At 71.1% G+C, this 56,931-nt stretch carries 46 protein-coding genes, 3 tRNA genes and 1 pseudogene (2 of these 50 only partly in view); 24 read left to right on the top strand and 26 right to left on the bottom strand.

Annotation, left to right across the window (positions count from 1 at the left end; all coding sequences use genetic code 11):
* Positions 1 to 135 carry the 3' portion of a hypothetical protein gene (locus HBB12_RS08040; RefSeq protein WP_236988866.1) on the top strand. 99 nt of this gene lie to the left of the window's left edge, so 135 of the gene's 234 nt are visible here — the last part of the coding sequence; its start codon lies off the left edge, out of view; its stop codon occupies positions 133 to 135.
* On the opposite strand, the gene HBB12_RS08045 is transcribed toward HBB12_RS08040, so the two are convergent.
* From HBB12_RS08045 to HBB12_RS08060, 4 genes are all read right to left on the bottom strand, one after another.
* Entirely contained in the window at positions 132 to 1,121 is a 990-nt protein-coding gene (locus HBB12_RS08045; protein WP_236988867.1) for an alpha/beta fold hydrolase, read from the bottom strand. The two genes, HBB12_RS08040 and HBB12_RS08045, sit on opposite strands and share 4 nt — an antisense overlap.
* Positions 1,122 to 1,162: 41 nt before the next feature.
* The gene (locus HBB12_RS08050) at positions 1,163 to 1,768 is read right to left on the bottom strand and encodes a tetratricopeptide repeat protein (RefSeq protein WP_236988868.1); all 606 of its coding nucleotides are present in this window, start codon (positions 1,766 to 1,768) and stop codon (positions 1,163 to 1,165) included.
* Positions 1,769 to 1,847: 79 nt separating this feature from the next.
* On the bottom strand, positions 1,848 to 1,973 hold the full coding sequence (gene ykgO, locus HBB12_RS08055; protein ID WP_012334921.1) for a type B 50S ribosomal protein L36: 126 nt from the start codon (positions 1,971 to 1,973) through the stop codon (positions 1,848 to 1,850).
* Positions 1,974 to 2,158: 185 nt separating this feature from the next.
* Positions 2,159 to 2,464, bottom strand: coding sequence for a hypothetical protein (locus HBB12_RS08060; protein ID WP_236988869.1), 306 nt, complete (start codon positions 2,462 to 2,464; stop codon positions 2,159 to 2,161).
* A gap of 199 nt (positions 2,465 to 2,663) precedes the next feature.
* On the opposite strand from HBB12_RS08060, the gene HBB12_RS08065 reads away from it, so the two are divergent.
* The 5 genes from HBB12_RS08065 (at position 2,664) to HBB12_RS08085 (ending at position 8,418) form a co-directional block, all read left to right on the top strand.
* Positions 2,664 to 4,196, top strand: coding sequence for a phytoene desaturase family protein (locus HBB12_RS08065; protein WP_442919239.1), 1,533 nt, complete (start codon positions 2,664 to 2,666; stop codon positions 4,194 to 4,196).
* 62 nt (positions 4,197 to 4,258) lie between these two features.
* Positions 4,259 to 5,005: a lysophospholipid acyltransferase family protein gene (locus tag HBB12_RS08070; protein WP_236992696.1), complete on the top strand. Its 747-nt coding sequence runs from the start codon at positions 4,259 to 4,261 to the stop codon at positions 5,003 to 5,005.
* A 44-nt stretch (positions 5,006 to 5,049) separates the two neighbouring features.
* Positions 5,050 to 6,141 carry a glycosyltransferase family 2 protein gene (locus tag HBB12_RS08075; RefSeq protein ID WP_236992697.1) on the top strand — a complete coding sequence of 364 codons (1,092 nt, stop codon included), beginning with the start codon at positions 5,050 to 5,052 and terminating at the stop codon, positions 6,139 to 6,141.
* An 18-nt stretch (positions 6,142 to 6,159) separates the two neighbouring features.
* Positions 6,160 to 7,575 (top strand): amidase, encoded by a 1,416-nt coding sequence (locus tag HBB12_RS08080; RefSeq protein WP_236988871.1) that lies wholly within the window; start codon positions 6,160 to 6,162, stop codon positions 7,573 to 7,575.
* A 327-nt stretch (positions 7,576 to 7,902) separates the two neighbouring features.
* Complete coding sequence (locus HBB12_RS08085; protein ID WP_236988872.1) at positions 7,903 to 8,418, top strand: hypothetical protein; 516 nt, start codon at positions 7,903 to 7,905, stop codon at positions 8,416 to 8,418.
* Positions 8,419 to 8,547: 129 nt separating this feature from the next.
* On the opposite strand, the gene HBB12_RS08090 is transcribed toward HBB12_RS08085, so the two are convergent.
* From HBB12_RS08090 to HBB12_RS08105, 4 genes are read right to left on the bottom strand one after another with little or no spacing between them, the layout of a single operon-like run.
* The gene (locus HBB12_RS08090) at positions 8,548 to 8,775 is read right to left on the bottom strand and encodes a hypothetical protein (RefSeq protein WP_236988873.1); all 228 of its coding nucleotides are present in this window, start codon (positions 8,773 to 8,775) and stop codon (positions 8,548 to 8,550) included.
* A 36-nt stretch (positions 8,776 to 8,811) separates the two neighbouring features.
* The gene (locus HBB12_RS08095; protein ID WP_236988874.1) at positions 8,812 to 9,282 is read right to left on the bottom strand and encodes a lysozyme inhibitor LprI family protein; all 471 of its coding nucleotides are present in this window, start codon (positions 9,280 to 9,282) and stop codon (positions 8,812 to 8,814) included.
* A complete protein-coding gene (locus HBB12_RS08100) occupies positions 9,270 to 9,416 on the bottom strand; it encodes a hypothetical protein (RefSeq protein ID WP_236988875.1) in 147 nt (48 codons plus the stop codon). Before HBB12_RS08100 ends, HBB12_RS08095 begins: the two co-directional genes overlap by 13 nt.
* Before the next feature lies 1 nt (position 9,417).
* Positions 9,418 to 9,936, bottom strand: a complete 519-nt coding sequence (locus HBB12_RS08105) for a Ros/MucR family transcriptional regulator (RefSeq protein ID WP_236988876.1) — start codon at positions 9,934 to 9,936, stop codon at positions 9,418 to 9,420.
* Between the two features lie 476 nt (positions 9,937 to 10,412).
* Between HBB12_RS08105 and HBB12_RS08110 the strand changes: the two genes are divergently transcribed.
* Positions 10,413 to 10,486 (top strand) — tRNA-Gln (locus HBB12_RS08110).
* 558 nt (positions 10,487 to 11,044) lie between these two features.
* Here HBB12_RS08110 and HBB12_RS08115 read toward each other — a convergent pair.
* From HBB12_RS08115 to HBB12_RS08125, 3 genes are all read right to left on the bottom strand, one after another.
* Positions 11,045 to 11,251, bottom strand: coding sequence for a hypothetical protein (locus HBB12_RS08115; protein ID WP_236988877.1), 207 nt, complete (start codon positions 11,249 to 11,251; stop codon positions 11,045 to 11,047).
* 38 nt (positions 11,252 to 11,289) lie between these two features.
* Positions 11,290 to 11,364 (bottom strand) — tRNA-Val (locus tag HBB12_RS08120).
* A gap of 151 nt (positions 11,365 to 11,515) precedes the next feature.
* Positions 11,516 to 11,590 (bottom strand) — tRNA-Val (locus HBB12_RS08125).
* Positions 11,591 to 11,732: 142 nt separating this feature from the next.
* Here HBB12_RS08125 and HBB12_RS34460 point away from each other — a divergent pair.
* A pseudogene (locus tag HBB12_RS34460) lies at positions 11,733 to 11,858 on the top strand (hypothetical protein); the annotation flags it as partial.
* Positions 11,859 to 12,567: 709 nt separating this feature from the next.
* Positions 12,568 to 13,203: a hypothetical protein gene (locus HBB12_RS34465; RefSeq protein WP_442919348.1), complete on the top strand. Its 636-nt coding sequence runs from the start codon at positions 12,568 to 12,570 to the stop codon at positions 13,201 to 13,203.
* A 65-nt stretch (positions 13,204 to 13,268) separates the two neighbouring features.
* On the opposite strand, the gene HBB12_RS08140 is transcribed toward HBB12_RS34465, so the two are convergent.
* A complete protein-coding gene (locus HBB12_RS08140) occupies positions 13,269 to 14,432 on the bottom strand; it encodes a WcbI family polysaccharide biosynthesis putative acetyltransferase (RefSeq protein WP_236988880.1) in 1,164 nt (387 codons plus the stop codon).
* Positions 14,433 to 14,613: 181 nt separating this feature from the next.
* Between HBB12_RS08140 and HBB12_RS08145 the strand changes: the two genes are divergently transcribed.
* The 5 genes from HBB12_RS08145 to HBB12_RS08165 all read left to right on the top strand — a co-directional run bounded on the left by HBB12_RS08145 (position 14,614) and on the right by HBB12_RS08165 (position 27,786).
* Positions 14,614 to 16,761, top strand: coding sequence for a glycosyltransferase family 2 protein (locus HBB12_RS08145; RefSeq protein ID WP_236992698.1), 2,148 nt, complete (start codon positions 14,614 to 14,616; stop codon positions 16,759 to 16,761).
* Positions 16,762 to 16,846: 85 nt separating this feature from the next.
* Complete coding sequence (locus HBB12_RS08150; RefSeq protein WP_236988881.1) at positions 16,847 to 18,151, top strand: UDP-glucose dehydrogenase family protein; 1,305 nt, start codon at positions 16,847 to 16,849, stop codon at positions 18,149 to 18,151.
* 113 nt (positions 18,152 to 18,264) lie between these two features.
* Positions 18,265 to 18,501 (top strand): Lrp/AsnC ligand binding domain-containing protein, encoded by a 237-nt coding sequence (locus HBB12_RS08155; protein WP_048426071.1) that lies wholly within the window; start codon positions 18,265 to 18,267, stop codon positions 18,499 to 18,501.
* 472 nt (positions 18,502 to 18,973) lie between these two features.
* Positions 18,974 to 26,419 carry a type I polyketide synthase gene (locus tag HBB12_RS08160; protein ID WP_236988882.1) on the top strand — a complete coding sequence of 2,482 codons (7,446 nt, stop codon included), beginning with the start codon at positions 18,974 to 18,976 and terminating at the stop codon, positions 26,417 to 26,419.
* On the top strand, positions 26,416 to 27,786 hold the full coding sequence (locus HBB12_RS08165; RefSeq protein ID WP_236988883.1) for an aminotransferase class I/II-fold pyridoxal phosphate-dependent enzyme: 1,371 nt from the start codon (positions 26,416 to 26,418) through the stop codon (positions 27,784 to 27,786). The genes HBB12_RS08160 and HBB12_RS08165 overlap by 4 nt, the downstream gene beginning before the upstream one ends.
* Positions 27,787 to 27,912: 126 nt before the next feature.
* Here the strand turns inward: HBB12_RS08165 and HBB12_RS08170 are convergent, their stop codons facing one another.
* Both HBB12_RS08170 and HBB12_RS08175 read right to left on the bottom strand, forming a co-directional pair.
* Positions 27,913 to 28,761, bottom strand: coding sequence for a formyltransferase family protein (locus HBB12_RS08170; protein WP_236988884.1), 849 nt, complete (start codon positions 28,759 to 28,761; stop codon positions 27,913 to 27,915).
* 29 nt (positions 28,762 to 28,790) lie between these two features.
* Complete coding sequence (locus HBB12_RS08175) at positions 28,791 to 29,564, bottom strand: SDR family NAD(P)-dependent oxidoreductase (RefSeq protein ID WP_236988885.1); 774 nt, start codon at positions 29,562 to 29,564, stop codon at positions 28,791 to 28,793.
* Positions 29,565 to 29,846: 282 nt separating this feature from the next.
* Between HBB12_RS08175 and HBB12_RS08180 the strand changes: the two genes are divergently transcribed.
* Positions 29,847 to 31,814, top strand: a complete 1,968-nt coding sequence (locus tag HBB12_RS08180) for a capsule polysaccharide biogenesis protein (protein ID WP_236988886.1) — start codon at positions 29,847 to 29,849, stop codon at positions 31,812 to 31,814.
* 125 nt (positions 31,815 to 31,939) lie between these two features.
* Here the strand turns inward: HBB12_RS08180 and HBB12_RS08185 are convergent, their stop codons facing one another.
* On the bottom strand, positions 31,940 to 33,328 hold the full coding sequence (locus HBB12_RS08185) for a capsule polysaccharide biogenesis protein (protein WP_236988887.1): 1,389 nt from the start codon (positions 33,326 to 33,328) through the stop codon (positions 31,940 to 31,942).
* A gap of 654 nt (positions 33,329 to 33,982) precedes the next feature.
* Between HBB12_RS08185 and HBB12_RS08190 the strand changes: the two genes are divergently transcribed.
* Positions 33,983 to 35,212 carry a polysaccharide biosynthesis/export family protein gene (locus HBB12_RS08190; protein WP_236988888.1) on the top strand — a complete coding sequence of 410 codons (1,230 nt, stop codon included), beginning with the start codon at positions 33,983 to 33,985 and terminating at the stop codon, positions 35,210 to 35,212.
* A gap of 110 nt (positions 35,213 to 35,322) precedes the next feature.
* Here the strand turns inward: HBB12_RS08190 and ettA are convergent, their stop codons facing one another.
* From ettA to HBB12_RS08210, 4 genes are all read right to left on the bottom strand, one after another.
* The gene (gene ettA, locus HBB12_RS08195; RefSeq protein WP_236988889.1) at positions 35,323 to 36,975 is read right to left on the bottom strand and encodes an energy-dependent translational throttle protein EttA; all 1,653 of its coding nucleotides are present in this window, start codon (positions 36,973 to 36,975) and stop codon (positions 35,323 to 35,325) included.
* A 199-nt stretch (positions 36,976 to 37,174) separates the two neighbouring features.
* Positions 37,175 to 37,447, bottom strand: coding sequence for a hypothetical protein (locus tag HBB12_RS08200; protein ID WP_236988890.1), 273 nt, complete (start codon positions 37,445 to 37,447; stop codon positions 37,175 to 37,177).
* Between the two features lie 30 nt (positions 37,448 to 37,477).
* Positions 37,478 to 38,386, bottom strand: coding sequence for a DNA/RNA non-specific endonuclease (locus tag HBB12_RS08205; protein ID WP_236988891.1), 909 nt, complete (start codon positions 38,384 to 38,386; stop codon positions 37,478 to 37,480).
* Positions 38,383 to 38,640 (bottom strand): hypothetical protein, encoded by a 258-nt coding sequence (locus HBB12_RS08210; RefSeq protein WP_236988892.1) that lies wholly within the window; start codon positions 38,638 to 38,640, stop codon positions 38,383 to 38,385. The genes HBB12_RS08205 and HBB12_RS08210 overlap by 4 nt, the downstream gene beginning before the upstream one ends.
* A 268-nt stretch (positions 38,641 to 38,908) precedes the next feature.
* Here HBB12_RS08210 and dxs point away from each other — a divergent pair, with 268 nt between their 5' ends.
* The 7 genes from dxs (at position 38,909) to HBB12_RS08245 (ending at position 48,365) form a co-directional block, all read left to right on the top strand.
* The gene (gene dxs / locus HBB12_RS08215; protein ID WP_236988893.1) at positions 38,909 to 40,882 is read left to right on the top strand and encodes a 1-deoxy-D-xylulose-5-phosphate synthase; all 1,974 of its coding nucleotides are present in this window, start codon (positions 38,909 to 38,911) and stop codon (positions 40,880 to 40,882) included.
* 195 nt (positions 40,883 to 41,077) lie between these two features.
* On the top strand, positions 41,078 to 42,115 hold the full coding sequence (gene hpnA, locus HBB12_RS08220) for a hopanoid-associated sugar epimerase (protein ID WP_236988894.1): 1,038 nt from the start codon (positions 41,078 to 41,080) through the stop codon (positions 42,113 to 42,115).
* On the top strand, positions 42,112 to 42,996 hold the full coding sequence (gene hpnC / locus HBB12_RS08225; RefSeq protein WP_236988895.1) for a squalene synthase HpnC: 885 nt from the start codon (positions 42,112 to 42,114) through the stop codon (positions 42,994 to 42,996). Before hpnA ends, hpnC begins: the two co-directional genes overlap by 4 nt.
* Positions 42,993 to 43,853: a presqualene diphosphate synthase HpnD gene (hpnD, locus tag HBB12_RS08230; RefSeq protein WP_236988896.1), complete on the top strand. Its 861-nt coding sequence runs from the start codon at positions 42,993 to 42,995 to the stop codon at positions 43,851 to 43,853. The genes hpnC and hpnD overlap by 4 nt, the downstream gene beginning before the upstream one ends.
* Positions 43,850 to 45,133 carry a hydroxysqualene dehydroxylase HpnE gene (gene hpnE, locus HBB12_RS08235; RefSeq protein ID WP_236992699.1) on the top strand — a complete coding sequence of 428 codons (1,284 nt, stop codon included), beginning with the start codon at positions 43,850 to 43,852 and terminating at the stop codon, positions 45,131 to 45,133. Before hpnD ends, hpnE begins: the two co-directional genes overlap by 4 nt.
* A 77-nt stretch (positions 45,134 to 45,210) precedes the next feature.
* The gene (gene shc, locus HBB12_RS08240; protein WP_236988897.1) at positions 45,211 to 47,250 is read left to right on the top strand and encodes a squalene--hopene cyclase; all 2,040 of its coding nucleotides are present in this window, start codon (positions 45,211 to 45,213) and stop codon (positions 47,248 to 47,250) included.
* A gap of 83 nt (positions 47,251 to 47,333) precedes the next feature.
* Positions 47,334 to 48,365 carry a TIGR03885 family FMN-dependent LLM class oxidoreductase gene (locus tag HBB12_RS08245; RefSeq protein WP_236988898.1) on the top strand — a complete coding sequence of 344 codons (1,032 nt, stop codon included), beginning with the start codon at positions 47,334 to 47,336 and terminating at the stop codon, positions 48,363 to 48,365.
* Positions 48,366 to 48,456: 91 nt separating this feature from the next.
* Here HBB12_RS08245 and HBB12_RS08250 read toward each other — a convergent pair whose 3' ends face one another.
* Together HBB12_RS08250 and HBB12_RS08255 are read right to left on the bottom strand one after the other, a co-directional pair.
* Entirely contained in the window at positions 48,457 to 48,765 is a 309-nt protein-coding gene (locus HBB12_RS08250) for a GCG_CRPN prefix-to-repeats domain-containing protein (RefSeq protein WP_236988899.1), read from the bottom strand.
* Between the two features lie 121 nt (positions 48,766 to 48,886).
* Positions 48,887 to 49,372 carry a Ros/MucR family transcriptional regulator gene (locus HBB12_RS08255; protein WP_236988900.1) on the bottom strand — a complete coding sequence of 162 codons (486 nt, stop codon included), beginning with the start codon at positions 49,370 to 49,372 and terminating at the stop codon, positions 48,887 to 48,889.
* A 328-nt stretch (positions 49,373 to 49,700) separates the two neighbouring features.
* Between HBB12_RS08255 and HBB12_RS08260 the strand changes: the two genes are divergently transcribed.
* Complete coding sequence (locus tag HBB12_RS08260) at positions 49,701 to 50,597, top strand: L,D-transpeptidase (protein WP_236988901.1); 897 nt, start codon at positions 49,701 to 49,703, stop codon at positions 50,595 to 50,597.
* A gap of 72 nt (positions 50,598 to 50,669) precedes the next feature.
* Here HBB12_RS08260 and HBB12_RS08265 read toward each other — a convergent pair whose 3' ends face one another.
* The 5 genes from HBB12_RS08265 to HBB12_RS08285 all read right to left on the bottom strand — a co-directional run.
* Positions 50,670 to 50,939: a Pam3-gp28 family putative phage holin gene (locus tag HBB12_RS08265; RefSeq protein ID WP_236988902.1), complete on the bottom strand. Its 270-nt coding sequence runs from the start codon at positions 50,937 to 50,939 to the stop codon at positions 50,670 to 50,672.
* Positions 50,940 to 50,972: 33 nt separating this feature from the next.
* A complete protein-coding gene (locus HBB12_RS08270; protein ID WP_236988903.1) occupies positions 50,973 to 51,548 on the bottom strand; it encodes a glycoside hydrolase family 108 protein in 576 nt (191 codons plus the stop codon).
* Between the two features lie 168 nt (positions 51,549 to 51,716).
* Positions 51,717 to 52,160, bottom strand: a complete 444-nt coding sequence (locus tag HBB12_RS08275; protein WP_236988904.1) for a hypothetical protein — start codon at positions 52,158 to 52,160, stop codon at positions 51,717 to 51,719.
* Positions 52,157 to 53,968, bottom strand: a complete 1,812-nt coding sequence (locus HBB12_RS08280) for a DUF2793 domain-containing protein (protein WP_236988905.1) — start codon at positions 53,966 to 53,968, stop codon at positions 52,157 to 52,159. The genes HBB12_RS08275 and HBB12_RS08280 overlap by 4 nt, the downstream gene beginning before the upstream one ends.
* A protein-coding gene (locus HBB12_RS08285) for a baseplate multidomain protein megatron (RefSeq protein ID WP_236988906.1) crosses the window boundary here: on the bottom strand, positions 53,961 to 56,931 show its 3' portion. Its footprint extends 971 nt past the window's final position; only the last 2,971 of its 3,942 coding nucleotides appear in the window; its start codon lies beyond the right edge, outside the window; its stop codon occupies positions 53,961 to 53,963. Before HBB12_RS08285 ends, HBB12_RS08280 begins: the two co-directional genes overlap by 8 nt.

Raw genomic sequence — 56,931 nt, forward strand, 5'->3', positions numbered from 1 at the left:
GAATGGTGGTGCCGCCCCAGCAAGGGGCCGCCCTTCACGGTTCCGGTCGAGGAGGACGGGCGCAGCGACTTCCGGGCGATCCAGCGGATCTGCGATGCCTTTCGCGATGTGCCGCGTCTGCCACTGGATGATTAGTTCTCCACTCTCTCCCGCGCCGCCAAGGCCTCGATCTCCGCCACCACCGTATCGGCGGCGATGTATTGGAGCATGTGGCCCACGCCCGGCAGCACCACGAGCTTCGCACCGGGCACCTCGCGGGCGAGCGCCCGCGCATGCACGTCGGTCTTCACCACCGGGTCGATATCGCCCGCGATGATGACGGTCGGGGCGGTGATCTCCGGATAGCGCGGGCTCTGCCGCTCCAGGAAGGCGTAGAGCCCGTCGAGATCGCGAAGATTCGCCCCGAAGGTCGAGGGGCGCAGGATCAGCGGCACCCGCGCGCCGTCGAGATAGCCCTTCGGCAGCCCTTGCGGGCGAAACACCACCTCGGCGAAGCGGTCGAGATACGTGAAGCCCAGCGGCGCCGCGACCGTGTAGGTGGCGAGCGTGAGGAGCATCCGCCCGGGGAGCGAGCGGTACCAGCCGGCATATCCCCCAACCGAGCCGCCCGGCCAGGGATGGCTCACCGGCGCCAGCAGTGCCAGGCCGGCGACCCGCTCCGGGTGATCGAGGGCAAGCGCGGTGGCGAGCGCGCCGGACCAGGAATGGCCGACGATCAGGGCGGGGCCGACCTTCATCGCCGCCAGCGCCTCGCCGATCAACCGGGCCTGCACCGCCGGCGAGGCGGCGTCCGGGGTGATGCGGTCGCTGTAGCCGAAGCCGGGCCGGTCGAAGGAGAGTACCCGGAACCCGTCGCCGGCGAGCCGACGGCCGATCGCCTGCATCGGGTCCATGGCGTTGGCCGAGGCCCCGTGCAGGAGCACGACGGTGCCGCGGCTCGGGGCGCCCTCGCCCGGGCCGGCCTCGATCACCGCGAGGTGCCCGCTCTCCACCGCCACGCGCCGGCCCGCCGGGGGATAGCGCGCCTCGACCACCAGGGTGATGATCCAGGTCGCCAGCAGGCCCACGGCGACGAGCGCCAGCACGAATCCGGCCGTGAGGCCGGCGATCAGGGTCAGCACGCGGGAAATCCGTTGTCGAAGCCGGCGCGGAGGCCGGCCGGTCACAGGTCGCGGCCGTCGACGTCGGGGGCGAGGCGCTCGATCGCCTCGTGGACCTTGCCCATGCGGGGATAGATCGCCTCGGCGCGGCGGAAGGCGGCGAGCGCGCGGGCCTTGTCGTCGCTCGCCATGTAGATATGGGCGAGGGCCGCCCAGGCCTCGAAGTGGCGCGGCTCCAGGGTCAGGGTCTTGTGCAGGTCGGCGAGCGCGCTCGCCTGGTCCTCGAGCAGGTAGAAGGCGGTGGCGCGCCGGCTCCAGCCCTCGGCCCAAGCAGGCTCCAGCACGGTCACCCGGTCGAGGAGCTCGACGGCGAGGGGATAGTCCTTGGCCTGCATCGCCTCCGCGGCGCGGCTCGCCAGGAGGTCGACGGTGTCGCTGCCGGAGCGGTCGAGGCGGCGCTCGATCAGCTGGGCGACGCCGCGGGCCTCGGCATCGTCCTTGGCAGCCTTGAGCCGCGCGTAGAGGTCGTCGAGGGTGACGGGCGGGCGCGGCGCTTCTTTCGGCGCATCCTTCGGGGCCGCGGCCACCGGCACGGTCGCCAGAACGACGAAAGCCGGCGCTCCGAGGAGGCCGGCCATCATGCAGATCGGAAGGGAGAGACGGCGCATGCCGGCACTGTCCGGCGCCGGCGCAATCCCGTCAACGCGATGGCTTGCCGCGGCTTGGCGCCGGCAAACCCCACGCCCTTTAGCCCTGGCGGGCCTTGTAGCGCTTCTGGGTCTTGTTGATGACGTAGACCCGGCCCTTGCGGCGCACGAGTTGGTTGTCACGGTGCCGGCCGCGGAGCGACTTCAGCGAGTTGCGGATCTTCATCGGTCTGGTCTCACGTCGGTGCGCCGGAACGCCCGGGCGCGGATGGGGAAACGGGCTCGCGGCATCCGCCCGAAAAGACGAACGCCGACGCCGGGCGATGCGGAGCACCGCCCGTGCGGAGGCGCGTGACTTACCCGGCGGGGGCCTGAAAAGTCAACCGGACCGGGGCGAAAACGTCGCGGCTTTCAGGGCCGGGCGAAGGGCGCGTCCGGTGTTGCGGCCGGCGAGCCGGGGGCCAGCGGTTCGTCGTCGCCGATCACGCTGGTGGTGCCGCCGGGCGGTCCGTCCCAGCCGACGACGCCCATCGGGTTGCTCGGCGTGACGTTCGGGTTCGGCCTGAGCGGCCGGACGCTGCCGGTCACCAGCGGGTCGACCGGTGCCGCGCGTGGGCTCACGGTGATGTCGAGGGCCTCCTGAGCGAAAGCCGGGCCGGCGAGGCCGAGGAGGCCGACGCTCAGGAGGCCGATGCGGGCGAGGGTCGTCGTTTTCATGGAGCTGTCTCCGGGATGTCTCCGTCGTGGCGGCGACGTCGTGCTCTGCGGAATCAAATCCCAGGAGACGGGACCGGGTTCCTGACCCCGACGGCATGCCTGCGGCGCGGCAACATGGACCGGGTCCGACGCGTTGACCGATCCCGGCACGGGCCTAGCTTGTCCGAAACGGGCGCTTCGCCCGCTCGGGAGGGGCGTGATGGCGGGGTCCTCGGTCGCGGTGGTCGGCGGCGGGTTGGGCGGTCTGGCGGCGGCCTGCGTGGCCGCCGCGCGGGGGCACGACGTCACCCTCTACGACAAGAATGCGTGGATCGGCGGCAAGGCCGCGGTGCTGCACGAAGGCGGCTTCCGCTTCGACATGGGGCCGACCATCCTGACGGTGCCCCGCGTGCTGGAGCGGATTTTCGCCGAATCCGGCCGCTCGGTGCACGACTACATGGACCTGCGCCGGCTCGATCCGCAATGGCGCTGCTTCTTCGACGACGGCAGCCGCATCGACCTGATGGAGAACGTCTCGGCGATGGCGGCCGAGATGGACCGCTTCGCCCCGGGCCAGAAGGCCGGCGAGGGTTACAAGCGCTTCCTGGCGCTCTCCGAGCACCTGCACGGCGTTTCCGAAAAATTCTTTTTCTGGAAGCCGGTGCAGGACCTGTTCGACACGATCGACATCCGCGCCAACCTCAATCCCGGTACCCTGCGCGACGTGCTGTCCTTACGCATGCACGCCTCGGTCGCCGGCACCATCCGGGGCAAGGTGCGGGATGCCCGCCTCGCCCAGATGCTCGACCACTTCGTGCAATATGTCGGCTCCTCGCCCTACGGCGCGCCGGCGGTGCTCTGCGCCATCGCCCATATGCAGACCGCGGACGGGGTCTGGTACCCGATGGGCGGCACGCGGGCGGTGGCCGAGGGGCTGATGAAGCTCGCCGGCGATCTCGGCGCCACCCTCAAGGCCCACAGCGAGGTCGAGGGCGTCGCCATCGAGAACGGCGCGGTGAAGGGCGTGCGGGTCGGCGGGAGCGTGGTGCCCTACGATCGTGTCATCTCCAACATGGACGCGGTGCGGACCTACCGCGAGCTGGTCGGCGGCGAGGTCGGGCGCGCTTACGAGAAGCGCAGCTTCGAGCCGGCCTGCTCGGGCGTGGTGCTCTATCTCGGCCTGAACAAGCGCTACGACCACCTCGCCCACCACGATTTCGTGTTCTCGCGCGACCCCGAGGAGGAGTTCGACGCGATCTATCGCAAGGGCGAGCCGGCCCCGGACCCGACCGCCTATCTCGCTGCGCCCAGCATCACCGACCCGTCTGTGGCGCCCGAGGGCGGCGAGGCGCTCTACGTGCTGGTCCACACGCCTTACTTGCGCCCGCACCACGACTGGTCGCAGATGCTGCCGGCCTACCGGCAGAAGATCCTCGACAAGCTGAAGCGCACCGCCGGCATGCCGGACATCGAGGACCGCATCGTCGTCGAGCGCCACCTGACCCCGGCGGACATCCATTCGCGCTACAAGGTGCTCAACGGCGCGATCTATGGGCTGGCCTCCCACGGCCGGATCATGGGGGCGTTCAAGCCCGGCAACCGCTCGCGGGAGGTGCAGGGCCTCTACCTCGCCGGCGGCGCCGCCCATCCGGGGCCCGGCATGCCGATGGTGATGATGTCGGGCTGGATCGCCGCCGATGCCCTCGACCAGGACGCCCGCGGCGGCGGCGAGGCCCTGAAGGCCGCCTCGTGAGCGGGAAACGGGTCCTGCCGTCGGACCCGGTCGCGGCCCGCTCCCCCGCCATCTGGCGCTTCATGGGCGTGTATTTCGCCCGCTACGTGAGGCGCCACCTCAACGCGCTCCGGCTGGCGCAGTGGGGCCAGCCCCCGGCCGCGCCGCAGGCCGGCCCGGTGGTGGTCTACTGCAACCACCCGGCCTGGTGGGACGCCGCCGTCATCATCCTGCTCGCGCAGCGCTTCTTCCCCGCAGCCGAGAGCTACGCGCCGTTCGACGCCGCGATGCTCGCCCGCTACCGCATCTTCTCCCGCATGGGCGCCTTCGGGGTCGACCTCGAGTCGCCCCGCGGTGCCGCGTCGTTCATGGCCGCCTCGCGAAACATCCTCGCCCGGCCGGGCCGGGTGATGTGGATCACCGCGCAAGGCCGCTTCAGCGACGTGCGCGAGCGGCCCCTCGGCCTGCGCCCCGGCGTCGCGCGGCTGGCCGAATTGGCGCCCGACGCCCTGTTCGTGCCGCTTGCCCTCGATTACGCCTTCTGGGAGGAGCGCGGGGCGGAGGCCTGCGCCGCCTTCGGGCCGGGGATCGCGGCCCGCGACCTCCTCGCCCTGCCCCGCCCGGGCCGCCTCGCCCGCCTGGAGGCCGACCTGACCGCGACCCTCGACCGTCTCGGTGCCGACGTGCGCAGCCGCGATCCCGCCCGCTTCACCTCCCTGCTCGACGGGCAGCGCGGGGTCGGCGGCGTCTACGACCTGTGGCACCGGCTGACGGCGGCGCTCACCGGGCGCCGCTTCGTCGCCGGTCACCGCGCGGGCCGGGCGCCGTGACCGTGCTGACGCTCCTCGCGCTGGCCCTGGCGCTGCTGCCGGCCATGCTCGCGCTCGCCAACCTGCTGGCCTTGCGCAAGACGCCCGGTAGGAAGTCCGGCGAGAAGCCCGGGATGCCCGCGCCCGGCGGCCTGGTGTCTATCCTGATCCCGGCCCGCAACGAGGCCGGCAATATCGGCCCGACCCTGGCGGCGGCCTTGGCCAGCACCGGCGTGCCGATCGAGGTCATCGTCGCCGACGATCATTCGACCGACGGGACGGCAACGATCGTCGAGGAGGTCGCTGCCCGCGACCCCCGCCTGCGCTTGGTCCAGGTGCCGCCCCTCCCCTCGGGCTGGACCGGCAAGAACCACGCCTGCCACGTCCTCGGGCAAGCCGCGACCGGGCGCCACCTGCTGTTCATCGATGCCGACGTGCGGCTCAGCCCCCACGGCGCCGCGTCCCTGGCGGGGGCGGCCGCGGCGGCCGGCGCGGCTCTGGTCAGCGGCGTGCCCCGGCAGGTCACCGGCTCCCTCGGCGAGCGCCTGACCGTGCCGATGATCAACTTCCTGCTGCTCGGCTACCTGCCGATCCCGCTGATGCGCACGCTGCGCGATCCCGCCCTCGGTGCCGCCTGCGGCCAGCTGGTGCTGGTCGAGGCGGACGCCTATCGCCGGGTCGGCGGCCATGGGGCGATCCGAGCGAGCCTGCATGACGGCGTGCGCCTGCCCCGGATCTTCCGCCAAGCCGGCCTCGCCACCGACCTCGTGGCGGCCGCCGACCTCGCGACCTGCCGGATGTACACGGATTTCCGCCAATGCTGGGCCGGCTTCTCGAAGAACGCCCATGAGGGCCTGGCGACGCCCCGCGCCCTGCCGGTCTGGACGCTGCTGTTAGGGGGCGGTCACGTCCTGCCCCTGGTCCTCGTCGTCGCCGCGCTCCTCGGTGCCGGCAGCCTGCCCGTCGCCGGGGCAGCCCTCGCCCTCTCCCTGTTCACGCGGGCGGCGATCACGCTCGCCACCCGCGAAGACCCCTGGACGATCCCGCTCCATCCCCTCACCGTGGCGTTGGCGCTGGCCTTGCAATGGAACGCGCTCCTGCGCCCGGCCCGGGCCGGGGTCGCCACCTGGAAGGGGCGCACCTATCCGGCCGGGTGAGTCGATGAGGGAGAGAGCATGACCGAGATCCGCGACCTCGACGGCACCGCGACATCGGCCGCCTACCGCGACCGCACCCTCTCGCCCCGCGAGGCGGTGGCCGATGCGCTCGCGCGCATCGACCGGTTCGGCCCGGACCTCGACGCCTTCGTGCTGGTCGACCGCGATCGCGCGATGGAAGCGGCCGCCGCCTCCGAGGCGCGCTGGGCGCGTGGTGAGCCGCTCGGCCCCCTCGACGGCATCACCTTCACGGTGAAGGACAACATCGCCTGGGCCGGTCACCCGATGCGCCGCGGCTCGCTCACCACCACCGACACGCCCGCCGCCGAGAACGCCCCGATCGTCGACCGGCTGCTGGAGGCCGGTGCCATCCCGCTCGCCAAGACCACGATGCCGGAATTCGGCTGGAAGGGCCTCGGCGACTCGACCCATACCGGCTCGACCCGCAACCCCTGGGATACGCGGACCACCACCGGCGGCTCCTCGGCCGGGGCCGCGGCCGCGGCGGCGCTCAATCTCGGCCTCCTCCATATCGGCACCGACGGGGCGGGCTCGATCCGCATCCCGGCCGCCTTCTGCGGCATCTACGGGCTCAAGCCCAGCTTCGGCCGGGTGCCGGCCTTCCCACCCTCGCCCTTCGGGCCGGTGGCGCATCTCGGCCCGATGACCCGGGGCGTGCGCGATTCCGCCCTGATGATGCAGGCGATCGCCCGGCCCGATTCCCGCGACATGGCGGCGTCGCTTGCCGAGCCGCCGGACTATCTCGCCGGCCTGGAGGACGGGGTGCGCGGCCTGCGCGTCGCCTGGAGCCCCCGACTCGGCTTTGCCGCCACCGTCGATCCCGAGGTGGCCCGTCTGACCGAGGCGGCGGCCAAGCGCTTCGCCGACCTCGGCGCGATCGTGGAAGAGGCCGATCCGGGCTTCTCCGATCCGGTCGAGACCCTGAACGGGATCTGGCTCGTCGGCGCCTGGTGCGTGCTGCGGGCGATCCCGGAGGAGAAACGCGGCCTCGTCGAGCCGGCCCTGAGGGCTGCGGCCGAGCGCGGGCGCGAGATCGCGGCGCCCGACTTCGTCGCCGCCCTCAACGCCCGCGGCGCGCTGTTCACCGCCATGGCGCGGTTCCACCGGAGCTACGACCTGCTCCTGACGCCGTCGCTCGCCACCCCCGCCTTCACGGCCAGCAACCTGACGCCGCCCGACGGACGCTTCGGCGACGACTGGCTGAACTGGACGCCGTTCTCCTACCCCTTCAACCTCACCGGCCAGCCGGCCGCGACCGTGCCTTGCGGGCCGACGGAGACCGGGCTGCCGGTCGGCTTGCAGATCGTCGGCCCGATGGGCGCCGATGCCCGGGTGCTCTCGGCCTCTCGCGCTTACGAGGCGGCCTATCCCTGGCCGGTCCTGGCCGCGCCGCGGGTGACGCATCGCGCGTGAGGGGATCGTCGCGGCCGGTCCCGTCCGGGACGGCCGCCGGCGACGTGACGGGAGCAGCGCTCGATCGCACTGCAATCGAGCGCTGCTCCAGGCCGTTAATCTTGCGACATTGTCTACGCCGAACCGGTGTCCGCTTCGTCGGAAGATGCCCGAGGTGGCCGTACCGGCGGGCCGTCCCCGTCGCGCCTGCGTCCCGTTCAGGTCGAAACGGCCATGTCACGAAGCCGCGAGCGATGCGCGCAGGCTCCACCGGCTCCGAACCGCCCCTGTTCGCCGGCGTTGTTCGACCCTGAGGAAACTCTTCCTTCGCAATCAGGAGATGGTGCCATGAGGCATCTCGTTCTCGCATCCGCGCTCGCTGCCGGTGCCCTCGCCCTGTCCACGGCCGGGGCCGATGCTCGCGGCTTCGGGGGCGGCGGCTTCCGGGGCGGCGGTTTCGGTGGGGGCGGCTTCCACGGTGGTGGCTTCCATGGCGGCGGCCTCGGCGGGGCCGGGTTCCGAGGCGGCGGTTTCGGCGGCGGCTTCCGGGGGGCGGGCCTCGGCGGAGGCTATCGCGGCGTCGGTGTCGGCGGGTACCGGGGCGGCTATGGCGGGTACCGTAGCGCCGGCTTCGGCGCCTATCGGGGTGGCTATGGCGGCTACGGTTATCGCGGGGGCTACGGGCGCGGCCTCGGATACGGCCTCGCCGGGGTCGGCCTCGGCCTCGGGCTCGGCTACGGCCTGTCCAGCGTCGGATATGATGGCGGCTACGGCGGCTATGGCGGCACTTACGGCGGCTGCGGTCCCTATGCCTATTTCGACGACGTCTACGGGACCTGCGTCTCGTACGGTTACGGCTACTGACGCGGGACGCGGCCTCTCCGCGTCATGAGGAGGCCGGGCGCATGCGCCCGGCCAGCATCCGGGGGAAGATCCCCGGCCGCCGCATCCGGGCCGGGATCGGCCTTTCTGCGAAGCACTTCGTTGCACCCGTCAGGGCGCCAGGATGATCTCTGCGAGCGCCAGGGCCTTGGCCAGGGCGGCCTCCGTCTTCGGAGTCGGCGGGGCCGGGACCTGGGCTTCGCGCCGCAGCGCCGCCAGCACGGCATCCCGCGCGTGCGGGTCCCGCTCCGCCCGCTCGCGCAGGAGGGCGGCGACGATCAACTCAAGGGCACCCAGGCGCGCCTCGACGTCGTCCTCGAACGTGAGCGGCGCGCTCATCGGCCCTCCCGGCGCTTCCTTCGCTGACTCACGGTATCATTCCCGCAACTCGTCGATCCGTGCCGCGAGGAGCCGGATCTTGCACGACGAGGCGAGCTGTCCCGCCGCCGAGCCGCCATGATAGTCGAAATCGTAGAGACTGTCGCAGTGGCGCCGGGCATACTCCTCCCAGGCGCCTTGCGCGGCGAGAAAGGCCTTGCGCCAGTTCTCCGCATCCTCGCGGCCGGCGAGGCTGCCGGGGCTCGGCGCCCGTGTGGCGACCGCCGCGATCGTGGCGAGCTTGCGCTCCACCAGGGTCCCGAGCCGCCCGCGCAGCGTCGTGACGGCCTCCTCCAGGCACGCGCCCTTCCGGTATTCCGGCAGATCCTTGCCGGTACAGGCCCGGATCGCCGCCGCCGCGGAGACCGGCTTGTCCGCGGGGGCGGCCGCCGGAACCGCCGCGGCAGGGACGGCCGCGAGGACGAGCGCGAGGCCCGCCGCGCACAGGTCGGGCTTCATCCGAGCCATGGCCCCAGCCAGTCGCCGCCGGCCAGCGCGATGCCGAGCGCCGCGATCGCCGCTCCGGTCAGGAGCAGCAGCACCTGCTCGCGCGACGGCCGGCGGCGTCCGCGCGCATGCCGCCAGGGATTGACCAGTTCCATCCTACTCGGCCGCGGCTTTGCGCGCGCGGCGGCGCGGGGCGGGCTTCTCCTCCGGGGCCTCGGGCAAGGCGGGGGGCGGCGCCTCGGCCGCTTCCTGCGGCACTGCGGCGTCCCGCCGGCGCTGCCCGAGGCCGAGGCTCTTGGCCAGGGCCGAGCGCTGGGCGGCGTAGCTCGCCGCGACCATCGGGTAATCGTGCGGCAGGCCGAATTTCTGCCGGTAATCCGCCGGCGTCAGGCCCTGCGACGTGAGATGGCGCTTGAGCGAGCGGTAGGACTTGCCGTCCAGGAAACTGATCAGGTGGTCGGGCGTGACCGACTTGCGGATTTGCGCCGGGGTCGCCCTTATCTCCTCGACCGCCGGCGCTGCCGGCTGGCCGAGCGCCGCCAGCGAGGCGTGCACCGACGCGATCAGTGCCGGCAATTCCGCTGCCTGAAGATTGTTGTTCGCGACATAGGACGAGACGATGTCGGCCGCGAGGCCGACGAACTCAGACTGCTGCTCCAGGTTGACGTCCGACACGAGGTTCCATCCCGATCTGAGCAACCCGGTTCGTTCCGAGTCGTCCAGGCATATCGGACAAAGCGCGCCGCCATCAAGTGCAACCATGCGACCTTCAAGGAAAAACTGTGTATCGCGGGCGGGGTGTGGTTTCGTCCGACCGGTCTTCTCCCTGCCGTCGCCGGTTGCACCGCGAGTCACGTGCCGCACGGCCGGCCTGTTGCACCGCCTCCGCCCCACATCAGCCTTCCCGTCCTGACAAGGAAACCGGCACGGCCGGGCGCCGGCGCGCCGAAACCTTTCCGGCAATCGCCCCGGCATGGTCTGATCCCCCACGGCTGGCATCCGACCCTGCGTCCTCCACCCTTTCGCGATCGCCCTGCAAGAAGGCCTTGACCGGTTCGGCGAACCAGCCTATCAGCACCGCACCCGAGGCGGTGACGCGCCACCCTGGACAGACGGAGCTCTCCTCTGGTCCACGGCGCTCAATACCTCGATGGGGGATAGTTTAACGGTAGAACAGCGGACTCTGACTCCGTTAGTCGTGGTTCGAATCCACGTCCCCCAGCCAACCGTTTTGCCCGTCAAGTCGATGACTTGGCGGGTTTTTTCTTGCGTGCGGCCGTCACGGGCGGGTCTTGCAATGGTGGCTGCCCGTCATGTGATGGGCGCCGCAGCGCGGACCGGACGATTGTGCCTTACGCCGGGGTCGTGGTTCCCTCCGTCGTCGGACGCGGCCACGAGGATCGCCGTGCCGTCCGGGGTCGGCGGTTCGACATGGTCGACGGACGCTCGCTGGATGTGAATATATTCCTTGGATGAGCGGTCGCCGGGAGTGAGCGGTCCTTGAGGTTCCGGGCCGGAGGACAGTGCCGTCCTTGGCTCGCCCCGAGTCTTGTTGACCGGCGTGGAGCGGTGCGATGCGCGGCCTCGCCGCATGCCTTGTCGGCAGCCGGTCCGGTCCGTGTGAGAGCGAGGCGTTCGACGATCGCTCCGGCAGCGTCCCGCATCCATGCCGGCCGACGTAAGCCTCACGTCGGCCTCGGCGCGGATGCAGGGCGCGGGAGCCCCGCCGACGAGGCGGATGGACGGGCGGGAGCGGGTGAGCGCTCGGCGTGACCGCGGGCCGTCAGCCCACGGCCGCGCGCAGCGAGCGGGCGCAAGCCGAAAGGATCGCCCGTGCCGTGTCCGGATCATCGTCCTGCAGCACGGCTTCGAGGGTGCCGACGGTCTCGGCCAGCAGCTTTTCGCCGTCGGCGACGCCCTGCTTGTGCAGCGCGACCGCGAGCGCGGTGGCCAGGGTGGCGAAGGCGACGCCCACATCCTGATCGGTCATGGGGGGCATCCGAATCTGGCGAAGGAGAAGGGGGATGATGGTGGGCGCGACAGGGATCGAACCTGTGACCCCTACGATGTCAACGTAGTGCTCTCCCGCTGAGCTACGCGCCCATCAACCGGCTTGGCGACGCATGACGCAATCGCCTCGCGACCTGTTCCGGCAACCTTCGAAACCGAGGCGCCATCTGGCATTATATAGACACTCCGGACCATTCGGTCCGGCACCGCTCCGAGGGAAAACCCTGACATTCCGGAGTGGCAATGGTGGGCGCGACAGGGATCGAACCTGTGACCCCTACGATGTCAACGTAGTGCTCTCCCGCTGAGCTACGCGCCCTCGGCGCCGCGTTTGGCGGCTCCGGTGTGAGAGGGCGTATAGAGGCAGTTGCGGCGGGTGACAAGCGGGTTCCTGCGGCAACGCAGTTTTCCATTGCCGGCTCTCGCATGCCGTTCACCCGGCCCGGGCCCACGGCCCCGACATGGCCGTCGCCCGCCGGGCGCTGTTGCGGGCGCGGCCCCGGGCGGCCCGGGCCCTGGCGGCGGGGCTCGGGCTCGAGGTTCCGGCCTTCGACGCCTGGTGGCTGCACCTGCTGGCCTTGCGCGACATCGGCAAGGTCTCGGTCGCGTTCCAGGCCAAGGTGCCGGCGTTCTTCCCCACGCACCGGCCGCCGCCGTCAACGCGCCTCATCGATCCCGGCCATCCGGCGGCGGGCCTGCTGCCTGCTGCAGCCGATCCTCGGGCATCACGGCCGCCCGGTGACGATCCCGGAGATCTGGCAGCCGGAGGACTGGCGCCCCCACTTACCCGCCGGCTTCCGCCGAGGCCGCTCTCGCCTACTGGGTGGCCGTGGAGGCGCTGTTACCGGCGCCGGAACGTCCCACACCCGGAACCCGGCCGCCCAAAGGGCGAGCTGGCCGCTCGCCGATTGGATCGGCTCCAACCCGGCCTGGTTTCCCTGCGCCGCGCCGGAGGCCCACCTCCCCGCCTATTGGGACGAGGTCTGCAGCCGGGCCGAGGCGGCTTTGCGCGCGGCCGGCCTGGTCCCGGCGCGTCCCGGCCCGCGCCGCACCTTTGCGGCACTGACGCGCCTGCCCTACGCACCGACTGCGATCCAGACCTGGGCCGAGAGCGTGTTCGAGAGCGTGTTCTTGCCGGACGGGCCGCTCCTGATCCTGATCGAGGACGTGACCGGGCGCGGCCAGACCGGGGCGGCCCTGATGCTCGCCCATCGCCTCCTCGCCGCCGGCCGGGCCGACGGCCTCTACCTGGCCCTGCCCACCACCGCGACCGCCAACGCCAAGGTCGACCGGATCATGCCCCTCGCCGGGGGCCTCTACGCCGAAGGCGCGCCCGTCCCTCGCCCTGGCCCACGTCCGCGCCGACCTGCACCCGCGCCGACCTGCACCCGCGCTTCCGCGCCGCCGCCGAGGGGTTTGCGGAGTCCGAATCCGGGGCCAGGAGTCGGAGTCGGGCGCCGTCGCCGAGGCCTGGCTCGCCGGAGAGCGCCGCTCGCCGAATCTCGGAATCGGCACCATCGACCAGGTGGTGCTGGCCGTGCTGCCGAACCGCTACGGCACGGTCCGCCTCGCCGGCCTCGCCGGCAAGGTGCTGATCGTCGACGAGGCCCATGCCTACGACGCCTATGTGAGCGCCGAGCTCGTCACCGTCCACGCCGCCGGCGGCGGCACCGTAATCCTCTCCGCCACCCTGCTCTCCGCCGCCAAGGCCAGGCTGGTGACGAGCTGGCGCCGCGCCGTCGGCGCGGCCGGGTGCTGGTGGCGCCCCAGGTCGCCGAGGGCTCCCTCGACCCCGATTTCGACCTCATGGTCACCGATCTCGCGTCGATCGACTCGGCGCTCCGGTGCGCCGGCCGCCTGTGGCGCCACGAGGGGGCGTGGCGCCGGGAGGGCCGCATCCGGCCGATCATCTGCCCTTGTCTCGAAGGGTGAGCGTCATCGAATGGCGTTCCCCGCAGGCCTCAGGCGCAACCCGTCGATGCCGCCTCAATGCGCGTCTAGACGGAGACGGCATCCGGGAGACGGATCCCTCCGAAGATGGAAGGTGCAACATCGTCTCCATGACGGGAGCGAATCATCATGTCGACGAGGTGGGAAATCTTCTCTTTCCAGTCTATATGAAACCCGAATTTGATACCGAGGCGATGGATGTCTTGAGGAATGTAGGGTCCTCCCGTATATGTCAGCTGATTATCGATTTTTACCAAAGATTGGAGACGGCGATCATCGTGCGGAGTGCCGATGATTTTTAAAATCTGCTCTATTATATTTGCAAATATAAATTTTGTTGGGTGATTGTGCGTTATCATAAGAAATTCGTCCTGATACGACTCGCGCATCAGGCCGGAGATGGTCACGTCGAGGGATTTTTCTTTCACTATCAGCTGGTCGATACAGTCGTGAAATCGACCGACGCTTCCAAGATCGTTTCCGTTCTCGATTTCTGCGATGACGGCCGCTGCGCTCTCGGTTCGATCGAGAATTTTTGCAATTTCTTCGTGCCCGTAAATTTCTCCATATGAAAATTTGGGAGACATCGGCGCGTAACCAATGATGGTTATGCCGGAGATGAATATATAAGGTGCGGTAATGATTGGTTTCTGCGGAAAATTTGATCTTAGCTGGTGTGTCGACAACAGCCCATGCGTCTCATCCAGATGCTGACAAGCAATGATATCGGATGATTGCAGATGTTTATAAATTTCTTCTGCTCCTAGAAAGTCTCCATTTCTTACGTTGTCGCTAGCATGGATCGATTCGCAATTTTCGCAAACAATAATTATGTAATGTGATACGGCGGCGAGCTGACAATTCCCAAAAATGCAATTTTCATTCTTCGCCTCCAAAAATTTCAGATGTCGGGAAAAACCACTGAATGTCGTGCCGAACCGATAGCCGAGCTTCGCCAAATTTCGATCTGATTCGCCCCGGGAGGCCAGACGAGGTTCCGTCATCTCCACCGCGGATATCCTCGTGTGAGAACCCAGCGTGTAGCACGACGGTCCGGCGGTAGGGAACGAGGCCTGTGTCGAGGCAGCGGGAGAGGCGCGGTCTCGACAGGAGGCGCGCGAGTCCGGCCCGACACGCGATCCGGTCACCCGGTCGGACATCCGGCGAGCCCGTGCTCCCGGCAGGCGCGGGGATGGACTCTTGCCAGCCACGCCGCCCCCCTGCTACACGGGCCGCCATACGGATCGATCTAACCAATTGATTTCATTGGTGATGATGGCGCTGCCGCCCGGGTGGCGGCCAGAGGCGCGAGGACAGGTGACAGCCCAGACCCCTTCCCCTTCCGTGCCCCCTCATCCCTTGCGCGCCGCTCTCCGTCTCGGGCGCGGGCGCATGGTCGCGCGGGACTTTTCCCGCCTCAAGCTCGAGTTCGGCGCCGAGGGCTTGAGCCTCGACGTGGCGGATCTCGGGATCGGCGGGCGCTGGGTGTCGATCGCCTTCAAGGACGAGAACCATGGCGCCTTCAGCCGGGTCGAACTGACGGCCGTCGTCGACGGGCCGGAGGGGCCGGAAGCCACCAGCCTGTCCGAGCGCGCCTTCGGCCACGGGCGTTTCACCTGGCTCGGGCGGCTGCCCGCCGGCACCACCGCCCTGACGCTGACGCCGATGCTCGGCGAGGCGGCTTTGAGCATCGCCGAGTTCACCGTCACGGTGAGGAGCCGCCTCGCGCTGGTCGGCCGGGCGGCCCTGCGCCGGCCCGTCCTCACCGGTCAGGCGCTGTTCTGGCGCGCGGTCGGCAAGAGGGTGCGCTCGCAGCACCGCCTCGCCCGCGCCCTCGTGCCGCCGGGACTCACGGGTTACGACACCTGGGTCCGCCACTTCGACACGTTGAGCGAGGCCGACCGCGTCCGGATCGCCGCCGAAGTGGCGCAGTGGCGCGACGTGCCGCTGATCTCGGTGGTGATGCCGGTCTACAATCCGGGGCCCAAGGTGCTGGAGGAGGCTCTGCGCTCGGTCCGCGCGCAGCTCTACCCGCATTGGGAATTGTGCATCGCCGACGACGCCTCGACCGATCCGGCGGTGCCGCGCCTGCTCGCCCGGGCGGCGGCCGAGGATCCCCGCATCCGGGTCGAGCGCCGGCCCGAGAACGGCCACATCGCGGCCGCCACCAACACGGCGCTGGGGCTGGCGCGGGGCGCCTACGTCGCCTTCATGGACCACGACGACGTGCTGCCGGCCCACGCCCTCTACGAAGTGGCGAAGGCGATCCGGCGCGAGCCGGACCTCGACCTGATCTACAGCGACGAGGACAAGATCGACGCCGAGGGGCGGCGCTTCGAGCCCCACTTCAAGGGCGACTGGAACCCCGAGCTCCTCTACGGCCAGAACTACCTCAACCACCTGACGGTGGTGCGCCGCAGCCTGGTCGAGGCGGTGGGGGCCTTGCGCCCCGGCTTCGAGGGCAGCCAGGACCACGACCTGCTCCTGCGCCTGAGCGACCGGCTCGATCCTGCCCGGGTGCGCCACCTGCCGGTGATCCTCTATCATTGGCGCACCGCGATCGGTTCCGGCACCTTCTCGGATGCGTTCCTCGCCCGGGCCGAGGCGGCGCGGCTGCGGGCGCTGGAGGAGCTGGTGGCGCGGCGCGGCTGGCCGCACCGGGTCGAGCGCGGCCCGCTCGGCTTCAACCGGCTGGTGCGCGCCCTGCCCGATCCGGCCCCCCGCGTCTCGGTGGTGATCCCGACGAAGGACCGGGCCGAGTTGCTGCGCGTGGTCCTCGACGGGTTGCTGACGAAGACCGATTATCCCGACATCGAGGTCGTGGTGGTCGACAACGGCAGCACCGAGCCCTCGGCCACGGCGCTGCTCCGGAAGGCCGCGACCGACGGGCGGGTGCGGGTCCTGGCGCGCCCCGGCCCGTTCAACTTCTCGGGGCTGTCGAACGACGGCGCCGCAGTTGCGAGCGGGCCGCTGCTCCTGTTCCTCAACAACGACATCGAGGTGCGCGAACCGGGCTGGATGACCGAGATGGCCTCGATCGCGGTCGAGGCCGGGGTCGGCGCGGTCGGCGCCAAGCTGTCCTATCCGGACGGGACCCTCCAGCATGGCGGCGTGGTCCTGGGCGTGGGTGGCGTGGCCGGCCACAGCCACCCGGATATCGGGCCCGACGATCCGGGCTATTTCGGCCGCATGGTGATCGCCCAGGAGGTCTCGGCGGTGACCGGCGCCTGCCTGATGATGCGGCGGGAGGTGTTCGAGGCGGTCGGCCGCTTCGATGCCGAGCGCCTCGCCGTGGCCTTCAACGACATCGATCTGTGCCTGCGGGTGCGCAAGGCCGGCTACCGCGTGATCTGGACGCCGCACGCCGCCCTGACGCACCACGAATCGAAGAGCCGCGGCAAGGAGGACACGCCCGAGAAGCGCGCCCGCTTCGAGGCCGAGGTCGCCACCATGACCGAGCGCTGGGGGCCCGAACTGCGCAACGACCCCTATTATAACCCCAACCTCGCCCGGGCGAAGGCGCTGTTCCGGCTCTGGTGACCGCCCGGCCGTTGCTCGTTTTGCACTGCAACGCTACAGCGGTGCCCGCGGGCGCCGGGCCGCGCGGCTGCCGGGAGGACGTGAGATGCGCGTTGCGATGGTGGGAGCGGGCTATGTCGGCCTGGTCTCGGGGGCGTGCTTCGCGGATTTCGGCCATACGGTCGTGTGCGTCGACACCGCGCCGGAGAAGATTACCGCCCTGAAGGACGGCCGCATCCCGATCTACGAGCCTGGGCTCGACGCTCTGGTGGCCGAGAACGTCCGCCAGGAGCGCCTGACCTTCACCACGAACCTCGCCGAGGCGGTGGCCGGGGCCGATGCGGTGTTCATCGCCGTCGGCACGCCGTCGCGCCGCGGCGACGGCTTTGCCGATCTCTCCTACGTCTATCAGGCGGCGCGCGACATCGCCGGGGCGGTCACCGGGCCGACCGTCGTCGTCACCAAGTCCACCGTGCCGGTCGGCACCGGCGACGAGGTCGAGCGCATCGTCCGCGAGGCCCGGCCGGACATCGCCATCGCGGTCGCCTCGAATCCGGAATTCCTGCGCGAGGGCGCGGCGATCTCCGACTTCAAGCGCCCCGACCGTATCGTCATCGGCGCCGACGACCCGAACGCCGCGGCGGTGGTGAGCGAGCTCTACCGCCCGCTCTACCTCAACCACGCCCCGATCCTGGTGACGAGCCGGCGCACCGCCGAGCTGACCAAGTACGCGGCCAACGCCTTCCTCGCCACCAAGATCACCTTCATCAACGAGATCGCGGATCTCTGCGAGCAGGTCGGCGCCGACGTGCAGGAGGTCGCCCGCGGCATCGGGCTCGACAACCGCATCGGCCGCAAGTTCCTGCATGCCGGTCCCGGCTACGGCGGCTCGTGCTTCCCGAAGGACACGCTGGCACTGGTCAAGACCGCGCAGGATGCAGGCAGCCCGGTGCGGCTCGTCGAGACGGTGGTGGCGGTCAACGACAGCCGCAAGCGCGCCATGGCCCGCAAGGTCGTGGCGGCTTGCGGCGGATCGGTGCGGGGAAAGCGGATCGCGGTGCTCGGCCTCACCTTCAAGCCGAACACCGACGACATGCGCGAGGCGCCGTCCCTGTCGATCATCACCGGCCTGCAGGATGCCGGCGCCAGGATCGTGGCCTACGACCCGGAGGGCGTGGAGCAGTCCCGCCCGCTGCTGGCCGAGGTCGAGTACGCCGCCGATCCTTACGCCTGCGCGGCCGGGGCGCACGCTCTCGTGATCGTGACCGAATGGGACGCGTTCCGGGCCCTCGATCTCAAGCGCTTGCACGGCGCAATGGCCGAGCCGGTGCTGGTCGACCTGCGCAACGTCTATCGGCCCGAGGATGCCCGCCGGCACGGCTTCACCTATGCCAGCGTCGGCCGGCCCTGACCTGCGAGTTGAGCCCGGGATGGCGCAGCGTTTCCGTCGCGGTCATCAGACGGCGTGCTACGCCGTCGAGAGTTTTTCCGATACCCGTTCCACCGATCGCCGGGAGCCCGCCGATGCAGACCTTCTTCGTCGAGATCAAGTGCCGCCTGGGCAAGACCTATACCGTGGCTAGCGCTCTGGCCGATCGCGAGATCGCTTCCGAGATCTATTCCACCGCTGGTCATTACGACGTCCTGGCCAAGTTCCACGTCGATGACGGGGTGGATATCGGGCATTTCGTGGCCGAGCATGTGCAGACCATCGCGGATATCCAGGATACCCGCACCATCATCACCTTCAAGGCATTCTGACCGCAACCGCTGGAGCATTGTCCGACGGAGCGGAGACCGGTTCGTCGCGGAAAATGCGGAAAAATCAAAGACCTGGAGCACGGCCCGATTGCGACGCGATCGGGCCGTGCTCGAGCGCGGGCGGTGCCCGCGCCGGTCTGCCCCAATGCGACCCGATTCATCGGGTCTAACGCATCTGGCGCGCCCCGGTCCGGCCCGGGTCGCGTCAAGCTCGATCGGATGGTGTGCGGGGTCTGGCAAATCTTCTCAATGACAGTGTTGTGTCGCGTGTAAGGGCTTTGTGCCTGGTCGTGCGGCAGGACTTTGACTGATGAAGGGATGTCACACTTGGACCAAGTCTTGCTTCTTCGGGATGGCCCGCGCCGTTCCGGGGTTGGCGCGGCGCGGCCCTCATACTATGGGTTGGGTTGAATGCCCGGGTGCGGCGCCGCCGCGTCCGGTCCTCCGTAAATGAGCGTGTAGCGAATCGAACGTGACACAGCGTCCTGACATCGCGATCATCGGTCGGGCCTGCCGGCTTCCGGGCGCCTCCGGCGTCGACAGCCTCTGGCAGATGCTCATCGAGGGACGGTGCGCCGTCTCGCGCATCCCGGAGGACCGGTGGTCCCTGGAGCGCATGGGCCACCCCCGGGCGCAGGAGCGCGGCAAGAGCTACACCTGGGCTGCGGGCGTCATCGACGATCCGTGGTCGTTCGACCCGTCCGTGTTCGGCATCTCCCCTCGCGAGGCCGAGCAGATGGACCCGCAGCAGCGCCTGCTGCTGGAACTGACCTGGGAAGCCCTGGAGAGCGCGGGCCTGCGGCCGTCGGCGGTGGCCGGCAGCCCGATCGGCGTGTTCGTGGGCGCGTCCTCGCTCGATTACGGCAACCTGCGCGTGCTCGACACCGCCTCGGGCGACGCCTACGCGGCGACCGGCAACACGCTGTCGATCCTGTCGAACCGCATCTCCTACATCTTCGACCTGAAGGGGCCGAGCTTCACCCTCGACACCGCCTGCTCGTCGTCCCTCGTCGCGCTGGACGCCGCGGTCGCGGCGATCGCCTCGGGGCGGATCGACACGGCGGTGGTGGCCGGCGTCAACCTGCTGGTCAGCCCGTTCAACTTCGTGTCGTTCTCCAACGCCTCGATGCTGTCGCGCACCGGCCTGTGCCAGGCCTTCTCGGCCAGCGCCGACGGCTACGTGCGCGCCGAAGGCGGCGTCGTCCTGGTGCTGCAATCAGCCGCCGCCGCCGCCCGCAACGGGTCGACGGTGCGCGGCGTGATCGCCGCCTCGAAGGTCAATTCGGACGGGCGCACCACCGGCATTTCCCTGCCGTCGGGCTACGCACAAGGAGCCCTGCTGGAGGAGATCTACCGCGAGGCCGGGGTCGCCCTCGACGCGATCACCTTCATGGAGGCGCACGGCACCGGCACTCCCGTCGGCGACCCGATCGAGGCCGGCGCCATCGGCGGCAAGCTCGGCCGCGGCCGCGCGACGCCCCTGCCGATCGGCTCGATCAAGACCAATATCGGCCATACCGAGCCGGTCTCCGGCCTCGCCGGCCTGCTCAAGGCCAGCCTGGCGCTGGAGCACGACCTGCTGCCGCCCTCGCTGCACAGCGCCGAGCTCAACCCGGCGATCCCGTTCGACGAGCTGAACCTCGCGGTCAACCGTACGCTGCTGCCCCTGCCCCGTACCGGCCAGGCGCGCTTTGCCGGCGTCAACTCGTTCGGCTTCGGCGGCACAAACGCCCACGTCATCCTGACCGACCCGGCGCCGGTCGCGGTCGCCGCGGCCTCGGCGCAGCCGGCAGCGGAAGTGCTGCTGGTCTCGGCCCAGACCAAGGCGGCGCTCGCCGACCTCGCCCAGGATTACGCGACCCGCCTCGACGGCGCGGATGCGGCCGAGATCGCCCGCGTCGCGGCGGCGGCGGCGCATCGCCGCGAGCGCCTGCCGGTCCGCGCCGCGATCCCGCTGCGCGACCTCGATGCGGAAGCCGTGACCGAGGCCCTGCGGGCCATCGCCGAGGGTGAGGAGAGCCCTGCGGCGGTCGTCGCAACCGCGGTCGAGCGTGCCGGCGGCGTCGCCTTCGTGTATTCGGGCAACGGCAGCCAGTGGGCTGGGATGGGCCGGGATGCCTATGCCCTCAACCCGGTCTTCCGCGCCCGCTTCGACGAGGCCGATGCGCTGTTCAAGCCGCTCGCCGGCTGGTCGCTGAAGGACGCGCTCTTCGCCGACGACCTGGAGAAGCGTCTCGCGCTGACCAGCGTGTCGCAGCCGCTGATCTTCGCGATCGAGGCCGCCTCCACCGCGGCGCTCAAGGCCGTCGGCCTGACGCCGACCGCGATCGTCGGCCACTCGGTCGGCGAGATCGGCGCGGCGGAGGCCGCCGGCATCCTGACGCTCGAACAGGCGGTGAAGGTCATCTTCTACCGCTCGAAGCACCAGGAGGCGACCCGCGGGCTCGGCACCATGGCGGTGCTGCTCGCCCCCGTCGAGGAGGTGCAGACCTTCCTCGCCGATTACCCCGAACTGGATATCGCCGCCTATAACAGCCCGAAGGCCGTGACGGTGGCGGGTCCCGTGGCGGCGATCGACGCCGCCATGAAGGCGCTGGCGCGCAAGCGCCGCCGCGGCCGCAAGCTCGACCTCGACTACGCCTTCCACGGCCGGCTGATGGACCCGATCGAGGCGCCGCTGCGGCGCGACCTCGCCGGGCTCAAGCCCTCCGCCGGCACCGTGCCGCTCGCCTCGACGGTGACCGGCGACGTGCTCGTCGGCACCGCCTTCGACGCCGGCTACTGGTGGCGCAACATCCGCGAGCCGGTGCGGTTCAGCGCGGCGGTCCAGGCCGCGGCGCAAGCCGGTGCCCGGATCTTCGTCGAGGTCGGCCCGCGCCCGACCCTGCTGCCGCATATCGGCGACTGCCTCGAGCCGCTCGGCCTCGACGGCGCCACCGTCGGCGTGCTGCCGAAGAAGACCCTGGAGGTCGACCCGTTCCGCCGCGCGCTGGCGGCGGCGCTCGCCGCCGGTGCCGCGATCGACGAGGCGGTCGCCTTCGGCGCCGATCCGGCGGGCAGCGTGGCGCTGCCGCACTACCCCTGGCAGCGCAAGGTCTTCCGCCTGCCTGAGACCACCGAGGCGGTGAACCCGGCGAGCGCCCGGCCCTACCATCCGCTGATCGGCGCCCGCCAGGGGCCGGACGGGCTGGAATGGCTCGCCCATCTCGACGTCGCGACGGTGCCGGAACTCGACGACCACCGCATCGACGGCCAGGCGATCCTGCCCGGTGCGGGCTTCGCCGAGATGGCTTTGGCGGTCGGCCGCGAGATCGTGCGCTCGGAGAGCGTGACGCTGGCGGATCTCGAGATCCAGCAGCCGATGGTCTTCGCCGAGGAGGCGGTGCGCGAGGTGCTGTGCCGCTTCTCGCCCGGCGCCAACCTGGTGCAGATCCTGTCCCGGCCGCGCCTGAGCCAGGCGCCCTGGCAGCTCCACGCCGTCGCCAAGCTGGTCGAGGGCGAGACGCCGCTGCCGCCGCGCCTGACCGGCCGCGACATGGCCGCCCTGCCCTCCGAGACCACGGTCGACGGCGAGGCGCTCTATGCCCGCGCCAAGGCCTCCGGCCTCGGCTTCGGCCCGTCCTTCCGCCAGGTCGCCCGCTCGGCCCGGCTCGACGATGCCACCATCGTCTCCGATCTCGTGCCCGCCGAGGCCCATGCCCGCTACGGCGTGGTGCCGGCGCGCCTGGATTCCTGCTTCCACGGCCTGATCCTGCTCTTCGCCGACCTTCTCGGCGAGGCGGCGAGCCGGGCCTACGTGCCGATCCGCTTCGGCGAGATCCGGCTCGTGCGTCCCGGCGCGGCGATCGCCCGGGCGGTGATCCGCACCCGGCGCTGCAACGAGCGCAGCATCCTGGCCGACTTCACCCTGGTGGACGAGGCCGGCGAGGTGATCGCCACACTGCGCGAGGGCCGGTTCCAGGCCCTGCGGATGAAGGGCGGCAACGACCTCGACGCCTTCGCGATCCGCCAGTTCACCGAACTCGCCACCGAGCCGACGGCGATCGCGCTGGAGCCGCAGCCGGCCGTCGCGGCCCTGGTCCGTCGCCAGGCCGGTTCGGTCACCGCCACCGGCGAGGCGGCACTCGGCGCCGGTCACATGCTGCTCGAAGGCTGGGCGACCTCGCTCGCCGACCGGCTCGCCCGCGGCCTCGCGGTCGGCAGCGTCGTCGACGTCGCGGCCTCGCGCCGGCTGCCGGCGGCGCTTCGCCCCTGGCTCGTCAACCAGCTCCTGGCGCTGGAGGTCAGCGGGCTCGCCGATGCCGCGGGCGACGGGCGCTGGCGCCTGCGCGCCGACGTGACGCTGCCCGAGCCCGACGAGATCATGCGCTGGATCGCGGCGGATCATCCGGAGCTGTCGGCGGAACTCCTGCTCTGCGCCGATCTCGGCGCCGTGGTCTCGCGGGTGCTGGCCGGCTCCCTCGCCGACGCGCCGTCCCTGCCGCAGGCGGCGCTCGACGCCTTCTCGTTGCGCGGCGCCACCGTCCGGGCCTCGGCCGACACGGTGATGCGGCTCCTTGACGACAGCGTCGCGTCGCTGCCCCGCGACCGGGCGCTCCGCCTGCTCCAGGTCGGGTTCGGCCCGCTCTCGGCCCAGGTCGCGACCTTCGCCGGCCTCAACGAGGCGCGCCTGACGGTGTTCGAGGCCGACCGGCGTCTCGCCGAGCGCGCCCGCCTCGCCCTGCCCGCCGGCGTCACGATCGTCGAGGATCCGGCGGCCCTCGGCCACGCCGCCTTCGACGCGGTACTGGCGAGCGACGTGCTCCACCGCGCCTCCCGCGACCTCCTCAGTCCCCTGGCGTCGAGCCTCGCGGCCGGCGGCCTGTTCGCGGCGGTCGAGCCCGGCGCCTCGCTGTTCCGCGACATGGTGTTCGGCCTCGATGCCGGCTGGTTCGAGTCCCACGGCGACGTGCCGGTCGGCCGCCTCGACGACGTGGCGGGCTGGCAGCGCTCCTTGAGCGCCGTCGGCCTCGTCAAGGTCGCGGCGGACCGCGCCGTCACCCGCAACGGCAACGATCTCCTGCTGCTGGCGGAAGCCCCGCCCCGGCCGAAGGCCGCCGCCGGCCAGACTTTCGCCTTCGTCATCGGCTCCGAGGACGAGTTCGCGGCCGAGACCGCGTCGTCGCTCGCCACGCTGCTCGTGGCGAGCGGGGTCCACGTCTCGATCATCCTCGATTCCGAGGCCTCCTTGCGCGAGCTGGAGCGCGAGACGCCCGACACGGTGGTCTATCTCGCCGGCGCCTTCAACCGCGGCGGCGAGCCGGCCGAGCGGCTGCGCGAGCGTTGCCTCGGGCTCAAGCGCTGCGTCGAGCATCTCGGCACACGTCCGACCCGGCTCTGGGTCGTCTGCCCCGGCGCCACCCGCGACCGCGGCGGGCTCGCCTGCGGCGTCGAGGCCGGCATCTGGGCCTTCACCCGGACGCTTGCCAACGAAGTGGCCTCGCTCGACGTGCGCCGCATCGACCTGTCGACGGCGATCTCCTCGAAGCGTGCCTCGGAGCGCCTGCGCGACCTGATCCTGTCCGGCACGCCCGAGACCGAGATCGTGGTCGACGACGACGCCACCCGCGTCGTCCGCTTCTCGCAAGGTGCGCGCCCGGCCCGGCGTTCCGGCCCGGCGGCGCCGGCCGCGCGGCTCGAACGCAGCACCACCGGCGGCCTCAACGAGATGCATTGGGGCCCGGCCGAGCGCGTCGCGCCCGGTCCCGGCCAGATCGAGATCGCGGTCGAGGCCACCGGCCTCAACTTCCGCGACGTGCTCTGGGCCCTGTCGATGCTGCCCGAGGAAATCCTCGAGGACGGCTTTGCCGGCCCGCGGCTCGGCCTCGAATGCGCCGGCCGCGTCGCCGCGGTGGGTGCGGGCGTGACCGCCTTCAAGCCCGGCGACCGGGTGGTGGCCTTCGCCCAGTCGGGCTTCTCGACCCACATCGTGGTGCCCGAGATGGTCGTGGCGGCAGCACCCCAGGGGCTGTCCTCCGAGGCCGCCGCCACCACGCCGGTGGCCTTCCTCACCGCCTTCTACGGCCTCGTGACGCTCGCCCGCCTCAAGGCCGGCGAGTGGGTGCTGGTCCATGGCGGCGCCGGCGGCGTCGGCCTCGCGGCGCTCCAGATCGCCCGGATGCGCGGCGCCCGGGTCATCGCCACCGCGGGCTCGAACGAGAAGCGTGCGCTCGTCAAGGCGCTCGGCGCCGAGCATGTGCTCGATTCCCGCTCGCTCGCCTTCGTCGACGACATCCGCCGCATCACCGGCGACGGTGTCGACGTGGTGCTCAACAGCCTGTTCGGCGAGGCGATGGAGCGCAGCCTCAATGCGTTGAAGCCCTTCGGGCGCTTCGTCGAACTGGGCAAGCGCGACTACGTCGCCAACACCCATATCGGCCTGCGGCCATTCCGTCGGAACCTGTCCTATTTCGGCGTCGACCTCGACCAGCTGCTCCAGTTCCAGCCCGATGAGGGCAAGCGGCTGTTCCGCGAGGTGATGGCTCTGTTCACCGACGGCAGCCTGAAGGCGCTGCCCTATCAGCCCTTCGCCGCAGAAGAGGTCTCGGACGCGTTCCGGCTGATGCAGCAATCGGGTCACATCGGGAAGATCGTGATCGCGCCGCCGAAGGCCGGCACGATCCTGGCCGAGACGACGAAGCCCTTCGTGGTGGCGCCCGACCGCGTCCACCTCGTCACCGGGGGCTTAGGAGGCTTCGGCATCGAGGCGGCGCGCTGGCTCGCCGAGCGTGGTGCGCGCCACATCGCCCTCGTCGGCCGCAAGGCGCCGACCGGCGAACCGGCGCTCTCGACCATCGCCGAGCTCAAGGCCCGCGGCGTCGCCGTCCAGGTGGAATCCTGCGACATCACCGACCGCGCCTCGGTCCAGCGCCTGCTGGAGCGGGTGGAAGCCAAGGGCGTGAAGCTTGCCGGCATCATCCACGGCGCGATGGTGCTGCAGGACGGCCTGATCGCGAACCTCGATCCGGCGGCGCTGGAGGCGGTGATCGCCCCCAAGGTGATCGGCGCCGGCCATCTCGACGCGCTGACCCGCGACCGGGCGCTCGACTACTTCGTGCTGTTCTCCTCGGCCACGACCTTCATCGGCAATCCGGGCCAGGGCTCCTACGTCGCCGCCAACGGCTTCATGGAGGGTCTGGCCCGCCAGCGCCGCCGCCTCGGCCTACCGGCCCTGGCGGTGGCCTGGGGCGCCATCGGCGATGTCGGGGTGCTCGCCCGCAACAAGGCGGTGATGGAGACCCTCGCCGGCCGCGTCGGGGTGACCCCGGTCGATGCCCGCAAGTCCCTCGACCTGATGGCCGAGGCGCTGGGCGTGCAGGGCACGGCGCCCGACGACGCGGTGATCGCCATCGCGGCGATGCACTGGGGCAAGGCCCGCGAGCGCCTCGCCACCCTGCGCTCGCCCAGCTACGCCAGCCTCGGCTCGGAGCAGCAGGCGGAGGCCGGCGGCCAGGTCGCGATCAGCATCGCCGGCTTGCTCCGCGCCCACGACCTCGACGACGTCCGCAAGACCGTGGCGGATGCCATCGTGGAGGACATCGCCCGCATCCTGCGCCTGCCGAAGGACGACATCAGCCGCGTGCGCCAGCTCTCGGAGATCGGCCTCGACTCGCTGATGGGCGTCGAGCTCGGCGCGAGTCTGCAGGAGCGCTTCGGCCTCGACGCGCCGCCCTCCGGTGTGTCGAGCGGCCAGACCGTGACCGAACTCGCCGACACCCTGATCCAGTCGGTGGCGGCCCCGGTCGACGAGAGCGCGGCGGCGGTGGTCAGCCTGTCGCAGCGCCACGGCGGGGTCGAGTCGGCCGATGCCGAGGCGCTGCAATCCCTCCAGGCGCTGGTCGAGAAGAACAGCCAGGACATCAAGGTCATCACCCAATGAGCAGCGGATCCTCCCACGGCGCGGGCGGGCGCGAGGCCCTGGCGGGCTTCGTCGCCGCCCGCCTCGGCAAGGCTCCCTCCCGCCCCGCCCCGGTCCGGCCGGCGCCCAAGCCGGCTCTGGCCCAGGCCCAGAGCTTCGACAGCCTGCCGGCCTACAAGGAGCTGAAGCTCCAGCGCTCGGCAGCCGACCTGATCGGCCTCGGCAACCCGTTCTTCCGCGTCCACGACGCCAAGGCCGGCGCGACGACGCGGATCGAGGGGCGGACCTTCACCAATTTCTCGTCCTACGACTACCTCGGTCTCAACGGCCATCCGGAGGTGAACGCGGCGGCGCAAAGCGCGCTCGCCGAGTACGGCACCTCGGCCTCGGCGAGCCGGATCGTCGCCGGCGAGCGCCCGGGCCATCTCGTCCTCGAGAAGGCGATCGCCGCGCATTACGGCACCGAGGCCTGCGTGGTGATGGTGAGCGGGCACGCCACCAACGTGGCGACCATCGCGGCCCTGCTGGAGCCTGGCGACGTGATCTACCACGACGCCCTGATCCACAATTCGGTGGTCACCGGCGCGCAGCTGTCGGGCGCCCAGCGCCGCAGCTTCGCCCATAACGACCTCCAGGCGCTGGAATCGCTGCTGCACGCCACGCGCCACGAGCATCGCCGGGCGCTGATCGTGATCGAGGGCCTCTACAGCATGGACGGGGACGCCCCCGACCTCGCCGGATTCGTCGCCCTCAAGGAGCGCTACGGCGCCTGGCTGATGGTCGACGACGCCCACGGTCTCGGCGTGCTGGGGAAGGATGGCCACGGCCTGCACGAGCATTGCGACGTGCCTCCCGGCAGCGTCGACATCTGGATGGGCACGCTCTCGAAGACGCTGTCCTCCTGCGGCGGCTACGTCGCGGGGGCCGGCGCTCTGATCGAGCTTCTGAAGTGCACCGCCGGCGGCTTCGTCTACTCGGTCGGCCTGTCGCCGCCGCTCGCCGCTGCCGCCACCGCCTCGCTGGCGCTGATGCGACGGGAGCCCGAGCGGGTGGCGCGACTGCGCCGCAACGGCGCGCTCTTCCTCGCCACCGCCCGCGAGCGCGGCCTCGATACCGGCACCAGCCTCGGCCTCGCCGTGGTGCCGGTGATCCTCGGCGATTCGCTGAAGGCGGTGACCCTGTCCGACCGGCTGTTCAAGCGCGGCATCAACGTGCAGCCGATCATCCATCCGGCGGTGCCGGAGCGCTCGTCGCGCCTCCGCTTCTTCATCACCTCGGAGCATAGCCCCGAGCAGATCCGCGAGACCGTGACGGTGCTGGCGGACGAGCTCGACGAGCTGAATCAGGGCGGGTCGCTGGTCGAGCGGCTGATGTCGCGGCGGGCGTGAGAGGCCGTCATGTCGCCCCGGGGATGCGTAGCAGAACCCGGGGTGATGAAGGCTGCGGTCTTCTCTCTTCCACCGGATGAAGTCATGGGCGGGACGAATGCTGGGACGTAAGTCCCGAGAAAATTCCTACGGCTTGAGCGACAGGCTCAAGGCCTCTCTCAAATCCCCCGCATCGACGAGTCTCCTCCCCCGCCGCTTCAAGTCGCGCAGCTGCGCCGGCGTCGGGAAGCCGCAATAGGGCAGGACCGGGACGCTCCGCCCTTCCGGCAATGCACCCGCCCGCTCGGCCTCGGCCAGCACGCCCTCCAGCAGCGGCCGCCCGGCCTCGTGCAGCAGGATCGCCGCCCGCGAGGCGGTGACGTCCTCGGGCAAAGTCACCGGCGCCTGCGCCAGGATCCCGCCGGCATCGATCGCCGGGGCCAGCCGGTGCACCGTGACGCCGAAATCCGGCCTGTCCTCCAGCAACGCGTGCAGCGTCGGCACCGGGCCGCGGTGGCGCGGCAGCAGCGAGGGATGGACGTTGAGCCCGCCCTTCGGGGCCGCCGCCAGGGTCGCGGCGTCGAAGATCTGGTCGAAATGGAACGACAGGATCAGGTCGGCCCCGTGCTCCCGCAAGAGCCCGGTCGTCGCCGGTCCGTTCACGTCGGTGATGGTGGCGTGCGGCAGGCCGAGGCGCCGGCACAGGGTGCGCAGCGGCGTCGCCTCCGGCACGTCGCGGCTGCCCGACAGCGCCTGCGTTGCGGGAGCGAGCCCCCGGACGAGGTCGGGCAGGCCGAAATTCACCGCCAGGTAAGGCAGGAAGCCGGGCCCGGAGCGCATCAGGTGGCGCCGCACCTGGCCGGTGAGCCCGCCGGTGCTCGGTCGCTCGGGGTCGGACAGGCCGACGAAGGCGATCCGCGCGGCGTTGTCGGCGACGAAGCGGCGCACCGCCCGGGCATTGGGCAGGGCTTCGAGGGTGAACAGGGCGATCCGCACCGGACTTCACGTCTCCATAACCGTCAGGGTCAGCGCTGCTGGCGCTCGCTCATCCGGAAGCTGAAGCCGCGCATGCCGAGGCGGCGCCAGGATTCCGGGATCAAGGCGGCGCCCCGCGCCGCCGCGGCGAGCAGGCCCGGGAAGGCGACCACCGCCTCGTCGCGGGCCAACCCCCTGGCGATGCGCGCGGCCGCCGCCTCGGCGCTCATCTCGAGCGGGCGCCAGCCCTCGTAATCGGCGCCCATGGCTGTCTTCACGTAGCCGGGGCAGACCACGTTCATCCGCACGCCCTGCGGCGCCAGCTTCTCGCGGAGCGCCAGGCCGTGGGCGAGGAGCGCCGCCTTGGTGCCGCTATAGGCGGGCGCGTCGGGCAGCGGCGCGTAGGCCGCGAGCGAGGAGATCAGGGCGATCTGGCCCTGGCCCCGCGCGGCCATGAGGGCGACCGCCGGCAGCGCCACGTTGAGGGCGCCCATCAGGTTGACGTCGAGGACCAGGAAGGCGGTCTCCTCGGTCTCCAATCCGCCCTCCGGATGGCCGCCATTGACCCCCGCATTGGCGATGACGAGATCGAGGCCGAGGCGCCCGGCCACGTCGCCGATCCAGGCCCGCACCCCCTCCCGGTCGCGCACGTCGAGGGGCCGGGTCTCGACCGCGGCGCCCTTGCGGCGGCAGAGATCGGCCACCGCCTCCAGGCGCTCCGCGCCCCGTGCGTTCAGCACCAGGGTGGTGCCGGGGGCGGCGTAATGCTGCGCCAGCGCCGCGCCGATGCCGCTCGAGGCGCCGGTGATCAGGATGACGGGCAAGGACGGGTCTCCGGGGATCGATCACGCGGCGGCACGGCCCGCGCCTGTAGCACGGCGGCCCTCGTCGAGCGCGAAAAAATCCGTGAGCTGCGTGACCGGAAAATCAGATCGACTTTAACGAAAACCAGTGCAGGACAGGGCCCCACCCATCGAGGCCCGGTCTCCCGCACGCAGGGCGCGTGCTTGACGGGGCCGGAGCGATGTGGAACGGCGCCTGCTCCGGGTTGCATCGCCTGGGCGGGCAGGGCTGGGCGGGCACGGTCCGCAGTGAGTGAGAGGCGGATGGATCGCGGCAAGCTGAAGCGGTTGTGGCCCCGGATGCCGTCGGAGTCGGAGGGGCCCGGTCCGCGGCGCTCGCGCCGCCTGGGCAGCGAGCCGACCTCGCGGCGGGTGCGCCTGAGCGACCGGTGGGACGAGGGCTTCCTGCGACTCGGCGACCCCCGGCCCGACCGGTCCATGAGCTACATCATCGACGGGCTCGGCATCCATTACGATGCCACGGCACCGAGCGAGCTCGAGGTGATGCTCGAGGAGGGCGGCTGGGAATCGGACGAGCTGATGGCTCGCGCCCGGGACGGCATCGCGCGCCTGCGCGAGGCGCGGCTGAGCCTCGACAACGACCCGCGCCGCCGCGACCTGCCGGCGCGGACGGACGGGGCCCGCCGGCGGGTGGTGATCGTCGACCAGGCGGCCGGCGACCCGACGGTCGGGTTCGGCCTCGCCGGCGCCAGTGCCTTCTCGGCGATGCTGGCGGCGGCCGCCGCCGACGCGCCGGAGGCCGAGCGCCTGGTGGTGATGGATCCCGGCGCTCCCGTGGGCCGGCGCGGCCATATCGATGCGGCGGCGGCGGAAGCGGCCGGCGCGCGCCTGGTGGGCGACCCCGTCACCGCCTGGTCGGTGGCCGAGGGGTGCGACCGCGTCTACGTCGTCTCGGCCCATGCCGGCTTCGAGGCGGCGCTCGCCGGCACGCCGGTGACTTGCTTCGGCCTGCCCTTCTATGCCGGCTGGGGCTTCACCGACGACCGGCTGCACCTGCCCCGGCGCACCCGCCGGCGCCGGCCGGACGAGGTCTTCGCCGCCGCCTACCTCGTCTGCTCGCGTTATTTCGACCCCTATACCGGGGCGCCGGCCCGGTTCGAGGACGCCGTCGCGACCCTCGACCTCGTCGCATCGCGCTGGCGCGAGAATGCGGTCCCGACCCTGTGCGTCGGCTTCTCGGCCTGGAAGCGGGACTGGATCACCAGAACCCTGTCGGCGCCGGGCCATCGCCCGGTCGTCCGCCGCGGCGACGCCCCCGTGACGCCGGCCGAGCTGTCGGAGGTCCGGCGCGTCGTGACCTGGGCCAGCCGGATGCCGGCCGGCCTTGAGACCGCCTGCCGTACCGCGGACGTGCCGCTCCTGCGGATGGAGGACGGCTTCCTGCGCTCGATCGGCCTCGGAGTCGCCCTGCGGCCGGGCGCCTCGCACGTCCTCGATGCCACCGGCGTCTACTACGACGCCACGGGGCCGAGCGACCTCGAGCGCCTGCTCGAGACAGGGACGTTCTCGGATGATCTCCTCGCGCGAGCGGCCGCTTTGCGCGAGGCGGTGGTCGCCGCGCGGGTGAGCAAGTACAATGTCGGCAGCGCCGCGATGCCGAAGATGCCGCGGCCGGGCCCGGTGGTGCTGGTCGCCGGCCAGGTCGAGAACGATGCCTCGATCCGCCTCGGCGGTGCGACCGTCTCGGGCAATGCCGCGCTCCTGCGGCTGGCCCGCGAGCGCAACCCCGATGCGGTGATCGCCTTCAAGCCGCATCCCGACGTCGAGGCGGGCCTTCGTCCCGGCTGGGTGCCGCCGGACGAGCTCGCCGCCCATGCCGACGTGGTCCTGCGCGACGTCTCGGCGATCGACGCCATCGAGGCGGCGGACCGGGTCGAGGTCGTGACCTCGCTCATCGGCTTCGAGGCACTGCTGCGCGGCAAGGCCGTGACGACCCACGGCCTGCCCTTCTATGCCGGTTGGGGCCTGACCGACGATCCGGGCTGTCCCCGCCGTACCCGCCGCCTGACGCTCGACGAGCTGGTGGCCGCCGCGCTGATCCTCTATCCGCGCTACGTCGATCCGCGCACCGGTCTGCCCTGCCCGCCCGAGGTGCTGGTGCAGCGCCTCGCCGAGGGCGACCCGGAGCTGGCGCGCCGCGCCCTGACCCCGGAGGCCGTCCTCAAGCAGGTCTGGTCGGTGGTCTGGCGCCGCGTGCTGCGGCGGGGGTAAGTCTCGTGGGAGACGTCCGGCGCGCCGGCGTCTCGTCGACGCAGGCCGATGATCGAACCCTGGAAACGAAAACGGGGCCGTCGCCGGCCCCGTTCTGTCGTCCATCTCGTGGTTCTTCGATGGGCTCAGGCGTTCTGCAGTGCCTCGATGCCCGGCATCTCGTCGCCGGCATCATTGGCGCTGCGGGCCCGGGAGCGGACCTCGAGCCAGGCGCCCTGCGTGAGGTCGAGGCGCGAAGCCGTCGCCTCCACCGCCGCCGCCATGCCCTCGCCCTTGTAGTAGACGCCGCGGATCTGGATGTTGGCGACGATCGCCTTGATGAAGGCGTCCCAGAGGTCGCGCCGGGGCGGCTCGGCCTTCGTCCAGAACGTCTCCAGCGCGCCCTGATAGGTCAGTCCCTGGATGTCGTAGATCGCGGCACCCAGCGTCATGGTCGGCTTGTTGGCGCGCATCGACCACAGGCCGACGGTGCTGTTGACCGTGACGACGCCGCGGCAGCCGTCCAGCATCTTGCCGAGGTCGCCGCCATCGGCGAAGTCGACTCGGTCGGTGACGCCCCACTTCTCCGCCGAGCGCCGCACGATGCGCGCCCAGTTGCGGATGCCCGGATCGAGGGGGTGGATCTTCACGAGCAGGCGCGACCCGGCCGGTGCGTGCTCGGCGAAGGATCGGATCACCGCGTGGATCGGCGTCTTCAGGTCGAAGAACGGCGAGTAGGCGCGCAGCTGGAAGTCGTTCTCCATCTGCAGCGGCAGCACGTAATAGGTCGTGCCGGCCTCGCGCAGGCGGCGCACCAAGGCGTCGACCCGCGGACCGGTGCGCTTGGCGCGCACCATGTGCAGGGCGGTGCCGAGATAGATCAGGGCGTTGTGATGCACCTGATGCGACTTGTAGCCGGGATAGAGCCACCAGAGCCAGTTGCTCATCAGGTGGTAGGCCATGTCCCACACCGCCTGGAGCCAGAAGCTGTCGCGGTAGCGCGGCACCAGGTCGGGCTCGGGCGCCTGGGCGGCCAGCGCCAGCACGGCCTCCGGATCCTTCGGGAAGCAGCTGTCGCCCGACATGCCGTCGCGCTCCAGCGTGATCCAGTCCGGACGCAAGTAGCCGAAATCCGTCACCGTGACGTTCAGGCCGCGGGCCTTGGCGGCGGCGACCGCGACCTTGTGGTAGTAGCGCTGCTCGCCGAGCAGCATCAGGTCGGTCACGCCCTCGCGGTCGATCAGATCGGCGATGAAGGCCGGCCAGGTCTCGCGGGTGCCGCGGAAATTGACGCCGTTGGCCCGGCGCCAGAACATCCAGTCGCCAAAGCAGAGATTCACCCGCAGGCAGCGGTGACCCCGCGCCTCCAGCGCATCGGCGACCCGGGCGAAGAACGGCGTGATCGGGCCCTGGAGGAACAGGAAGACCTGACGCCCGCCAGTGCGGGCTTCCTGGCGGGCGTCCTGATGGCGCGTGTCTCCGTGATGGGTGTCTCGGCGGCTCGGTTCGACGTTTCGCGCGGGATCAGCTCTCACGGGCACACCTCGGCTCTGGGCGGGATCCGGCGACCGCGTGCGGCCTGCCGGTGGAGCCCTTAAGACGGCGAAGGCCCGAGCACGCTGCTGCCAGCTTGCCCGGACGGACATTCGGGGCGCGCAACCTCGCGCGCGAGCCGCTGACGACGCGGACAGTATCGCCAGACCCGGTGTGGACAATGGCGAGCCTGCAACACTCATGGAAAATCGCAGTGCCATCATCGCAGGCTGCTGCGGGTTCCGTCGCGGTCGTCCGGCGGACGAGTACCGCCATAAGGCCGACGATCTGGGCAGGAACGTGGACGGGCCGGAACTTATTCCCGCGATTCACACGCCATCCCCAGGCTGCGTTGCTTCCGTGCCACAGCGGGACCCCCGCCGCCACGCTCGCGACGCATTTGCGGCCGAGTTGCCGGATGTTCGGGCTCTCGGGCGTGGGCGCCGTGCAACACCGGCGCCGCTTGTGCATGCGGAGCGCCGCGCTCATCGCTCCCCGCATCCCGGGATGGTAGGGAGAAGCGGCGAAGCGTGGCCGAATACGGCCGCGAGCGCGCGGACGATCGAACGGGACGGATGCCGGCGCGCCGGCATCGATGGAGCGGGAAGACCGGCAGGGCCGTCGCGGACGGCCCGGGTGGTTTCGGAGGGTGGTGCATGGTGCGCGTCGGTATGCCAGCGGTCCTGGCGGCTGCTTGCCTCATCGGAGGATGCAGCAGCTTCCTGCCCGCGGCCGGTCCGACGGCGAGCGCGGTCGTGGAGGGTGCCGACGTGGCGACCGACCAGGGACTGCTCGCCCGCTACGAGATCGTCGACGTCGACGCCGCGGTGGTCGAGGCCCTGCGCGGCAGACCCCTCGACAGCCTGCTCGCCTCCTTCGGCGACCGCCGCCCCTCGGTGCAGCCGGTGATCGGCGTCGGCGACGGGATCACGGTGACGATCTGGGAGGCCGGTAGCGGCGGCCTGTTCTCCGGCCCCATGATCGGGGGCATGTCCACCGGCTCGAAATCCTCCAGCATCCCCGAGCAGATCGTCGCCCGCGACGGCACGATCTCTGTGCCCTATGCCGGCCGCATCAAGGTCGCGGGCAAGCGCGCGGCCGACGTACAGGCGCAGATCGAGCAGGATCTCGCCGGCAAGGCGATCCAGCCGCAGGTGCTCATCACGGTGAACTCGCCGCTCAGCACCAGCGTCACGGTTCTGGGCGAGGCGGCGTCCACGGGCGGCGGGGCCCGCCTGGCGGCGGCCCGCGGTGGCCCGGCCTCCAGCCTCGGCGGCGGCCGCGTGCCGCTGACCGAGAAGGGCGACCGGCTGCTCGACGTCATCGCCACGGCGGGCGGCGTCTCGGCGCCGGTGAACGAGACCTTCGTGCGTCTCTCGCGCGGCTCGGCCACGGCGACGGTGCCGCTCACCGCGGTCGTCTCGAACCCGCGCGAAAACATCTTCCTGCGCCCGGGCGACACGCTGACCCTGGTGCGCGACCCCCAGACCTTCCTGGCGGTCGGGGCCACGGGGGCGAATTACGAGATCCCGTTCTCGGCCGAGGGCATCACGCTGGCCCAGGCGCTCGCCAAGTCCGGGGGGCTGCGCGACTTCCAGGCCGATCCGGCCGGCGTGTTCGTGTTCCGGTTCGAGCCGGCCTCGGTGGTGCGCCGCCTGCGTCCGGGCAGCCCGCTCCTGTCCTCGAACTTCGTGCCGGTGGTCTACCGGATCAACATGCGCGATCCCAACAGCCTGTTCGTCTCCCAGGCCTTCCGGATGCGCAACCGCGACCTCGTCTACGTCTCGAACGCCCCCTTCACCGAGGTGCAGAAGGTGCTGAGCGTGTTCTCCACCGTCACCGCGCCGGTCTCGGCCGGTGCCTCGCTCTACCAGGTGGCCAAATAGGCGGCGATCGAGCGGTCCCGGCCCATCCCGGAAACGAAAACGGGCCCCGCGGGGCCCGTTTCTCTTCGTGTCGATGACGGGGCGGCGGAAACGCCGCCCCCGGTTTTCGTTCAGCGGCTGAACTTCTTGTACTTGATCCGGTGCGGGATGGTGGAATCGACGCCCAGGCGGCGCTTCTTGTCCGCCTCGTAATCGGCGAAGTTGCCCTCGAACCACTCGACGTGGCTGTCGCCCTCGAAGGCGAGGATGTGGGTCGCGATCCGGTCGAGGAACCAGCGATCGTGGCTGATGATCACCGCGCAGCCGGCGTAATCCTCCAGCGCCTCTTCGAGCGCGCGCAGGGTGTCGACGTCGAGGTCGTTGGTCGGCTCGTCGAGGAGCAGCACGTTGGCGCCGCTCTTCAGGATCTTGGCGAGGTGGACGCGGTTGCGCTCGCCGCCCGACAGGACGCCGACCTTCTTCTGCTGGTCCGAGCCCTTGAAGTTGAAGGCGCCGCAATAGGCTCTGCTGTTGATCTCGCGCTTGCCGAGATACAGGATGTCGTTGCCCCCCGAGATCTCCTGCCAGACCGTCGCGTCGGGCTTGAGCGCGTCGCGGGACTGGTCGACATAGCCGAGCTTGACGCTCTCGCCGATGCGGATCTCGCCCTTGTCGGGGGTCTCCAGGCCGTTGATCATCCGGAACAGCGTGGTCTTGCCGGCGCCGTTCGGGCCGATCACGCCGACGATGCCGCCCGGCGGCAGCTTGAACGACAGGTCGTCGATCAGCAGCCGGTCGCCGAAGGCCTTCTCCAGGTGGTCGAACTCGATGACGTTGTTGCCGAGCCGCTCGGCGATCGGGATGACGATCTGGGCGGTCGAGGGCCCCTTCTCCTGCGACTTGGCGACGAGTTCTTCGTAGCGGGAGATACGGGCCTTGGACTTGGCCTGCCGGGCCTTCGGCGAGGCCGAGACCCATTCCTGCTCGCGCTCGATGGTGCGCTGGCGCGACTCCTCCTCGCGGCCCTCCTGGGCGAGGCGCTTCTGCTTCTGAACCAGCCAGGACGAGTAGTTGCCCTCGTAGGGGATGCCCCGGCCGCGATCGAGCTCGAGGATCCAGCTCGTGACGTTGTCGAGGAAGTAGCGGTCGTGGGTGACGATCAGGATCGCGCCCGGGTAATTGCGCAGGTGGCCTTCGAGCCAGCCGACGGTCTCGGCGTCGAGGTGGTTGGTCGGCTCGTCGAGGAGCAGCAGTTCCGGCTGCCACAGCAGCAGGCGGCAGAGGGCGACGCGGCGGCGCTCGCCGCCCGACAGGGTGGCCACGGCCACGTCGTCGCCCGGACAGCGCAGGGCGTCCATCGCCTGGTCGACCTTGGAATCGAGATCCCACAGGCCCTTGGCCTCGATCTCGTCCTGGAGACGGGTCATCTCGTCCGCCGTCTCCTCGGAATAGTTCATCGCGAGCTCGTTGTAGCGATCGAGGATCGCCTGGGATTCGGCGACGCCCTCCATCACGTTCTCGCGGACCGTCTTGTCCGGATCGAGCTGCGGCTCCTGCGGCAGGTAGCCGACCCGCGCGCCCTCGGCCACGAAGCCGTCGCCGGAGAACTCGGTGTCGATGCCCGCCATGATGCGCAGGAGCGTCGACTTGCCGGCGCCGTTGACGCCGAGCACGCCGATCTTGGCGTCCGGGTAGAAGGACAGGTGCACGTTGTCGAGCACCTTCTTGCCGCTGGAATAGGTCTTGGTCAGACCCCGCATGTGGTAAATGAATTCACGGGCCATGGGCCGGTCCTTTCGGAGTGTCTTGCGCGCGGGTCCGGCCGGATGCGGGGCGGGGCGGGCGGATGGTCCAGGCTTGTCGGAAATCCTGGCGACGATCCTGCCCGACGGGCGCCGGCGCGGGCGGCCGCGCGTCGGAATTGGGAGTGCTCCCGCGCTTACCAGGGCCGTCGGGGGGGTGCAAGGCGGCCCGGGGACGCCCTCACCCGAACGGGTTCCTGACCTCCGTCGTCGCCACCCGGACCTCCTCGGCCCGCTCGGGGAGATCGGTCTCGCCCTCCAGGGCCGCTACGATCGCCGCCAGGGTCTTGGCCAGCGCCCTCGCCCGCTCCAGGCTCTCCCGGTCGCGGGCAAGGTCGAGGGAGCCGTGCAGCGCGATCCGCGCCGTGCCGTTCTCGAGCGTCAGGCCGCCGAGGGTCTGGACGGCGGCATCGTCGGCGAAGGGGGTGAAGGCGGGCTTCGCGTGCGCGGGCATGGGAGGCTCGTATGGGTTGGGCGGGGCTCGTCAGAACAGCGAGCGGAGGAAGTCGCGCCAGGCGCGGCGGGCGGCGCGGCGCAGCTCGGCGGCGAGCCAGTCGAGGATGCTCGGCTCGCGGCGGCTGCGCGGGCCGCCGGCATATTCGTCGCGCCGCGGCTCGGGCAGTTTCATGATGCGGCGGCGGACCGAATCCGGCAGGTCCGGGAAGGCGACGATGCCGCCGAGGCCTGCGAGCTGGTCGAGGGAGATCGCCTCCCAGGTCTCGCCCGGGGCGGCGTTGCGGGCGAGGTAGACTCCCGCCTCGCCGCGATTGGCGTCGTAGACCGCCTTGAACAGGCGGGTCGGGATCAGCACCCGGCCGCGCAGCGACTGCACGCTCGTGCCCTCGAACAGCGGCCCGGTGACGACGAAGAGGTCGCCGCGCTCGATCGCCAGCGCCCGCACGCTGCTCTCGATCCCGGCCCAGAGCCGGCGGTTGAGGTCCGGGTCCTGCGGCACGATGTTGGCGAGGGTGAAGGATTCGGCTTGCGTGCTCGGGCTCGGCATGTCGCCGGAAGGCGCCATGTGGCCCCGGTCCCAGCCGCTGCCGGCGTAATCCGCGAGGTCCGAGCGCACCGCCTCCGGCAGCCTGTCCTCCTCGTGGAAGGCATCGACCCGGTCGATCCGGCGGGCGGCCTCGACCCGCGCGGCGGTGAGGTGCTCGGCGGCGTAGAGCGGCGTGCGCGACAGGCCCGAATAGAGGACCGCGAAGGCCTGGTAGCATAGGAGCGTGGTGTCGGCGGACAGCCGCGGATTGGTGAGGACCGGGGGCGTGCCGCCGGCGAAATGCTCCGGGCAGTTCCGCGCCAGCGCCGGGGCGGCCGAGACCACCAGGAGCAGCAGGAGGGCGCGGCCGGCCGGCGACACCCGCGAGCGGAGCGGAGCGATGCTCGTCACGCGCAGATCCGGACCCGGCGCAGGCCCTCGGGCGTCGGGCGCACCCGCCAGGTGCACACCGGAACCCGGCGCCGCGAGACGGTGTCGCAGGTGCGGTCGGACCGCGTGCAACGAGGCAGGTGCGGCAGCCAGGCGGGATCGAGCGCCGGATAGAGCGGCACAGCCCGCGCGTCTCCCGACAGGCCCGGCAGGAGGCTCTGCGCCGTCAGCAGAACGCCGAGGACGAGCCAGCGTACCGGTATCGACCGTCCCATCTGACCTCCGAGGGGAGTGCGTATTGGCCCAATCGCGCCGTCTCTCGCACATTCTAGGGCATCCCCGCGCAGGTGTCGCCTCGGGGTTGGAATTCACCGTGAGTTCAGAATGTTCTTCGGAGTTGCTACGTCGCGCACAACCGCAACCGGCGCGTCAGCGCGCGGCCGATGGCGCGATCGGCCGCTTGCGGTATAACGGCCGCCATCTGCGAGGATCCCCGGCGTGCCGCCGCGCGGGATCCGCCCCCGAATGAGCGAGTGTCACGACGTGTCCGATCTGGTCCTTCCCCTCCTCGACCGCGTCCGCATTCCTGCGGACCTGCGCCAGCTGCCCGAGAGCGACCTGACGCAGCTCGCCGCCGAGCTGCGCGCCGAGACCATCGATGCCGTCTCGGTCACCGGCGGCCATCTCGGCGCGGGCCTCGGCGTCATCGAGCTCACCGTCGCCCTCCACTACGTCTTCAACACCCCCGACGACCGCATCATCTGGGATGTCGGCCACCAGGCCTATCCCCACAAGATCCTCACCGGCCGCCGCGACCGCATCCGCACGCTGCGCCAGGGCGGCGGCCTGTCGGGCTTCACCAAGCGCTCCGAGAGCCCCTACGATCCCTTCGGCGCGGCGCACTCCTCCACCTCGATCTCCGCCGGCTTGGGCATGGCGATCGGCCGCGACCTCTCGGACGCCGCGGCACGAGCCCGCGGCGAGACGCCGCCGCGCCGCAACGTGGTGGCGGTGATCGGCGACGGCTCGATCTCGGCCGGCATGGCCTACGAGGCGATGAACAATGCCGGCGCGCTGAAGTCCCGCCTGATCGTCATCCTCAACGACAACGACATGTCGATCGCGCCCCCCGTCGGCGCGATGTCGTCCTACCTCGCCAAGCTCGTCTCGGGCGACACCTACCGCTCGCTCCGCGACACCGCCAAGCAGTTCGGCCGCCTGCTGCCGAAGGCCCTCTACGACACCGCCGCCCGCGCCGAGGAATATGCCCGCGGCATGCTCGCCGGCGGCGGCACGATGTTCGAGGAGCTCGGCTTCCACTATGTCGGGCCGATCGACGGCCACAACCTCGACCACCTGCTCCCCGTGCTCAAGAACGTGCGCGACGCGCCGGACGGCCCGGTGCTGGTCCACGTCGTGACCCAGAAGGGCAAGGGCTACGCACCCGCCGAGGCCGCCGCCGATCGCGGCCACGCGGTGGTGAAGTTCGACGTGGTGTCGGGCAAGCAGACCAAGGCCAAGCCCAACGCGCCGGCCTATACGCGGGTGTTCGGCGAGAGCCTGATCAAGGCGGCCGACATCGACGACAAGGTGGTGGCGATCACCGCCGCGATGCCGTCGGGCACCGGCGTCGACCTGTTCGCCAAGGTGCATCCGGAGCGGACCTTCGACGTCGGCATCGCCGAGCAGCACGCGGTGACCTTCGCGGGCGGCCTGGCGACGGAGGGGTTCAAGCCGTTCTGCGCGATCTACTCGACCTTCCTGCAGCGCGGCTACGACCAGCTCGTCCACGACGTGGCGTTGCAGAACCTGCCGGTGCGCTTCGCCCTCGACCGGGCCGGCCTGGTGGGGGCGGACGGGGCGACCCATGCCGGCGCCTTCGACCTGGCGTATCTCTGTTGCCTGCCGAACATGACGGTGATGGCGGCGGCCGACGAGGCCGAGCTGGTGCACATGGTGGCGACCGCGCACGCGCATGATACGGGGCCGATCGCGTTCCGCTATCCGCGCGGCGAGGGCGTCGGCGTCGAGCTTCCCGAGAAGGGCGAGGTCCTGGAGATCGGCAAGGGCCGGGTGATCCGCCGTCCCGAGGGCGCGCGGGTGGCCCTGCTGAGCCTCGGCACGCGTCTGGCGGAGGCGCTGAAGGCGGCCGAACGCCTGGAGGCGGCCGGCATCGCCGTGACGGTGGCGGATGCGCGGTTTGCCAAGCCGCTCGACGAGGCGCTGATCCTGGATCTGGCATCGAGCCACGAGGTTCTGGTGACGCTGGAGGAGGGGTCTGTCGGCGGGTTCGGTGCGATGGTGCTGCACCTCTTGTCGTCGCGCGGGGCGCTCGACGACGGCAAGGTGCGGGTGCGGACGCTGACCTTGCCGGACAGCTACCAGGACCACGACTCGCCGGAGCGGATGTATGCCGAGGCCGGGCTCGATGCGGCCTCGATCGTCAAGGTCGTCGAGGCCACGCTGCCGGCGCGCGAAACGGCGGCCGAACGCGGGGGGCGCCTGCGCCTCGCCTGAGAGATCGCACCGACGGGTTCATCCCGGTGGCAGGTCGCTGATGCGCGGGCGGCACGCCCATCCGCGATCGGTCGCGCATGCCTTGCGGGCATGGCGCCGGGCTGGCAGAAGCGGCCCGGCTTCCCGAATTGATGTCCGAATTGATGTCATTGTCGGACGAGCGGGCCCACCGCCCGAGCCGCCGAGAAGGAACGCATGAACGAGGCCCAGCACAGCAGCGCATCCACGTCCGGATTCGAGCCCGGCCCGGTGCTGATCACCGGCGCCAGCGGCTTCCTCGGCCCGGCGCTCGTGGACGTGTTCCGCGCCGCCGGCTTCCCGGTGCGGGTGCTGGTGCGCGCCACGAGTCCGCGCACCAACCTGACTTGGCCCGACGTCGAGATCGTCGAGGGCGACATGCGCGACCCCGAGGCGGCGGCGGCCGGCATGCGCGGCATGCGCTACCTCGTCCATGCGGCGGCGGATTACCGGCTCTGGGCGCCGGACCCGGACGAGATCGTGCGCACCAACCGCGACGGCACCCGGGCCCTGATGCGGGCGGCGCTCGAGGCTGGTGTCGAGCGGGTCGTCTATACGTCGAGCGTCGCCACCATCAAGCCGCACGACGACGGCACCCCGGCCGACGAGACCCGGCCGCTGACACCGGAGACCGCCATCGGCGCCTACAAGCGCAGCAAGGTGGTGGCCGAGCGGGTGGTCGAGGAGATGGTGGCCCGCGAGGGCCTGCCGGCGGTGATCGTCAATCCCTCGACCCCGATCGGCCCCCGCGACGTCAAGCCGACCCCGACCGGGCGGATCATCGTCGAGGCGGCGAACGGCAAGATGCCGGCCTTCGTCGATACCGGCCTCAACCTCGTCCATGTCGACGACGTGGCGAAGGGCCATCTGCTGGCCCTGCACAAGGGCCGGATCGGCGAGCGCTACATCTTGGGCGGCGAGGACGTGCTGCTGTCGCGCATGCTCGCCGACATCGCCGGCCTCGTCGGGCGAAAGCCCCCGACCGTGCGGCTGCCGCGGGCGGCGGTCTATCCCGTCGCCTTCGTGTCCGAACTCGCCGCCCGGATCACCGGCAAGGCGCCGCTCGCCACGATCGACGGCATCCGGATGTCGCGCTACCGGATGTTCTTCTCCGACGCCAAGGCGCGGGCCGAACTCGGCTACGCGGCCCGGCCCTACCGCGACGGCCTGTCGGACGCCGTCGCCTGGTTCCGTCAGGCGGGATACATCCGATGACCACCGTCACCGAGGCGCGCTCCGGCAAGGGGCACCGCGACGAGAACTTTCCGGTCGCCTCGCACCTGATCCATCCGCGCCACCGCGGCCCGATCCTGGATTTCTACTATTACGTCCGCGCCGGTGACGATGTCGCCGACAATGCGGGTCTGTCGCCCGAGCAGAAGATCACGCTCCTCGATCGTCTCGCCGACGCGCTGACGGCTGAGGGCCCCGACGATCCGGAAGCCGCGCCCTTGCGCCGCTCGCTCGCCGAGCGCGGTCTGCCGCCGCGCCACGCACTCGAACTGCTCGACGCGTTCCGGATGGACGCCCACAAGACGCGCTACGAGACCTGGGACGAGCTGGCGCATTACTGCCGCTACTCGGCCGTCCCGGTCGGCCGCTTCGTCCTCGACGTGCATGGCGAGGATCCGGGCCGCACCTGGCCGACCTCGGACGCGATCTGCACCGCTCTCCAGGTGATCAACCACCTCCAGGATTGCGGCAAGGATTTTCGCAACGTCGACCGGGTCTACCTGCCGCGGGAGACCCTGGAGAAGCACGGCGCCCGGATCGAGGATCTGGCCGGTGAGCGCGCCACCCCGGCGCTCCGCGCCGTGATCAAGGACCTGGCGCAACGCTGCCTCGATCTCCTCGAGGAGGGCCGGCCCCTGCCGGATCTCATCGACGACACCCGGCTCGCCATGGAGATCGCGGCGATCCACCGCCTCGCGGTGCTGCTCGCCCGCGGTCTGCTGGTGCGCGATCCGCTGAGCGAGAAGGTCCATCACGGCAAGGCCGCCTTCGCGCTGACCGCGCTCGGCGCCGCCGCCACCACGCTCGCCCGGCGGCCGTTCCGCCGCCATCTCCATCCGGCCCTGCGGGGAGCCCGTTCGTGACCGCCCTCGCCTCCCAGACCCCAGCCCAGGCCGAGGCGTCCGCCGAGGCCCCGGCCCTGCCGGCTGCCGGCTCGTCGTTCTACACCGCCATGCGGCTGCTGCCGGCCGAGCAGCGCGACGCGATGTACGCGGTCTATGCCTTCTGCCGCGCCGTCGACGACGTGGCCGACGATGGCGGTGCCCGCGAGGTCCGCGCGGCCGAGCTCGACCGCTGGCGCGCCGATATCGACGCCCTCTATGCCGGCCGCCCGGTGCCGCGGACACAGGCCCTCGTCGGCCCGGTGCGCCAATTCGGACTCAAGCGCGAGGACTTCCAGGCGGTGATCGACGGCATGGCGATGGATGCCGAGGCCGACATCGTCGCCCCCGATTCGGCCACCCTCGACCTCTATTGCGACCGCGTCGCCAGCGCCGTCGGCCGGCTCTCGGTGCGGATCTTCGGCCTTCCCGAGGAGCCCGGCATCAGGCTCGCCCACCATCTCGGCCGGGCGCTGCAACTCACCAACATCCTGCGCGACATCGACGAGGATGCCGAGCGCGGCCGGCTCTACCTGCCGGCCGAGCCGCTGGCGGCGATCGGGCTGTCCCATCCTACCCCGGAATCGGCCCTCGCCCATCCGCGTCTCGGGGAGGTCTGCGCCCGGCTCCTCGACGAGGCGCAAGGGCATTACGATGCGTCCTGGGCGATCATGAACCGCGAATCGCGCCGGGCCACCAAGGCGCCCCGGATCATGGGCGCGGCCTATCACCTGATCCTCGTCGGCCTGCGCAAGCGCGGCTGGGCGGCGCCCCGCGTGCGGGTCAAGCCCGGCAAGCTCGCGCTGATCGGCGTTCTCCTGCGTCACGCGATCGTCTGATGGGCACAGTCCATGTTCTCGGCGCCGGCCTTGCCGGCCTTTCGGCGGCCCTGCGGCTGGCCAAGGCCGGCCAGCGCGTCGTGGTGCACGAGGCGGCCAAGCAGGCCGGCGGGCGCTGCCGCTCCTATTTCGATCCGACCCTCGGGCTGACGATCGACAACGGCAACCACCTGCTGCTGTCGGGCAACCGCGACGCCCTCGACTTCCTGACGCTCGCCGGCGCCCCCGAGGGCGTGCTCGCCGGGCCTGACGAGGCCGCCTTCGCCTTCGCCGACCTCGCCACCGGCGAGCGCTGGACCCTGCGGCCGAATGCCGGGCGCCTGCCCTGGTGGGTGCTCGATGCCCGCCGGCGGGTGCCGGGCAGCCGCGCCCGCGACTATCTCGCCCCCCTCGGCATCTTCCGCGGAGCGACGCGCTCGGCCACGATCGGCGAGAGCATGGCATGCGAAGGACTGCTGTGGGACCGGCTGTGGCGTCCGGTGCTGCTCGCGGCCCTCAACACCGAGCCGCAGGAGAGCGATGCGGGGCTTGCCGCCACCATCCTGCGCGAGACCCTGGGGGCCGGCGGCCGGGCCTGCCGGCCGCTCGTTGCCGTCGAGGGCCTGTCGGCGGCCTTCGTCGATCCGGCTCTGGCAGCCCTGGCGAAGGCCGGCGCGGAGGTGCGTCTCAGTCGGCGCCTGCGGGCGCTCGGGATCGAGAACGGGCGCCTGACCCGGCTCGAGTTCACGGATGGCGCCGAGGAACTCGGGCCCGACGACGCGGCGGTGCTGGCCCTGCCGCCCTGGGTCGCCGCCGACCTGATGCCGGGTTTGGAGACGCCGCAGAGCCACCGCTCGATCGTCAACGCGCATTTCGCGGTTCCCCCGAAGCCCGGGGCGCCGCTGCTCCTCGGCGTCGTCGGCGGCGTGACCGAGTGGCTGTTCTCCTATCCCGACCGGCTCTCGGTGACGATCAGCGGCGCCGACCGCCTGCTCGACGTGCCGCGCGAGGAGCTTGCCCGCACGATCTGGGACGAGGTTTCGCGGCTCTCTGGCTACGCCGGCGAGCCCCTGCCGCGCTGGCAGATCGTCAAGGAGAAGCGCGCCACCTTCGCGGCAACGCCGGCAGAAGCGGCGCGCCGGCCGGGGGCGCGCACGCAGATCGAGAACCTGGCGCTCGCCGGAGACTGGACCGCGACCGGGCTGCCCTCGACCATCGAGGGCGCGATCCGGTCCGGGGCGACGGCGGCGCAGGTAATGGTCAGTAACCGTAGCAACGCTGCGTTGCGTGGAGCCGCTTGACGCCAGGGCCCGGTTTCGGGAACAGCGTGAGCGTGCGCGGCGTTTTGTGCACTGCGAAAATATACCGGGATGGCATCATGGGCGGCGGGGCGGAGCCGCCCTCACCAGAGGAAGGCAGAGACACCGTGGGCAAGGTCGAGACGCTGCAACGCAAGAGCACGCAGGACATCACCCTCGACGAGGTCGAGCGGCGGGTCTCGGCCGCGTCCCGGGCGCTGACGCAGCTGGCGCATGCCGACGGGCATTGGTGCTTCGAGCTCGAGGCGGACGCCACCATCCCGTCCGAGTACATCCTCTACCACCACTTCCGTGCGTCGATCCCGCCGCGGGAGCTGGAGGAGAAGATCGCCGTCTACCTGCGCCGGACGCAGAGCCCGCTGCATCACGGCTGGGCCCTGGTCCACGAGGGGGCGTTCGACATGAGCGCGTCCGTCAAGGCGTATTTCGCCCTGAAGATGATCGGTGACCCGATCGACGCGCCGCACATGCGCCGGGCCCGCGAGGCGATCCTCCAGCGCGGCGGCGCGGCGCATGCCAACGTCTTCACCCGCACCCTCCTCGCCCTCTACGGCCAGGTGCCGTGGAGCGCCGTGCCGGTCATGCCGGTCGAGGTGATGCTGCTGCCGCGGTGGTTCCCGTTCCACCTCGACAAGGTGTCGTACTGGGCCCGTACCGTGATGGTGCCGCTCTTCGTGCTCCAGGTGAAGAAGCCCCGGGCCAAGAACCCGCGCGGGATCGGCGTGCGCGAGCTGTTCACCCAGGATCCGGAGCGGATCCGGCGCTGGCCCTCCGGCGCCCAGGAATCCTCGCCGTGGCGTCCGGTCTTCGCGGTCATCGACGACATCCTGCGGGTGGTCGAGCCGTTCTTCCCGAAGAAGCCCCGGGCCCGCGCCCTCGACAAGGCGGTGGCCTTCGTCAGCGAGCGGCTGAACGGCGAGGATGGGCTCGGCGCCATCTACCCCGCCATCGCCAATTCGGTGCTGATGTACGAGGCACTCGGCTACCCGGAGGACCACCCGCTGGTCGTCACCGCGCGCTCGGCGGTGGAGAAGCTCGTCACCGTCAAGGAGCACGAGGCCTACGTCCAGCCCTGCCTGTCGCCGGTCTGGGACACGGCGCTCGCCGCCCACGCGCTGATGGAGGCTGGCGGGCCGGAGAACGAGCGCCAGGCCCGCGCCGCCCTCGAATGGCTCAAGCCCCTCCAGGTGCTCGACATCAAGGGCGACTGGGCCGCCCGCAAGCCGGACGTGCGCCCGGGCGGCTGGGCGTTCCAGTACAACAATGCCCATTACCCCGACCTCGACGACACCGCCGTGGTGGCGATGGCGATGGACCGGGCGCAGACCCGCCTCGGTCCCGGCGAGGGCGGCTCGGACTACACCCAGTCAATCGCACGCGCCCGCGAGTGGATCGAGGGCCTGCAGAGCCGCGACGGCGGCTTTGCCGCCTTCGATGCCGACAACACCTATCACTACCTCAACTACATCCCGTTCTCCGACCACGGCGCGCTGCTCGACCCGCCGACCGCCGACGTCACTGCCCGCTGCATCTCGATGCTGGCGCAGCTCGGCGAGACCAAGGAGACGAGCCCCGCCCTCGCCCGCGCCGTCGACTACCTGCTGGCCGACCAGGAGGAGGACGGCAGCTGGTACGGCCGCTGGGGCATGAACTACATCTACGGCACCTGGTCGGCGCTCTGCGCGCTGAACGCCGCCGGACACGACCCGGCCTCCGCGCCGGTCCGCAAGGCGGTGGAGTGGCTGGTCGCGATCCAGAACCCGGATGGCGGCTGGGGCGAGGACGCGGCGAGCTACAAGCTCGAATATCGCGGCTACGAGCGGGCCGGCAGCACCGCCTCGCAGACCGCCTGGGCGCTGATCGCCCTGATGGCGGCGGGCGAGGCCGATCACCCGGCGGTGGCCCGCGGCGTCAATTATCTCGCCCGCACGCAAGGAGCCGACGGGCTGTGGGGCGAGGAGTTCTACACCGGGACCGGCTTCCCGCGGGTGTTCTACCTGCGCTATCACGGCTACGCGAAGTTCTTCCCGCTCTGGGCGCTGGCGCGCTACCGCAACCTCCAGCGGGGCAACAGCCGCAAGGTCGCGGTGGGGATGTAGCGAGGGGCCGGGCCCGCGGCGCAACCGCGCCGGCCCGGAACGACCGCCCGGGCTCGGGCATTCCCCGGGCCGGGAGCCCCGCGATGACCCTGTACAGCTACCACATCTCCCACGAGCAATGCCCGCCCCGGGCGCTGCTCGCGCTGGCCCAGCGGGCCGAGCAGGCCGGCTTCGACGGGGCCTTCTCCTCCGACCATCTCCAGCCCTGGTCGGCGAGCCAGGGCGAATCCGGCTTCGCCTGGGCCTGGCTCGGTGCCGCGCTCCAGGCGACCGAGCGGCTGACCTTCGGGATCATCTCGGTGCCGGGGGGGTGGCGCTACCATCCGGTGGTGCTGGCGCAGGCCGTGGCGACCCTCGGGCAGATGTTTCCCGGCCGGGTGCCCTGGGTGGCGCTCGGCAGCGGTCAGGCGATGAACGAGCGCGCCACCGGCGGGCCGTGGCCCGACAAGGCCGAGCGCAATGCCCGTCTGCGCGAGGGCGCCGAGATCATGAGGGCGCTGCTTGCCGGCGAGACCGTGACCCAGCGCGGGCGCCTGACGGCGGTCGACGCCAGGGTGTGGTCGCTGCCCGAGACTCCGACCCGCCTCGTGGGTGCAGCCACCAGCGTCGAGACCGCTGCCTGGCTCGGCACCTGGGCCGACGGGCTTCTCACCGTCGGGACGAGCCCCGAGACCCTGGGGCCGATCGTCGACGCCTTCCGGGAGAATGGCGGCGCCGACAAGCCGGTCTTCCTCAAGATGGATCTCAGCTACGCCCCCGATCCGGCCGAGGCCCTGCACCAGGCCCACGCCGAGTGGCGCTTCAACGCCCTGCCCGCCTCGGTCGCCTGGGAGCTGCCGCGCCCAGCCGATTTCGAGGCCGCCGCCCGGTTCCTGCGGCCCGAGGACATGCACGAGGCGGTGCTGATCTCCCACGACCTGCCGGCCCTGACCGAGCGCATCGCGGCTTGCGCGGCGCTGGGCTTCGACAGCATCGACCTGCATCAGGTCGGCGGCAACCAGGCGGCCTTCATCGACGCCTTCGGCGAGCGGGTTCTGCCGGCGCTCCACGGCCGCAAGGCCCCGGTGATCGAGTTCGATCCGTTCGGGCGCAAGCCCGCGGCGCGGGCGGGATAGCCTTCCGGACTTCTTGCGGGATGTTTTGGCCCGAACGAAAAAAGGCGCCCGACCGGCCGGTCGGGCGCCTGTCTCGGTCATGCGATCCGGATCAGTAGCCGTAATAGAAGCGGCGCGGGCCGTAATAGGGCCGCCGCCAGTACGGCCGCGGGCCGTAATAGCCGTAGCGCAGGCCGTAGACCGGCCGAGGCCCGTAGAACGGACGGCAATAGCCGAAGCGGTTCGGGATGAAGCCCGGCCCGCAGCCGCCTGCCACTCGCGTCACGCCCGTCTCCGGCGCGAGCGTGCCCGCCGCGCCGAGGCCGATCGGGGCGGCCTGCGCGGTCGATGCAAGACCCAAGCTACCGATCAGGCCACCCGCGACGAGGGCGGCCATCCCGAGCCCCTTGACGTGCATCATCGTGGGATCTCTCCTTGAGTGAGGGGCGGCCGCGAGGACCGCCCTGCCCCACCAGGAAAGGACTAACGACCTGAATGCACGATGAGCGCGCCTGTCGGCTCCCGCTCATCGCGGATGCATGTCAGCGCTTGGGCGTCTCCGGTGCCGGCCCGGAGACCACCGGATCGGCCGCGGTCCGCATGGCCGCCCCGCGCCCGCGGCCCCGCCGGCTCTGGCCGAGACCGGAACTCTTGGCGAGCTCGGAGCGCTGGGCGGCGTAGTTGGCGGCGACCATCGGATAGTCCGGCGGCAGCCCCCATTTCTGGCGGTAGGCTTCCGGCGTGAGGCCGCGCCCGGCGAGGTGGCGCTTGAGCGTCTTGTAGGGCTTGCCGTCCTCGAGGCTGATGATGTGGTCGGGCGTGACCGTCCGGCGGATCGGCACCGGCGGCGTCGCCCGTTCGGGCTCCGGCGCGGGGGCCGCGCCGAGCTGGCTCAGCGAGGTATGCACGGCCGCGATCAGTCCCGGCACGTCCGCAGCCGGAACGGAGTTGTTCGCCACATAAGCCGACACGACGTCGGCGGCGAGCTCGATCAGGTCGAGCGATCGGGTGGGGTCTTCGTTGGTCATGGCGCACCAGATCGAAGTGACCGGCTCAAGAGGACACGTAAGTCCGCTGGCGTCAACCACAGAGGATATGCGTCACGACAGTTTTCGACAGTCGCGATACGAAATAGAAAAAGTATCGCACGCGATTGATCGGATCAGACTGCGCCGCGCCGGTGGTGGCCGGCCTTGGCGGCGCCGGGGCCACACCCGCCCGGATATCGTACTAGCCCGTTGGTCCCGACGGTTTTTTCGTAAGCGGCGGTTTCCCCTCGGCGGGGAAATGCCCTAGCTGTTGCTGCACTGCGCCATCCGGCGTCTCGTTCCTGTCTGCACGATCCCAAGACCTCCCATGACCGACAAGAACCGCCGCTTCCTGGTTGCCGGCACGGCCGCCGGTCTCGCCTCGACCCTGCTGGCGAGCGCGTGGTCCCGCCCCGCCCTCGCCTGGACGGACCAGGATTTCGCCCCCGTCCGGCGCCGGCGCTCCCGCGATCCGGTCCCGGCCGATGACGGCACGTTCTACGACACGCGCGGCCAGGCCCAGCAGGACCCGTATTACCGCGGCGAGCCCGCTCCCGCCGCGGCGCCGGAGGAGGACTCGTTCTGGGGCGGCCGGCGCGAGGTGGCGCCGCCGCAGCCGGGCGCGGTCGATCCGGGCGCCACGGTCGTGGTCGATGACGGACCGATCGACTATGCCCGCGCCTATGCGGCGCTCGACACCGAGCCGTTCCCGATCCCGGCCTTCCGTTGGCGGAAGGCCAACCCGTCCTTCCTGCGCCAGGAGGTCGCCTATGGCGGCCGCTACGCGCCCGGCACCATCGTGGTCGATCCGCGGGCACGCCACCTCTACCTGGTCCAAGAGGGCGGCCGGGCCCGCCGCTACGGCGTCGGCGTCGGCCGCCAGGGCTTCGCCTGGAACGGGGTCGCCACCGTCAACTCCAAGCAGGCCTGGCCGGACTGGTACCCGCCCAAGGAGATGATCGCCCGCCAGCCGGCTTTGGCCCGCAGCGTCTCCAAGCTGCAGAGCGGGCTCGGCGTGCCCGGCGGCCCGCGCAACCCGCTCGGCGCCCGCGCCCTCTACCTGTGGCAGAACAACAAGGACACGCTCTACCGCATCCACGGCACCACCGAGCCGGAGAGCATCGGCCGCAGCGTCTCCTCGGGCTGCATCCGGATGATCAACCAGGACGCGATCGACCTCTACGCCCGGGTGCCGGTGGGCGCGCAGGTGGTGGTGCTGGGCTGATCTCGCGGGCCCGGGGGGCTGCCGCGAGGCCTTCCTGCCTCGTGGCGGCCCTACCCGTCTTCGGGGCGAGCCCTATTCCGGCGGCTGAACCTTCGGGCTCGGGACCGCCTGCGCGGTCGCCGGGTCGGCCAGGATCGCCTTGACGGTCGGCACCGCGGCGGCGGCGGCGACGAGGCCGGTGTTGCGCCGGGCGTAGAGGCCCCAGATCGTGACGATGAGCGTGACAAGCGCGCCGGTCAACGTGGTGGCGGTGTCGGCGTCGATCCAGCCGCGCCCGACGGCGATGCCGCCGCCGAACTGCAGCAGGGTACGCAGCAGCGCGGTGAGTTGTTCCGGGTTCATGAGATGCTCCTGGTGAAGGCCGGGATGTCCGCGTCAGACTGCGACGGGCGTGCCGCAGGCGGGGCAGGTGATCCGCGCGGCGGGCCGGTACGGAGCGGTGTGGAACGCGAGGGCGGCGGCCCGCACCTCCTCGACCCGTCGAGCCCAGCCGCGGCCGAAGCGCGGCCAGGTCGAGAGCGCCCGCAGGAACGCCAGCCGCCCGTCGTCCAAGGCATCGATCAGCATCGGCACGTCCCGGCCCGCGAGTGCCGCCAGAGTCACCGGCCCGAGCCGCCCGTCATCGGCGAGACCGAGGGCACGTTGCAGCCCGATCACGGCCCGCCGCGGCCCGCTGTTCACCGCGAAGTCGAACAGCGCGTAATCGAGCCCCGCCGGTAGGGCGTCGCCCTGGATCGCGTCCCAGAACCGGCGCCGGTAGAGCGGAGCCACGGAGGCCGGTGTCAGCGCCCGCACCTCTGCCTTCGTCGCCGGCCGGCCGAGCCAGAGGCTCAGCGTGCCGATCGTGACGCCGAGGTTCGTCGCCCCTCCCGGGTCGGCCGGATCGTCCGACCATCCCCCCTCGTGTGTCAGGACGAGGATCAGCCCGCGCTCGAACGTCGTCGCGACCATACCGTCTCTCCAGGTTGTGCAGGATGTGCGGCGCGATGGAGCAGCACCCGATCGCACGGCAATCGGGTGCTGCTACAAGTCATTGTTTTTGAAGAATTTTCTGCGACGAGCCGGTATCTCCGTCGTCGGAGAATGCTCCCGTCGGGTGGCCCGGACGTCCGACCGCGATCAGAGGGCGGCGGCCGCGCGCCACAGTGCGTCGAGCGCCGCCGCATCGTAGCCGAGCGCCGCGCCGAGCTGCGCCACCATCGGGTGGCCGCGCTCGAACGCCGTCGCCCCCGACAGGAGCATTCGGGCGGCGAACTGCTCCACGGCTGGCAGGGCCGCCACCGCCGCGGCGATCGGCGCCGGAAGCTGGCCGGTCATCACCGCCGCCAGCGCCGCGTCGGGCGTGATCGCGCCGGCCTGCGCCAGCGCCTGGAAGAACTGCCGATCCGAGATGGCAGCCGGCACCAGGGCGGCGGGAGCGGCCGTCACCGCGGGCACGTTCCCGCTCGCCCGCCACGCCTCGAAGGCCTGCCGGTCGAGGTTGGCCGGGTCGTCGGGGATTTCGGCGCCGTCCTCGCGCCGCACGACATCGCCGATCGGGGTGCGGATCAGATGATAGATCATAGCTCGGCGCTCGCCGTCATGTTGACCAGCACCCCGTATTGGGTTTGATCGTAGAGATACGCGTTCAAAGCTATCCTCGAACCACCCGAAAGGACGCGCACGTCAGTATCGAGATTGTTGGCGTAGGCGTATCCGGCTGCGCCGCTCTTGGGGCTGTAAAGCGTCACACTTGGCGAAACCCGCATCCCACCCGGAAGCAAGACAGTGAAGATGGTCGCCCACTGTGACTGTGACGGATAGAAATTTGAAAAGGCAGCCGCAGCATTCGGCGTCCCGGGCGCGACCCCGTCGTACGAACTGAGGTAATACCGCAGGCAGCGATACATTTCGTCGTCACGCCGCTCGAACACCGTGCGGCTTTTGCCCGGCTCGACCTGCGGTTGGGCGAGCGTCCCGGTGCCCCACTCCACGGTCAGGTTGGCGTCGGCAGCGAGCCCGGTCGCCACGATCGGCGAGGCCGCATAGGCGCCGCCGTTGACCCTCGCTTGCGCCGTGCCGAGCCATGACGCGGTGTAGGTGCCGCCCTCCGTCATGTAGAGCGCGCCCTCGATCACCTGGACGAGCGTCCCGGCCCAGATGGTCAGCGTCGTCACGCCGGCCGAGCGCGCGAAGGTGTAGGTGCAGCCGTTCCCGCCCGCCTTGAAGCCGTCATGGCCATAGGCATTCGCCGCCAGCGTCACCGTGCCGGACACGGCCCGCTGGTTGACCGTGAACCCGGCATTGCGCAGGCGGTTGCGGAACGGCAGCCCGAGACCGAGCGCGACGGACGCCGCACCGGTATCGGCTGCCGCCAGCACCGCCCGGCCGGTCGCGCCCGCATCCATGATGTCGGCCGCCACCGGGCCGACGAGCGGCTTGCCGGAGGCGCGGACGTAATCGACCACGCGCCAGTTGCCCGACGCATCCGAGACCGCCAGCGCCGTGTCGCCGGCGGCGGTGACGAGGCTGGCGCCCCCCGGCAGGACCAGGCTCGCCGCATTGTGCGTCAGCGTCGCCGCGCCGGTGAAGCGCAGCAACCGCACCCTGTTCGGGCCGGTGCCGAAGCCCGTGACCGTGCCGGTGCCGGTGAGCACCACCCGCAACGCCCCGAGCCCGCCGAGGTCGACCGTCGCGGCGATCGGCGTCGAGGCCTCCGCCGCCGTGAGATCGAGGCCGCCGGTCGCGCGGTCGACCCGCAGGGCCTCGCGCCAGGTGCCGCCATCGGCCGAGACCTTCAGGCGAAGGTCGTCGTCGCCGGTCAAGCCGATCTCGGCCCGGCCGGAAAAGCCGGACTGGAACAGCAGCGACAGGGTGTTGCCCGCGGCTTGCTTGTTGAGCGTGTAGCGCAGGTCCCCGGTCCCGCCCTCGCCGGTGGTCAGCGCCGTCCAGAGCACCTTGTTCAGCTTGGCGGCGAAGGGGTTCGCGGCATCGGCGGTGGTGCCGAGGCCCAGCCGCGTCAGGTTCTGCAACGCCGTCAGGGTCGACCGGAACGAGGCCCAGGCCGCGCCGGTGTAGGTGTAGAGGTCGGCTTCGTCCGCCACGAAGGCGAGCCAGCCGGGACGCGGCACGAAGGAGCGCCACGCCCCGTCCTGGTAGCGCACCACCCGGCCGGCCCAGCCCGACCACGCGCCCGTGGGGGAGGCAGCAGCGATCAGGTAGCGGTCGCCCTCGGCCGGGCTGGCGGGCGGCGCGGTCAGGTCCTTGTCGAGGACCGCGAGCTGCACCAGCGTGTCGAGGGCGACGAGCGCCTCGTTGTGGGTGACGTGCTTCTGCGCCTGCGCCGCTTGCAGGAGCGGCAGGGCGAGGTTGGCGGTTGCTGCGTCAGGCATACAGGGTCGCCCTCAGGGCCGCGCCGCGGCCGTAGGTTGCCGAGACTTGGTGGATGGCGACGGACAGGCTGGTGACCGGCCCGCCGAAATCGGCCGCCTGGTGGGCGGCGGTGTAGGTGACGGAGGGCGCCGACAGGTCGAACGAGCGGAGGACGGTGGAGCCCGCAGAGGGACCGGAGAGCACGTCGAGGGCATAGGCCTCAGTTTCCTCGGCCAACGGCACCTCGACCTGTTCCCACGGGTCGCCGTCGATCCGGGTGCGCCGAACCCACGACAGGACCAGGTCGCCCGACTCCGCCCGCTTCATCCGGGCCTGTGCCGGCGCGTAGGGGCGCAGGCCCACGCCCCGGAACGCCAGGGTGGCGCCGGTGAAGCTCGGATCGTCGGACGGCCGGCCGAGCGGTCCCCAGCGCCAGGCGAGCGGCAGGGTGCGCAGGGACAGGGGCATCCCGGACTGCACCAGGGCATCGGTGAGCACCACGAACGGGGCGCCGGCCGGGGTCGGGCTACCTGAGGCGAAGTCCGTCCCGAGCTGGCCGCGCAGGAGCGTGGACAGCCGATAGCGGCCGGGCGCGAGCAAGCTGGCCTGCGCCCATTGCAGCACCTCCCATTCCCCCGACGGCGTCAGCAGGGCCGCCACGTTGGCCCCGTTGAGCACGTCGATCTCAGGGGCGGAGGTCAGCTCGACCCCGCGCGGCACCTCGACATAGACCGCGCTCACCCGGTCCCACCGGGCGCACGGGCCCGGGTAGAGGTCGGCCGTCAGCCGCCCGATGATCGACCGGGCGCCCAAAGTCGCGTCGTCCGCGAAGGCCCCGCCGGCTGTCGAGCGCAGGACCGCCACCGGCGACCACGGCGCCGTGTAGGCGGCGAGGTAGGGCGCATGCGGCACCGCATCCGAGCGCAGGAGCGGCAGGTCGAGGAAGTGGAACAGCGCAACCCCGACCGTCGCCGGCGGCTCGGCCGGCCGCGGCGTCGCGGTGCCGTCCCGGTAGGCGAACACCGCCAGGTCCGTGCGGATGCCGCTCGCCGGCCGGCCCCCTTCCAGGCCGAGGCGGGTCAGCCGGTAATCGGCGCCGCTTCCGGCCAGCGACAGGGTGACGACATCGCCGGCATCGAGCGCCAGGCAGGACGGCGGCAGGGTGGCCCCGACCTGTTCGCGCTCGACCACGCCCTGATAGAGCAAGGCCTGTGCGATGCCCCGCGCCGCGCCCTCGTCGAGGCAGAGCGGCACCGCCACCCGCTGCACCGCGTTGGCCCGGCCGTTGGTGCGGCGCGCCTCGACCGATGCCGACTGGTAGCCCCGCTGCGGATCGATGTAGGTCAGCGCCACCACCCCCGGCAGCGCCGTCTCCTCGCCCCGCGTGCGCCGGTAGTCGCCCGCGCTGCCCTCCCGCGCCACCAGGTCGTCGGCGGTGAGCTGCGCCGCCGGCGCCCGGGCGAGCGGCGCGAAGACCATCCGCCCGGCCGACTCCGCCGCGTCGAAAAAGAAGCACGTCCGCAGCGGTTCGAGCGAGGCCCGTGGCGTCTGCACTTCGGTGACGGCGTAGCCCTCCACCAGGCCGTAGAGCTGGCCGACATCGATCGGCACAGCGAGGCCGCCGCACAGCTCGGCCACCACGTCGGCGATCGGTGCCAGGCCGAGGCGCCCGTTGATCCAATGGCCCAGCCGGTAGTTCGGCCCGTCGCTCCAGACGGAGGATTGGCGCGGGAAGTCCGGATAGGGCCGGGCGTCCCACGTCCAGACGAACAGCCGTTCCGGATCGACCATCCGGCCGCCATAGACGGACGAGACCGGATTGCCGCTCCCGCCCTGCCAGTAAGCCAAGGTGGCTTCCAGGTAGGCCCGTTGCGCCGCCGGATCGCGCCGTCCGTTCGAGTAGTAGGGCAGGAAGCTTTCCGACGACTTCGGGTCCACGAAGACGTTCGGTTGGTTCATGCCCTTGTCGATCGCGGCGCAGCCGAGTTCGATGAAACGGACCGGCTTAGCTTCCGGCACCCACCCCGTTGCGGAGGCCTGGCGCACCCCGCCCGGCCTGTCGCGATGCGGGTTCGACCACCAGGCGCGCAAATCCTTGATGCGGAAGACCCAGTGCTCACCGTAAGCGGTGTCAGTGATCGACACCCGGTTCTGTGCATCGCGATCGGCCGGCGTCGGATAGTACCAGTCGAACAGCTCGCCGGCGGCGACGTTGCCGGCGAGGTATCCCGGATCATAGGGCGAGGGCGCGCCCGATGTGAACGTGCTGCCCTTGGCGTCGAGATGGTCGAACCCGTCGCGCCAATCGGCGAGCGGCATGTAATTGTCGATCCCGACGAAGTCGATATTCGGGTTCGACCACAGCGGGTCCAGATGGAAATAGACATCGCTTGAGCCATCGGCCGGACGATGGTTCGCGTATTCCGTCCAGTCGGCCGAGTAGCCGAGCTTCGTGGCGCTCCCCAGGATCGCGCGCGCGTCGGCTGCGAGGCTTACGAGCTGCGCCACCGCTGGATAAGTCGAGGCGCCCGACCGCACGGTGGTGAGCCCGATCATCTCCGAGCCGATCAGGAAGGTATCGACCCCGCCCGCGGCCTCGGCCAGGCGCGCGCAATGCAGGATGAAGCGGCGGAAGGAGAATTCCGCCTTGGCGCTGATGACCGTCTTGCCGTTCCACGCCAGGTCCGACGGCGCCACGGTGCCGAAGAACGCCGCGACCTGGTCGGCTGCGGCGGCGGTCTTGTCGACGGTGCCGGGCCGGCCGGGGGCCGGATGGCAGGTCACCCGCCCGCGCCAGGGGAAGGCGGCTTGTTCCGCCCCGCCATAGGGATCGGGCAGGCCGTTGCCGGCCGGGATATCCATCATCACGAACGGGTAGAGCGTGACGGCGTAGCCCCGCTCCTTGAGCGCCCCGATGAGCTGCACCACCGACAGGTCGGAGGGCGCGCCGCCGAGGAGCGGCACTCCGGAGGCGCCGCCGCTG

The sequence above is a fragment of the Methylobacterium sp. SyP6R genome, assembly GCF_019216885.1.
GTDB lineage: Bacteria > Pseudomonadota > Alphaproteobacteria > Rhizobiales > Beijerinckiaceae > Methylobacterium.

Bases quoted from the DNA above. Each gene is read 5' to 3' on its own strand.
- HBB12_RS08050 (WP_236988868.1), bottom strand. From the start codon at position 1,768: ATGCGCCGTCTCTCCCTTCCGATCTGCATGATGGCCGGCCTCCTCGGA.
- ykgO (WP_012334921.1), bottom strand. From the start codon at position 1,973: ATGAAGATCCGCAACTCGCTGAAGTCGCTCCGCGGCCGGCACCGTGAC.
- HBB12_RS08060 (WP_236988869.1), bottom strand. From the start codon at position 2,464: ATGAAAACGACGACCCTCGCCCGCATCGGCCTCCTGAGCGTCGGCCTC.
- HBB12_RS08065 (WP_442919239.1), top strand. From the start codon at position 2,664: ATGGCGGGGTCCTCGGTCGCGGTGGTCGGCGGCGGGTTGGGCGGTCTG.
- HBB12_RS08070 (WP_236992696.1), top strand. From the start codon at position 4,259: ATGGGCGTGTATTTCGCCCGCTACGTGAGGCGCCACCTCAACGCGCTC.
- HBB12_RS08075 (WP_236992697.1), top strand. From the start codon at position 5,050: ATGCTCGCGCTCGCCAACCTGCTGGCCTTGCGCAAGACGCCCGGTAGG.
- HBB12_RS08080 (WP_236988871.1), top strand. From the start codon at position 6,160: ATGACCGAGATCCGCGACCTCGACGGCACCGCGACATCGGCCGCCTAC.
- HBB12_RS08085 (WP_236988872.1), top strand. From the start codon at position 7,903: ATGAGGCATCTCGTTCTCGCATCCGCGCTCGCTGCCGGTGCCCTCGCC.
- HBB12_RS08090 (WP_236988873.1), bottom strand. From the start codon at position 8,775: ATGAGCGCGCCGCTCACGTTCGAGGACGACGTCGAGGCGCGCCTGGGT.
- HBB12_RS08095 (WP_236988874.1), bottom strand. From the start codon at position 9,282: ATGGCTCGGATGAAGCCCGACCTGTGCGCGGCGGGCCTCGCGCTCGTC.
- HBB12_RS08100 (WP_236988875.1), bottom strand. From the start codon at position 9,416: ATGGAACTGGTCAATCCCTGGCGGCATGCGCGCGGACGCCGCCGGCCG.
- HBB12_RS08115 (WP_236988877.1), bottom strand. From the start codon at position 11,251: ATGACCGATCAGGATGTGGGCGTCGCCTTCGCCACCCTGGCCACCGCG.
- HBB12_RS34465 (WP_442919348.1), top strand. From the start codon at position 12,568: ATGCCCCTCGCCGGGGGCCTCTACGCCGAAGGCGCGCCCGTCCCTCGC.
- HBB12_RS08145 (WP_236992698.1), top strand. From the start codon at position 14,614: ATGGTCGCGCGGGACTTTTCCCGCCTCAAGCTCGAGTTCGGCGCCGAG.
- HBB12_RS08150 (WP_236988881.1), top strand. From the start codon at position 16,847: ATGCGCGTTGCGATGGTGGGAGCGGGCTATGTCGGCCTGGTCTCGGGG.
- HBB12_RS08155 (WP_048426071.1), top strand. From the start codon at position 18,265: ATGCAGACCTTCTTCGTCGAGATCAAGTGCCGCCTGGGCAAGACCTAT.
- HBB12_RS08165 (WP_236988883.1), top strand. From the start codon at position 26,416: ATGAGCAGCGGATCCTCCCACGGCGCGGGCGGGCGCGAGGCCCTGGCG.
- HBB12_RS08180 (WP_236988886.1), top strand. From the start codon at position 29,847: ATGGATCGCGGCAAGCTGAAGCGGTTGTGGCCCCGGATGCCGTCGGAG.
- HBB12_RS08190 (WP_236988888.1), top strand. From the start codon at position 33,983: ATGGTGCGCGTCGGTATGCCAGCGGTCCTGGCGGCTGCTTGCCTCATC.
- ettA (WP_236988889.1), bottom strand. From the start codon at position 36,975: ATGGCCCGTGAATTCATTTACCACATGCGGGGTCTGACCAAGACCTAT.
- HBB12_RS08200 (WP_236988890.1), bottom strand. From the start codon at position 37,447: ATGCCCGCGCACGCGAAGCCCGCCTTCACCCCCTTCGCCGACGATGCC.
- HBB12_RS08210 (WP_236988892.1), bottom strand. From the start codon at position 38,640: ATGGGACGGTCGATACCGGTACGCTGGCTCGTCCTCGGCGTTCTGCTG.
- hpnA (WP_236988894.1), top strand. From the start codon at position 41,078: ATGAACGAGGCCCAGCACAGCAGCGCATCCACGTCCGGATTCGAGCCC.
- hpnC (WP_236988895.1), top strand. From the start codon at position 42,112: ATGACCACCGTCACCGAGGCGCGCTCCGGCAAGGGGCACCGCGACGAG.
- shc (WP_236988897.1), top strand. From the start codon at position 45,211: ATGGGCGGCGGGGCGGAGCCGCCCTCACCAGAGGAAGGCAGAGACACC.
- HBB12_RS08245 (WP_236988898.1), top strand. From the start codon at position 47,334: ATGACCCTGTACAGCTACCACATCTCCCACGAGCAATGCCCGCCCCGG.
- HBB12_RS08250 (WP_236988899.1), bottom strand. From the start codon at position 48,765: ATGATGCACGTCAAGGGGCTCGGGATGGCCGCCCTCGTCGCGGGTGGC.
- HBB12_RS08255 (WP_236988900.1), bottom strand. From the start codon at position 49,372: ATGACCAACGAAGACCCCACCCGATCGCTCGACCTGATCGAGCTCGCC.
- HBB12_RS08260 (WP_236988901.1), top strand. From the start codon at position 49,701: ATGACCGACAAGAACCGCCGCTTCCTGGTTGCCGGCACGGCCGCCGGT.
- HBB12_RS08265 (WP_236988902.1), bottom strand. From the start codon at position 50,939: ATGAACCCGGAACAACTCACCGCGCTGCTGCGTACCCTGCTGCAGTTC.
- HBB12_RS08270 (WP_236988903.1), bottom strand. From the start codon at position 51,548: ATGGTCGCGACGACGTTCGAGCGCGGGCTGATCCTCGTCCTGACACAC.
- HBB12_RS08275 (WP_236988904.1), bottom strand. From the start codon at position 52,160: ATGATCTATCATCTGATCCGCACCCCGATCGGCGATGTCGTGCGGCGC.
- HBB12_RS08280 (WP_236988905.1), bottom strand. From the start codon at position 53,968: ATGCCTGACGCAGCAACCGCCAACCTCGCCCTGCCGCTCCTGCAAGCG.